The sequence below is a fragment of the Yinghuangia soli genome, from assembly GCF_021502675.1.
Taxonomy (GTDB): domain Bacteria; phylum Actinomycetota; class Actinomycetes; order Streptomycetales; family Streptomycetaceae; genus Yinghuangia; species Yinghuangia soli.
The window spans coordinates 1-57,671 of record NZ_JAKFHA010000020.1; the positions used below are offsets into that span (position 1 = coordinate 1).

45 protein-coding genes (1 of these 45 running past the window's edge) are annotated in these 57,671 nt (G+C 72.5%); 24 read left to right on the forward strand and 21 right to left on the reverse strand.

What is annotated here, in order from left to right:
* Positions 1 to 177: 177 nt before the first annotated feature.
* Both LZ495_RS27640 and LZ495_RS27645 read right to left on the reverse strand, forming a co-directional pair.
* Entirely contained in the window at positions 178 to 918 is a 741-nt protein-coding gene (locus LZ495_RS27640) for a DUF4397 domain-containing protein (protein ID WP_235055740.1), read from the reverse strand.
* Between the two features lie 236 nt (positions 919 to 1,154).
* The gene (locus tag LZ495_RS27645) at positions 1,155 to 2,144 is read right to left on the reverse strand and encodes an SDR family NAD(P)-dependent oxidoreductase (RefSeq protein ID WP_235055631.1); all 990 of its coding nucleotides are present in this window, start codon (positions 2,142 to 2,144) and stop codon (positions 1,155 to 1,157) included.
* A 114-nt stretch (positions 2,145 to 2,258) separates the two neighbouring features.
* On the opposite strand from LZ495_RS27645, the gene LZ495_RS27650 reads away from it, so the two are divergent.
* Positions 2,259 to 5,978, forward strand: a complete 3,720-nt coding sequence (locus LZ495_RS27650; protein ID WP_235055632.1) for an ATP-binding protein — start codon at positions 2,259 to 2,261, stop codon at positions 5,976 to 5,978.
* A 27-nt stretch (positions 5,979 to 6,005) separates the two neighbouring features.
* Here the strand turns inward: LZ495_RS27650 and LZ495_RS27655 are convergent, their stop codons facing one another.
* Positions 6,006 to 6,983, reverse strand: coding sequence for an L-threonylcarbamoyladenylate synthase (locus LZ495_RS27655; RefSeq protein ID WP_235055633.1), 978 nt, complete (start codon positions 6,981 to 6,983; stop codon positions 6,006 to 6,008).
* A 186-nt stretch (positions 6,984 to 7,169) separates the two neighbouring features.
* Here LZ495_RS27655 and LZ495_RS27660 point away from each other — a divergent pair, with 186 nt between their 5' ends.
* Entirely contained in the window at positions 7,170 to 7,820 is a 651-nt protein-coding gene (locus LZ495_RS27660) for a hypothetical protein (protein ID WP_235055634.1), read from the forward strand.
* Between the two features lie 201 nt (positions 7,821 to 8,021).
* Complete coding sequence (locus LZ495_RS27665; RefSeq protein WP_235055635.1) at positions 8,022 to 9,515, forward strand: PepSY-associated TM helix domain-containing protein; 1,494 nt, start codon at positions 8,022 to 8,024, stop codon at positions 9,513 to 9,515.
* Positions 9,516 to 9,653: 138 nt separating this feature from the next.
* Here LZ495_RS27665 and xdhC read toward each other — a convergent pair whose 3' ends face one another.
* The 5 genes from xdhC to LZ495_RS27690 form a co-directional block, all read right to left on the reverse strand.
* Positions 9,654 to 10,472: a xanthine dehydrogenase accessory protein XdhC gene (xdhC, locus tag LZ495_RS27670; protein WP_235055636.1), complete on the reverse strand. Its 819-nt coding sequence runs from the start codon at positions 10,470 to 10,472 to the stop codon at positions 9,654 to 9,656.
* Positions 10,465 to 12,951 (reverse strand): xanthine dehydrogenase molybdopterin binding subunit, encoded by a 2,487-nt coding sequence (gene xdhB, locus LZ495_RS27675; protein ID WP_235055637.1) that lies wholly within the window; start codon positions 12,949 to 12,951, stop codon positions 10,465 to 10,467. Before xdhB ends, xdhC begins: the two co-directional genes overlap by 8 nt.
* A 73-nt stretch (positions 12,952 to 13,024) precedes the next feature.
* Positions 13,025 to 14,521: a xanthine dehydrogenase small subunit gene (locus LZ495_RS27680; protein WP_235055638.1), complete on the reverse strand. Its 1,497-nt coding sequence runs from the start codon at positions 14,519 to 14,521 to the stop codon at positions 13,025 to 13,027.
* A 442-nt stretch (positions 14,522 to 14,963) separates the two neighbouring features.
* Complete coding sequence (locus LZ495_RS27685) at positions 14,964 to 15,452, reverse strand: hypothetical protein (protein ID WP_235055639.1); 489 nt, start codon at positions 15,450 to 15,452, stop codon at positions 14,964 to 14,966.
* Between the two features lie 130 nt (positions 15,453 to 15,582).
* On the reverse strand, positions 15,583 to 16,020 hold the full coding sequence (locus tag LZ495_RS27690; protein ID WP_235055640.1) for a winged helix-turn-helix transcriptional regulator: 438 nt from the start codon (positions 16,018 to 16,020) through the stop codon (positions 15,583 to 15,585).
* Between the two features lie 132 nt (positions 16,021 to 16,152).
* Here LZ495_RS27690 and LZ495_RS27695 point away from each other — a divergent pair, with 132 nt between their 5' ends.
* Positions 16,153 to 17,070 carry an alcohol dehydrogenase catalytic domain-containing protein gene (locus tag LZ495_RS27695; protein ID WP_235055641.1) on the forward strand — a complete coding sequence of 306 codons (918 nt, stop codon included), beginning with the start codon at positions 16,153 to 16,155 and terminating at the stop codon, positions 17,068 to 17,070.
* A gap of 108 nt (positions 17,071 to 17,178) precedes the next feature.
* Here LZ495_RS27695 and LZ495_RS27700 read toward each other — a convergent pair whose 3' ends face one another.
* The 3 genes from LZ495_RS27700 to LZ495_RS27710 all read right to left on the reverse strand — a co-directional run bounded on the left by LZ495_RS27700 (position 17,179) and on the right by LZ495_RS27710 (position 20,573).
* A complete protein-coding gene (locus LZ495_RS27700; protein ID WP_235055642.1) occupies positions 17,179 to 19,053 on the reverse strand; it encodes an NAD(P)-binding domain-containing protein in 1,875 nt (624 codons plus the stop codon).
* A gap of 81 nt (positions 19,054 to 19,134) precedes the next feature.
* Positions 19,135 to 19,950 (reverse strand): SDR family NAD(P)-dependent oxidoreductase, encoded by an 816-nt coding sequence (locus tag LZ495_RS27705; RefSeq protein WP_235055643.1) that lies wholly within the window; start codon positions 19,948 to 19,950, stop codon positions 19,135 to 19,137.
* A gap of 212 nt (positions 19,951 to 20,162) precedes the next feature.
* Positions 20,163 to 20,573: a hypothetical protein gene (locus LZ495_RS27710; RefSeq protein ID WP_235055644.1), complete on the reverse strand. Its 411-nt coding sequence runs from the start codon at positions 20,571 to 20,573 to the stop codon at positions 20,163 to 20,165.
* A gap of 81 nt (positions 20,574 to 20,654) precedes the next feature.
* Here LZ495_RS27710 and zapE point away from each other — a divergent pair, with 81 nt between their 5' ends.
* From zapE to LZ495_RS27725, 3 genes are all read left to right on the forward strand, one after another.
* Positions 20,655 to 21,764: a cell division protein ZapE gene (zapE, locus tag LZ495_RS27715; RefSeq protein WP_235055645.1), complete on the forward strand. Its 1,110-nt coding sequence runs from the start codon at positions 20,655 to 20,657 to the stop codon at positions 21,762 to 21,764.
* An 86-nt stretch (positions 21,765 to 21,850) separates the two neighbouring features.
* Positions 21,851 to 22,831 carry an ABC transporter ATP-binding protein gene (locus LZ495_RS27720; protein ID WP_235055646.1) on the forward strand — a complete coding sequence of 327 codons (981 nt, stop codon included), beginning with the start codon at positions 21,851 to 21,853 and terminating at the stop codon, positions 22,829 to 22,831.
* Positions 22,828 to 23,625, forward strand: a complete 798-nt coding sequence (locus LZ495_RS27725) for an ABC transporter permease subunit (protein WP_235055647.1) — start codon at positions 22,828 to 22,830, stop codon at positions 23,623 to 23,625. The genes LZ495_RS27720 and LZ495_RS27725 overlap by 4 nt, the downstream gene beginning before the upstream one ends.
* Before the next feature lie 42 nt (positions 23,626 to 23,667).
* On the opposite strand, the gene LZ495_RS27730 is transcribed toward LZ495_RS27725, so the two are convergent.
* Positions 23,668 to 24,924, reverse strand: coding sequence for a serine/threonine-protein kinase (locus LZ495_RS27730; RefSeq protein ID WP_235055648.1), 1,257 nt, complete (start codon positions 24,922 to 24,924; stop codon positions 23,668 to 23,670).
* Between the two features lie 110 nt (positions 24,925 to 25,034).
* On the reverse strand, positions 25,035 to 28,682 hold the full coding sequence (locus LZ495_RS27735) for a CHAT domain-containing protein (protein WP_235055741.1): 3,648 nt from the start codon (positions 28,680 to 28,682) through the stop codon (positions 25,035 to 25,037).
* 446 nt (positions 28,683 to 29,128) lie between these two features.
* Between LZ495_RS27735 and LZ495_RS27740 the strand changes: the two genes are divergently transcribed.
* Complete coding sequence (locus LZ495_RS27740; protein ID WP_235055649.1) at positions 29,129 to 29,722, forward strand: TetR/AcrR family transcriptional regulator; 594 nt, start codon at positions 29,129 to 29,131, stop codon at positions 29,720 to 29,722.
* A 164-nt stretch (positions 29,723 to 29,886) separates the two neighbouring features.
* The gene (locus tag LZ495_RS27745; RefSeq protein WP_235055650.1) at positions 29,887 to 31,950 is read left to right on the forward strand and encodes a galactose-binding domain-containing protein; all 2,064 of its coding nucleotides are present in this window, start codon (positions 29,887 to 29,889) and stop codon (positions 31,948 to 31,950) included.
* Positions 31,951 to 32,090: 140 nt separating this feature from the next.
* Here LZ495_RS27745 and LZ495_RS27750 read toward each other — a convergent pair whose 3' ends face one another.
* Complete coding sequence (locus tag LZ495_RS27750) at positions 32,091 to 32,540, reverse strand: DUF5709 domain-containing protein (RefSeq protein WP_235055651.1); 450 nt, start codon at positions 32,538 to 32,540, stop codon at positions 32,091 to 32,093.
* 275 nt (positions 32,541 to 32,815) lie between these two features.
* On the opposite strand from LZ495_RS27750, the gene LZ495_RS27755 reads away from it, so the two are divergent.
* Both LZ495_RS27755 and LZ495_RS27760 read left to right on the forward strand, forming a co-directional pair.
* The gene (locus LZ495_RS27755) at positions 32,816 to 33,073 is read left to right on the forward strand and encodes a hypothetical protein (protein WP_235055652.1); all 258 of its coding nucleotides are present in this window, start codon (positions 32,816 to 32,818) and stop codon (positions 33,071 to 33,073) included.
* Positions 33,074 to 33,121: 48 nt separating this feature from the next.
* Positions 33,122 to 33,457: a DUF3759 domain-containing protein gene (locus LZ495_RS27760; RefSeq protein ID WP_235055653.1), complete on the forward strand. Its 336-nt coding sequence runs from the start codon at positions 33,122 to 33,124 to the stop codon at positions 33,455 to 33,457.
* 23 nt (positions 33,458 to 33,480) lie between these two features.
* Here LZ495_RS27760 and LZ495_RS27765 read toward each other — a convergent pair whose 3' ends face one another.
* Together LZ495_RS27765 and LZ495_RS27770 are read right to left on the reverse strand one after the other, a co-directional pair.
* Positions 33,481 to 34,443 carry a terpene synthase family protein gene (locus LZ495_RS27765; protein ID WP_235055654.1) on the reverse strand — a complete coding sequence of 321 codons (963 nt, stop codon included), beginning with the start codon at positions 34,441 to 34,443 and terminating at the stop codon, positions 33,481 to 33,483.
* 333 nt (positions 34,444 to 34,776) lie between these two features.
* Positions 34,777 to 34,947, reverse strand: a complete 171-nt coding sequence (locus LZ495_RS27770) for a hypothetical protein (RefSeq protein WP_235055655.1) — start codon at positions 34,945 to 34,947, stop codon at positions 34,777 to 34,779.
* A 117-nt stretch (positions 34,948 to 35,064) separates the two neighbouring features.
* Here LZ495_RS27770 and LZ495_RS27775 point away from each other — a divergent pair, with 117 nt between their 5' ends.
* A complete protein-coding gene (locus tag LZ495_RS27775) occupies positions 35,065 to 35,862 on the forward strand; it encodes a thymidylate synthase (RefSeq protein ID WP_235055656.1) in 798 nt (265 codons plus the stop codon).
* Positions 35,863 to 35,871: 9 nt separating this feature from the next.
* Here LZ495_RS27775 and LZ495_RS27780 read toward each other — a convergent pair whose 3' ends face one another.
* The 3 genes from LZ495_RS27780 to LZ495_RS27790 form a co-directional block, all read right to left on the reverse strand.
* Positions 35,872 to 38,244, reverse strand: coding sequence for an NB-ARC domain-containing protein (locus LZ495_RS27780; RefSeq protein ID WP_235055657.1), 2,373 nt, complete (start codon positions 38,242 to 38,244; stop codon positions 35,872 to 35,874).
* A gap of 32 nt (positions 38,245 to 38,276) precedes the next feature.
* Positions 38,277 to 38,723, reverse strand: a complete 447-nt coding sequence (locus tag LZ495_RS27785; RefSeq protein ID WP_235055658.1) for a hypothetical protein — start codon at positions 38,721 to 38,723, stop codon at positions 38,277 to 38,279.
* Between the two features lie 137 nt (positions 38,724 to 38,860).
* Positions 38,861 to 42,319: a zinc metalloprotease gene (locus LZ495_RS27790; protein WP_235055659.1), complete on the reverse strand. Its 3,459-nt coding sequence runs from the start codon at positions 42,317 to 42,319 to the stop codon at positions 38,861 to 38,863.
* Between the two features lie 189 nt (positions 42,320 to 42,508).
* Between LZ495_RS27790 and LZ495_RS27795 the strand changes: the two genes are divergently transcribed.
* The gene (locus tag LZ495_RS27795; protein ID WP_235055660.1) at positions 42,509 to 43,297 is read left to right on the forward strand and encodes an alpha/beta fold hydrolase; all 789 of its coding nucleotides are present in this window, start codon (positions 42,509 to 42,511) and stop codon (positions 43,295 to 43,297) included.
* 158 nt (positions 43,298 to 43,455) lie between these two features.
* A complete protein-coding gene (locus LZ495_RS27800) occupies positions 43,456 to 46,248 on the forward strand; it encodes an ABC transporter substrate-binding protein (RefSeq protein ID WP_235055661.1) in 2,793 nt (930 codons plus the stop codon).
* A 68-nt stretch (positions 46,249 to 46,316) separates the two neighbouring features.
* On the opposite strand, the gene LZ495_RS27805 is transcribed toward LZ495_RS27800, so the two are convergent.
* The gene (locus LZ495_RS27805; protein ID WP_235055662.1) at positions 46,317 to 47,171 is read right to left on the reverse strand and encodes an SAM-dependent methyltransferase; all 855 of its coding nucleotides are present in this window, start codon (positions 47,169 to 47,171) and stop codon (positions 46,317 to 46,319) included.
* Positions 47,172 to 47,388: 217 nt separating this feature from the next.
* On the opposite strand from LZ495_RS27805, the gene LZ495_RS27810 reads away from it, so the two are divergent.
* From LZ495_RS27810 to LZ495_RS27825, 4 genes are all read left to right on the forward strand, one after another.
* A complete protein-coding gene (locus LZ495_RS27810) occupies positions 47,389 to 48,171 on the forward strand; it encodes a response regulator transcription factor (protein ID WP_235055663.1) in 783 nt (260 codons plus the stop codon).
* Entirely contained in the window at positions 48,168 to 49,658 is a 1,491-nt protein-coding gene (locus LZ495_RS27815) for a sensor histidine kinase (RefSeq protein ID WP_235055664.1), read from the forward strand. The genes LZ495_RS27810 and LZ495_RS27815 overlap by 4 nt, the downstream gene beginning before the upstream one ends.
* Positions 49,659 to 49,765: 107 nt before the next feature.
* Positions 49,766 to 50,185, forward strand: coding sequence for a hypothetical protein (locus LZ495_RS27820; RefSeq protein WP_235055665.1), 420 nt, complete (start codon positions 49,766 to 49,768; stop codon positions 50,183 to 50,185).
* 2 nt (positions 50,186 to 50,187) lie between these two features.
* On the forward strand, positions 50,188 to 50,433 hold the full coding sequence (locus LZ495_RS27825; RefSeq protein ID WP_235055666.1) for a hypothetical protein: 246 nt from the start codon (positions 50,188 to 50,190) through the stop codon (positions 50,431 to 50,433).
* A 254-nt stretch (positions 50,434 to 50,687) separates the two neighbouring features.
* On the opposite strand, the gene LZ495_RS27830 is transcribed toward LZ495_RS27825, so the two are convergent.
* A complete protein-coding gene (locus LZ495_RS27830) occupies positions 50,688 to 51,848 on the reverse strand; it encodes a PQQ-binding-like beta-propeller repeat protein (protein WP_235055667.1) in 1,161 nt (386 codons plus the stop codon).
* Between the two features lie 513 nt (positions 51,849 to 52,361).
* On the opposite strand from LZ495_RS27830, the gene LZ495_RS27835 reads away from it, so the two are divergent.
* The 6 genes from LZ495_RS27835 to LZ495_RS27860 form a co-directional block, all read left to right on the forward strand.
* Positions 52,362 to 52,865: a MarR family winged helix-turn-helix transcriptional regulator gene (locus LZ495_RS27835; protein ID WP_235055668.1), complete on the forward strand. Its 504-nt coding sequence runs from the start codon at positions 52,362 to 52,364 to the stop codon at positions 52,863 to 52,865.
* Positions 52,866 to 52,928: 63 nt separating this feature from the next.
* Entirely contained in the window at positions 52,929 to 53,327 is a 399-nt protein-coding gene (locus LZ495_RS27840; protein WP_235055669.1) for a Zn-ribbon domain-containing OB-fold protein, read from the forward strand.
* A 45-nt stretch (positions 53,328 to 53,372) separates the two neighbouring features.
* Positions 53,373 to 54,572, forward strand: coding sequence for a thiolase family protein (locus LZ495_RS27845; RefSeq protein ID WP_235055670.1), 1,200 nt, complete (start codon positions 53,373 to 53,375; stop codon positions 54,570 to 54,572).
* A 231-nt stretch (positions 54,573 to 54,803) separates the two neighbouring features.
* A complete protein-coding gene (locus LZ495_RS27850; protein ID WP_235055671.1) occupies positions 54,804 to 55,988 on the forward strand; it encodes an acyl-CoA dehydrogenase family protein in 1,185 nt (394 codons plus the stop codon).
* On the forward strand, positions 55,985 to 57,166 hold the full coding sequence (locus LZ495_RS27855) for an acyl-CoA dehydrogenase family protein (protein ID WP_235055672.1): 1,182 nt from the start codon (positions 55,985 to 55,987) through the stop codon (positions 57,164 to 57,166). Before LZ495_RS27850 ends, LZ495_RS27855 begins: the two co-directional genes overlap by 4 nt.
* 315 nt (positions 57,167 to 57,481) lie before the next feature.
* Positions 57,482 to 57,671, forward strand: the 5' portion of a protein-coding gene (locus LZ495_RS27860) for a hypothetical protein (protein WP_235055673.1). The gene runs 140 nt beyond the window's last position; the window shows 190 of its 330 coding nt (coding positions 1-190); the start codon lies at positions 57,482 to 57,484; its stop codon lies beyond the right edge, outside the window.

Below are 57,671 nucleotides of genomic sequence, written 5' to 3' on the forward strand. Positions count from 1 at the left end.
CCCCGCACGCCGGGACCGCGAAGGCCAGCGCCGCGGCGAGCGCCCATGCGGCCGTCCGCCGGAGATGCGCCCGGACCCCGGCCAGCCCCGCCCCGGAGCGGGGCGGCCGGGTGCGGACGGTCTGCGCGATGCGCGGCACGGCTTCCTCCCGCGGCGGCGTGCGTCCTTCGGTGATCGTCAGCGCCGTCCGGACGCGACGCGGTAACCGCCCGCGGCCAGCCCCAGCGCCCCTGCGGCCGCCAGGCCGAACACCCAGGCCGGGGTTCCCTCGCCGCCGTCGGCGCGGGCCTCGGCTGCTGCACCGGACCCGCCGGCCGGGACGCCGCCCGGTGCGGAGTGCAGGCCGCTGATGGTCTGCGTCTTCAGCGCGAGGTTCTTGGCCTCGGCGCTTCCGTACGCGTACACGATGGTGTTGGTGCCTTCGGCCAGGTTCAGGTCGGCCGGGCCCAGCGCCACCGTCGAGGTGCCGGCCAGCGTGACGTCGGCCTTGATCATGCCGGCGTCGACGTCGCCCTTGGCTTCCTTGGGGTTGGTCAGGCCGGAGAACACCGGGGTGCCGTTGGCGCGCACGTCGACGGCCGGTGCCGCGGCGACGTGCCGCACGGTCACCCGCGCCTTGCCGGCCGCCACCGGAGCGGTGTCGTTGACGTAGGCGGTCAGCATGGGAGTGCCGTCCGCGCCCAGGTGCGCCACGAGCGTGGCGTTGGCTCCGGCGGGTACGTCGACCTGCTTCTGCAGTGCGGGGGTGCCGCCCGGGCCTTCGTTGTCCTTGAAGACCTTGATGTCGTAGCTGCCCGCGGGCAGCTTCTGCGGATCGGTCAGCGTCCCCGGTTTGAAATCGGGCAGCAGTTGCTGCCCGTTGGCGTACACGTCCACGGTCAGGCCGGGGATGCCGTGCAGCACCGACACCGTCGCCATCGAGTCGTCGGCGGCGTGCGCCGGTGCGGCGCCGAGAGCCGCGGACGAGGCGCACAGGGCGCCGATGCCCAGGACCGCCACCGCGCGGCGGCGGCCCGACCTGCCCACTCCCCCGTGCGGGACGGCTTCGGCGGTGGCCGGGTACGTTCCGTTCGTGTTCATGAGGTGCTCCAGATGTCGGGCGTCGATTGACCCTTCACCTGTGATTCCGCCGCGGAGCGCCGAACGGATGCACCTCAGACCGGAGCGGAGAAACCGCCCTGCCGGGCCAGCGCCGCGGTGTAGGCCCACAGCTCGCTGCGCGCGGCCTCGCTGTCCCGCCGGGCGCCGAGCGCGTACGTCGCAGGCCGGGGCTTGCGGTCCTGCCAGAGCAGCCCGGTCGTCCGGACCGCCTCGGGGGCCGCGCCCAGCCACACGATGGTGTCGGCCCCTTGCTCGGCGTCGCGCAGGACGGGGCGGGTGAGGCGGCGGAACAGCGGCATCGCGTCCTGCACGCCCTTGGTGTCCGCCCACCCGGGGTGCATGGCGTGCACGTGCACGTCGAACGCGGCCAGCCGCTCGGCCCACTCCTCGGTGAGCACGACCTGGGCGCGCTTGGTACGGGCGTAGAACTTCTTCGGCGAGTAGGCCACCGCCGCGCCTTCGGGATCGCCGGGCGTCAGGCCCTGCGTGTACTGGCCGCCGGACGTCACGGTCACGACCCGGGAGGGCGCCGCGGCCCGGAGCAGCGGCAGCAGCGTCGCGGTCAGGATCCAGGGGCCCAGCACATGGACGGCAAAGGTCAGTTCGACCCCGTCGGCGCTGAACTGCCGGGTGCCCGGCATGACCCCGGCGTTGTTGACCAGGACGTCCAGGCGCGCCTCGCGGTCCAGGAGTTCGGCCGTGCAGGTGTGCAGGTCGGCCATGCGGCCCACGTCGCAGGCCAGCGGCCGCACCGCGTCCTGGGCGGCGCCGGGCGCGGCGGCGCGGACCCGGCGTACGGCCTGTTCGGCGCGGTCCGCCGTGCGGCCCAGGACGTACACGGTCGCGCCGCACCGCGCGAACCCGGTCGCCGCGGCCAGCCCGATCCCGCCGGCCGCACCGGTGACCAGCACGGTCTTGCCGTCCATCCGGCCGCCGTCGGCGGGCCAGCCGGCCAGGCGCTTGCGGATGCGGAAGCCGGGGGTTCCGTAGCCGAGTGCGATCGAGCGGTCGAGCGCCTGGTCGAGCCGGGCAGCGGCAGTCATGTGCGGCCCGCTACCCAAGGCCTGCCCGAAGAAAACGGGCTGCGCCCGGGCCGCCGGACGCGTTCGGGATAGTCGCAGCCCGGGATGATCTTGGGCTGCCTAGGATGGCGCGCAATGGTGCACATACAGGTACTCGGCTCGCTGATCGCCGAACGGAACGGCGAGGCCGTGCCGCTCGGCGGCCGCCGGCAGCGCTCGGTGCTCGCCCTGCTGGTCGCGCATCGCGGCCAGGTCGTCTCGGTGGACCGGATGATCGACGACCTGTGGCAAGGGGCGCCGCCCGCCCAGGCCGTGACGTCCCTTCAGGCGTACGTGTCCAACCTGCGCCGCCTCCTGGAACCCGGCCGGGCCCCGCGGACTCCGGCAAAACTGCTGGTCAGCGCGCCGCCCGGGTACGCGCTACGGCTGCCGGACGACGCCGTCGACGCGTGGCGCTTCGAACACCTTCTGCACGACGCCCGCACCGCGCTCGCCGCGGACGGCGCCGGCGCCGCGGAGTCCGCGCGGGCCGCGCTCACCGAGGCGTTGGGCCTGTGGCGCGGGCCTGCGTACGCCGAGTCCGCCGACGAGTCGTGGGCGGTGCCCGAGGCCGCCCGGCTGGGCGAACTGCGCCTGGTGGCCCGCGAGCTCCGCACGGCCGCCGAACTGCGCTGCACGGACCCGGCCGCGGCCGTCCCCGAAGCCGAACTCCTGACCCGGGAGGCACCCCTGCGCGAGGAGGGCTGGCGCCTGCACGCGCTGGCGCTCTGGGCCGCGGGGCGGCAGGCGGACGCACTGGGCACGCTGCGCCGGGCGCGCGCCGTGCTGGCCGCCGAAGTAGGCCTGGATCCGGGACCGGCGCTGACCGCGCTGGAAGCGGCGATCCTGGCGCAGGACACCGCACTGCTGCAGGAGGCGACTCGGGCGGGGACAAATCGCCGCCCCGGGCCCCGGAACGGGCCGCCGGACGCGGCGAACCCGGAAGCGGCGGCATCCCCCGCACCCCGTCCCGAGCCTGATGCGGCACGCTCTTCGGCACGCCGCCCCGGCCCCCCGGATGGGACGCACTCGACGTCGGCGGCCACCTCCGCGCCTCCCGCGGCGTCGCGCCCCGAACCCCAAGCGCGAGCGGCACACCCTTCCGGGCTCCTCCCCGCACCCCAGAGCGGGGCGCACCCGGGGCCTGCACCAGACCTGGTCCCTCGTCCGGACTCTGCGGCGGCGCCTCCTTCCGCCGATGGCCCGACATCCCCGTACACCGACCTGTTCGTCGGCCGGGACGCCGAGTCGGCGCAGCTCGTCGCCGCCGCGGACCGGGCGCGATCCGCGGGCCCGACCGTCGCGCTGGTCACCGGCGAAGCGGGGCTGGGCAAGTCGGCGCTGCTGCGGGCGTTCGGCGCACACCTGGAACGCAGCGGCCGCACAGTGGTGTTCGGCCGCACCACGGACGCGGAAGGCGCTCCGCCCGCGTGGGCGTGGGTCGAGGCGCTGCGCGGCCTGGCTCGCGAATTCCCGCCGCCGGAAGACTCCTTGGCGGTCCTCGCGCCGCTGCTGCCGGACGCGGCGGCGCACTCCGCCGCGGGCACCGTACATGGCCCGGGCTCCGACTCGGGCCCCGGCGCCGACCGCAACTCCGGCTCCATCCCCGGCCCAGGCGCCGGCCCGGCCTCCGGCTTCGACCCCGGCACGGACGTCGCCGCCGGACGCTTCCGCCTGCACCGGGCGGTCTGGCGCTGGCTCGCGGGCGCCGCCGCCGTGCGCCCGCTGGTCATCGTCCTGGACGATCTGCACTGGGCCGACCAGGAGACCGGCGCCCTGCTCGCCGGTCTGGCCGACGTACCGGCCGGGACGCCTCTGATGGTGGTGGCCGCGTTCCGCCCCGACGAGCTCGCCGCGCATATGTCCGACACGCTCGCCGCCCTGGCCGGCCGCTCCCCGGTGCGCGTGGCGCTGTCCGGTCTGCCCGCGGCCGCGGTGGCCGAGGTCGTCGCGGCGGCCGGCGGGCCCGCGGTGGACGCCGAGACGCTGGCGGCGCTCGCCGAACGCACCGGCGGGAACCCCTTCTACCTCCGCGAGAGCGCCCGGCTGCTGGCCGGCGAGGGCGCCCTCGTCGCCCTCGCCGAAGTGCCGGACGGCGTACGGGACGTGCTGCGCCGCCGCCTCGGCAGGCTGCCCGAGGCGGCCGTGGCCGTGCTGCGGCTGGCCGCCGTCGCGGGCCGCGAGGCCGATGTCGAGGTGCTCCTCGACGCGGCGGACACCGACGAGGACGGCGTCCTGGGTGCGTTGGAGGCCGGCCTGATCGCCGGACTGCTCGTCGAACCGGCTCCCGGCCGCGTGCGGTTCGTGCACGCGCTGGTCCGCGACACGCTGCTGGCCGACCTGACCCGGCTCCGCGCGACGCGGATGCACGCCCGGATCGCGGCGAGCCTGGAGGCCCGGGCGTCCGAGGACGTCTCGGCGCTGGCGCACCACTTCGCCGCGGCCGCGTCGTCGGCGACCGCGGCCAAGGCGGTGGCCTACTGCGTCCGGGCCGCCGCGCTCGCCGAGAACCGGTACGCGCACGACGCCGCGGCGGCCTCGCTCGCCGACGCGCTCGCGTGCTTCGACCGGATCCCGGCCGCCGAGCGCGTCGAAGGCAGCGGCGGCGACCGGGCCGCCGAGCGGGTCGCGCTGCTGGGGCGGCTGCTGCGCGCCCAGGTCCGCGCCGGGGCCGTCGTGGACGCCCGCGAGACCCGCCGCATGGCCGTCGAGCACGCCGTCGCGGACGGCCGGGACGGCCTCCTGACCGCGGCGCTGACCGCGTGGACCGAGCCGACGCCGTGGCAGACCCGGCCGTACGGCGGCATCGACGAGCCGGTCGTCGCTCAGCTGCGCCGCCTGCTGGCCCGGCCGGACCACGAACCGGCTTTGCGCTGCCGCTTGTTGCTGGCCTACGCGGAGGAACTCTCCAACCTCCAGGACCCGTCCGTGCGCGCTGCCGCGACCGAGGCGGTCGCCCTCGCGGACGAGGCGGGCGACCCGAGCCTGCGCGCCCAGGCCCGCGCGACGCTCCTGCGCGAGTTCGACCCGGACCGCGAGTGGCGCGAAGCCGCCCTGATCGGCGCCGAGTTGGAGCGCCTGGGCATCGACCACGACCTGCCGGGCCACCGCTGGCACGGCCAGTTCGCGCAGGCTTCCGCAGCCGCTGTCGAGGGCGATGCCGCGGCGTCGGCCCGCCGCATCGAGGAGTGCCTGCGGGTCGCCCGCGCGTACCGCATGCCGGGGCCGGTCGCCGTCGCCGAGTGCGCGGTCGCGACGCTGGCGCACATAGAGGGCCGGACCGAAGAGGCCGAGCAGCTCTACGCCCAGGCGGCCGCCGCGATGGCCCGGCAGGGCTCGCCGCACGCCGACGGCTATCTGCTGATGGCCATGGCCACGATCCGCGCCGGCCAGGGCCGCCTTGCCGAGTTCGTCCCCATCGCCACGCAGCTGTACGACGAGTACGGGCCGCTCATGGGCGACCTGCTGGCCGCCGCCCTGGCCGCCGCGGGGCGGACCGGCGAGGCCCGTGCACTGCTGGCGAAGGCCGGGCCGATCCAGGCCGACTTCTTCTTCAAGGTGTCCGCGACGTTCCGTGCGATGGCCATGGTCGCCGCGGAGGATCCGACCGGCGCCGCCGAGCTGTACGACGCTCTGCTGCCCAGCCGGGAGTCCTCGCCGCCGGTCTCCGGCTTCAGCCTCGCGATCCCGCCGATCGCCGCCACCCTGGCCGGCCTCGCGGACCTGCTGGACCGCCCGGCCGAGGCCGCCGCCCACCGCGCGCACGCGGCGGCCATCGCCGCCAAGTGGAACACCGCGCTGGGCGTCGGCTCCTGAGCTCCGGCGCGCAGTGCGCGCCGGATGTCAGGAGGACTGCCGGGGCCCCGCCGCACGGCGGAGCCGGTTGGCGATCGCCGTGCCCAGGTCGGCCTCCGGGGGCAGGGACGCGACGATGAGGTCGCAGCCCCGCTCGTCGAGTCCGCGCAGGAAGCCGTACAGGCCGCGGGCGTAGTCGGCCATCGACCCCGGCACCTCGACCACCGCGTGCGCCTTGATGCCGGTGTCCGGTGCCGAGGCGGGCAGCAGGACGCCGACGCGGTGGCCCTGGTCCTGGGCCAGCGCTGCTTCGGCGGCGACGCGGTCGGGTGCCACCAGCACGACCCGGGCGCGCGGCGCGTAGTGCGACGGGTGCTGGCCGGGCACCCGGACGGGGGTGGCCGACGGGGCGGCGAGCGGCCGGCCGAGGACCGCTTCGAGGCTCTCGCTCGTCACGCCGCCGGGCCGCAGCACGCTGAGCGTGCCGCTGGTGGTGTCGACGATGGTCGACTCGACGCCGACCCGGCAGGGGCCGCCGTCCAGGACGAAGTCGACGGCGTCGCCGAGTTCGGTGCGCACGTGGTCGGCGGTGGTCGGGCTGACCGAGCCGAAGCGGTTGGCGGACGGGGCCGCGATGCCGCCGCCGAACTCGGCCAGCAGCTGCAGGGCGACGGGGTGGTCGGGGACCCGCAGGGCGACCGTCTCCAGGCCGCCGGTCACCTCGGACGGCACCCGGGAGCCGCGGCGCAGCACCAGCGTGAGCGGCCCCGGCCAGAACCGCTCGGCCAGCTCCCGCGCCTCCGGCGAGACGTCCGCGGCCCAGTCGTCCAGCTGCCCGGCGCTGCCGAGGTGGACGATGAGCGGGTGGGTCGGCGGCCGGCCTTTGGCCGCGAAGATGCGGGCGACGGCTGCCGGGTCCTCGGCGTCGGCGCCCAGCCCGTAGACGGTCTCGGTGGGCAGTGCCACCAGACCTCCCGAGCGCAGTACCTCGGCTGCCTTTGCGATATCCCCGGCGCTTGCCGTCATGCTCCTGGTCCCTCCTTGCCCCTGGTGCCGCCCCTATTCTCGCCGCCGCCGGAACCGCCGGCGCACCGGACCCGGTCGGAACCATCCGTCCGAGGGATGCCGCAGGGGGTCGGCGGCGGGGGCCGCTTCGTGTGCGTATACGCATCCGCCTTCGGCGCGCGGGCGCTGTTCTGCCATTCTTGCGCGGTGCACATAGGCCAGCCGGGGTTCCGCGCGATGCGTGCCGTCGTCTTCGCGGCGGTGTGCGTCTTCGCGTCCCTGGGGCTGCACATGTACGCCGGGGGTGCCCCGGTCCGGCCGCTGGCCGTGGTCGCCTTGCTCGGCACGACCTCGCTGGGCGCGTTCGCGCTGGCGGGTCGGCAGCGCGGGCTCGGCACTTTGCTGGTGGCGTGCGGTGCCGTGCAGTACGGGCTGCACCACGTGTTCGGCATGGCGGCCGGCCACGCCGCGCGGGCGGACGGCGCGGAGCGTACGGAATATGTGATGTCGGCTGTGGACGGCACGCAGGCCATGGTGCTGACGGCCGTGGCGGACCACACCGGTGCGCACGCCGCGGCGACGTCCGACGTGCGGATGCTCGTGGTCCACGTGCTGATGGCGCTGTTCTCCGCGATGTGGCTCGCCCAGGGCGACCGGGCATTGGCCGCGGTGCTGGTCACCGCCGCGGTCGCAGCCCGCGGCTGGCTGCGGCATCTGGTCGCCGTCCCGGTCCTGGCCGTGGTCACCGAACGCCGCCGCATCCCGACAGTGCCGGACGCACCCGTCCGCGCCTCTTTGGTCCTCCTCGCCGAGACGGTCAGCCGGCGCGGCCCGCCAAGGCGGCTCTCCTTCAGCTGACCGGGCCCGCCCATGCGCGCCCGGGTACGGCCGCGCGCCCCGCAGCGGGTGCCCGGCCGGGTCCGCCCTGTCCCGCCTCGCAGCCGCGCCGAGCCGCGCGGCCGATCCGGCGTGCGCCGCGGACCCCCACCAGCGCTCTGGCATGCGTATCGACGCCCTGCCGCGATGACGCATGCCTCCTGCCTCACGGAGAGCTGTCTCATGACCTCCACGTTCGACACCGGACCGAAGCCCCAAGAACCACCCTCCGCCGCGGACTCCGCGGAGGCCCCGGCCACCGCGGCAGCGGCGGCACCGGCCGCACGCCGCGGGTCCATCGCGGCGGGCCTGCGCCCGCTGCTCCTGCGGATGCACTTCTACGCCGGCATCCTGATCGCCCCGTTCCTCTTCGCCGCGGCCGCGACCGGGCTGCTGTACGCGGCGGCGACGCCCCTCGAGAAATTCGTGTACGAGCACGAACTCACCGTGGACCGGGTCGGCACGCAGCCCTTGCCCGTCGCTCAGCAGGTCCGCGCCGCGACCGCGGCGAATCCCGGCGGGACGCTGTCCGCGGTCCGGCTCTCGGACGACCCCGAGGCGACCACGCAAGTCCTGTTCACCGAGCCGGGCCTGGACGAAGGCGTGCGGCGCGCGGTCTTCGTGGACCCGTACACCGGCGAGATCCGCGGCATCGAGAAGAGCTTCGGAGGCTCCGGCGCGCTGCCGCTGCGCGCATGGCTCGACCAGTTCCACGCGAACCTCAAGCTCGGCGAGCCGGGCCGCCTGTACAGCGAACTGGCCGCCAGCTGGCTGTGGGTCATCGTGCTGGGCGGCCTCGCCCTGTGGTTCGGCCGCCGGCGCCGTGCCAAGAAGGACCTGGTGCTCCCCGAACGCGGTGCCAAGGGCCGCCGCCGGACTCTGTCGTGGCACGGGACGGTCGGGCTGTGGGCGTCGCTGGGCCTGCTCGGGCTGTCCGCCACCGGGCTGACCTGGTCGACGCACGCCGGCGCGAACATCGCCGACCTGCGGACGTCGCTGAGCTGGACGACCCCCTTGGTCTCGACGGCACTCCCGGCATCCGGCGCGCCCGGTTCCGCCGCCCCGGCACCGGCCGAGGGCGGCGAGCACAGCGGGCACCAGCAGAGTGCCACCCCCGGCCCGGCGGCTCCGGCCGGAGCCGGCCTCGACGCGATCATCGGCGCCGCGGCCGGCCGCGGTCTGGACGGGCCGTTGGAGATCGTCGTCCCGGCCAAGCCCGGCAAGGCGTACGTGGTCAAGGAGACCGACAAGCAGTGGCCGGTGCGCCTGGACCAGGTCGCCGTCGACCCCGCGGACGCCAAGGTCGTCGACGAGCTCCGCTACGCGGACTACCCCCTCGGCGCCAAGCTCACCCGGGTGGGCATCGACCTGCACATGGGTGAATTCCTGGGTCTGGCGAACCAGTTGGCCCTGATCGCACTCGCCCTCATGGTGCTGGTGTCGATCGTGCTCGGCTACCGCATGTGGTGGCAGCGGCGACCGGTCCGCGGCTCGTCGTGGGCAGTCGGCCGCCCCTACCCGCGCGGCGCATGGCGGCAGTCGGCCAAGCCCGCGGCGGTCCTGGCCGTCGTTGCCGCGGCCGCGGGCTGGTTCGTGCCCTTGCTGGGCATCACCCTCGCCGCATTCCTCGCCGCCGACATCCTGATCGGCGCGATCCCCCGGAGGCGTGCGGCGTAAACCGGACCATGCGGCGCACGGAACTTCCCGCGGGGGCTCCCCCGCGCGGGCCCGTGCGCCGCACAGCGGCCGGCCCCTCCGACCCGCGGGCCCGGCTCGAAGCGATCGGCCGGGTGAATCCCGCCGCGGAGCGCGAGGTCAGGCGGTCTCGGATTCGAAGGTGCGGAGGAGGTCTGCGGCGACGCTTACCGCGATGGTCGCGGGCTCCTTGCCGGTGATGTCCGGCAGGCCGATCGGGGTCTTGATGCGGTCGATGGCGGCGGCGTCGTGGCCGCCTTCCTCGGCCAGGCGCTTGCGGAACCGCGCCCACTTCGCCGAGGAGCCGATCAGCCCGATTGTGCCGAGGTGGTCGGTGCGGAGCGCGGCGTCGCACAGCGCCGCGTCCTCGGCGTGGTCGTGCGTCATGATCAGGATGTGGGTGCCGTGCGGGAGGTGCGCGAGCACCTCCTCGGGCAGCAGCGGCGTGTGGTGCACGTGCACCTCGGCCGCCTCGTCCGCGAGGACTTCGAGGCGCTCCTTGGTGAGCATGTCGGCGCGGCTGTCGACCAGGTGGAGTTCGATGTCCTGGCGGGCCATGATGCGCGCCAGTTCGAGGCCCACGTGCCCGACCCCGAAGATCGCCAATGCCTTGGTGACCGGCAGGGGTTCGAGCAGGACGACGACCGTGCCCCCGCAGCACTGCACGCCGTGCTGGTTGACCGCCTTGTCGTTCAGGGCGAAGTCCATCAGTTCGGGCTCCGCCTCGCCCGCGGCGAGCATCTCGCGGGCGCGGTCGATCGCGACGGCCTCGATGTTGCCGCCGCCGATCGAGCCCCACGTGCCGGTCCGGCCCACCACGAGCTTGGCGCCGGCGTCGCGCGGGGCATGGCCGCGGACGGCCGCGACGGTCACGAGGACGCCGGATTCCCGGCGTTCCCGCAGCCCCGCGACCGCCGCGACCCACGTGCTGTCAGGCACCGCTCAGCGCTTCCGTCTGCGCCCGGGTGCGGCCGTCGGCCGCGCTCCCGCTGGCGGAACCGCCGTTCAGGGCATGCCCGCTGGAGGATCCGGCCGGGGCCCCGGCGGCTATCTCCGGGTCGGCGGCCGAGGCTTCGCCGGCGGCCCGGCTCTGCCGGGCGGCCTGGACCGCCCAGAACACCGCTTCCGGCGTCGCGGGCGCGCCCAGTTCGACGCTCACCCCGCTCGGCCCGAACGCGGCGGCGGCCTGGCGCAGCGCCTCGCGTACGCAGAACGCCAGCATCAGCGGCGGCTCGCCGACCGCCTTGGAGCCGTAGACGGCGCCCTCTTCGGTGGCGTTCTCCATGAGCGAGACGTTGAACTCCTCGGGCATCTCCGAGAAGCTCGGCAGCTTGTACGTGCTCGCCGCCTGGGTGAGCAGCCGCCCGCGGTTGGGGCCGTCGCCGGTGTCCCAGCGCAGGTCCTCCAGCGTCAGCCAGCCCGCGCCCTGCACGAAGCCGCCCTCGACCTGGCCGATGTCGATCATCGGGGAGAGGCTGTCGCCGACGTCGTGCACGATGTCGACCCGCCGGATGCGGTACGCGCCGGTGAAGCCGTCCACCTCGACCTCGGCCGCCGCGGCGCCGTAGGAGAAGTACTTGAACGGCGAGCCCCGGAACGTCTTCGCATCCCAGTGCAGGCCCTCGGTGCGGTAGTACCCGGCCGCGGACAGCTGGACGCGCTGGAAGTACGCGGTGCGCACCAGGTCGTCCCAGGCCAGCTCCTGGTCGCTGCCCAGGGTGCGGGCGACGCCCTCGACGATGCGCACGTCCGAGGCGTTCGACCCGAGCTGGCTGGCCGCGACCTGCAGCAGCCGCTCACGCAGCTGCTCGCACGCGTTCTTGACCGCCCCGCCGTTCAGGTCCGCACCCGAACTCGCCGCGGTGGCCGAGGTGTTGGGCACCTTGTCGGTACGCGTCGGGGCCAGCCGCACCTTGCTCAGCGGGATGCCGAGGGTGGTCGCGGCCACCTGCAGCATCTTGGTGTGCAGGCCCTGGCCCATCTCGGTGCCGCCGTGCGTGATCAGGACCGAGCCGTCCTTGTAGATCAGCACGAGCGCGCCGGCCTGGTTGAAGGCGGTGAGGTTGAACGAGATGCCGAACTTGATGCCGGTGATCGCCAGGCCCCGCTTGGTGTGCGGGTGCGCGGCGTTGAACGCGGCGATCTCGCGCTTGCGGTCCGCGAGGCCGCCGTCCGCCTCGACCTGCTCCCAGACCGCGGAGATCCGCTCCGCCTGGGTGACGGTCTGGCCGTACGGCGTGGTCTGCCCGAGGCCCGGCCGGTAGAAGTTGCGCTTGCGCAGCTCCGCCGGGTCCAGGCCGAGGAGCGGTGCGCAGCGCCCCAGGATGTCCTCGATCACCAGCATGCCCTGCGGTCCGCCGAAGCCGCGGAAGGCGGTGTTGGAGACCTTGTTGGTCTTGGCGATGCGGCCCGCGACGCGCGCGTTCGGGATCCAGTACGTGTTGTCGATGTGGCACAGCGCGCGGGCGGTGACCGGCTCGGACAGGTCCAGGCTCCAGCCGCCGTCCGCGGTCAGCGTGGCGTCCAGGGCCTGGATGCGGCCCTCGGTGTCGAAGCCGATGCGCCACGCGGCGTGGAAGCCGTGCCGCTTGCCGGACATGGTCAGGTCCTGGGTGCGGGTGAGCCGGACCCGGACCGGGCGACCGGTCAGCTTGGCGCCGAGTGCGGCGATCGCCGCGAAGCCGTGCGGCTGCATCTCCTTGCCGCCGAAGCCGCCGCCCATGCGCAGGCACTGCACGGTGACCTCGTGGCTGTGCAGGCCGAGGACGTGCGCGACGATCTCCTGCGTCTCCGAGGGGTGCTGGGTGCTGCTCTGGATGAAGACCTGCTCGGCCTCGTCGATGTAGGCGAGCGCGGCGTGCGTCTCCAGGTAGAAGTGCTCCTGGTCGGCGAACTGGAACTCGCCGTCGAACACGTGGGCGGAGTCGGCGAAGCCGGCCTCGATGTCGCCGGTCGCCATCACCGGCCGGGCGCCGTGGAAGCTCTCGGCCTCGATGGCCTCGCCGAGCGTGATGATCGAGGGCAGTTCGTCGAGGTCGACCTCGACCGCGGCGGCGCCGATCCGGGCCGCCTCCAGCGTCTCGCCGATCACCCACGCGACCGCGTGGCCGTGGAACATGACCTCGTCGGGGAACAGCGGCTCGTCGTGCTTCATGCCGGCGTCGTTGACGCCGGGCACGTCGGCACCGGTGAGCACGCGGACCACGCCGGGCACCGCGAGCGCGGCCTCGGTGCGCAGGCCGGTGATCCGGCCGCGCGCCTTCATGACCTGGACCGGGTACGCGTGCAGCACATCCTTGGTGCGGTACACCAGGTCGTCGGTGTAGAGCGCGGCACCGGTGACGTGCAGCGCGGCACTCTCGTGCGGCAGCGGTACGCCGACCACGGGCTTCTCGGGACGTTCCGAAAGATTGCTCATGCGGGCACCTCGCTCCGCTCGGCGCCGCATTCGCGAAACGCATCCTTCTTGTCGATTCGCTCGCTTCGCTCACTCATGCGGAAACCGCCTCCGGGGTCTCGGCGTACAGCTTCAGCAGGCTCTGGCCGAGCATCGCGGAGCGGTACCCCGCGCTGGCGCGGTGGTCGCTCATCGGGGTGCCCTCGGACTCCAGCACCCGGGCCGCGGCCTCGGCGGTCTCCGCCGACCAGGCCTTGCCCTCCAGGGCGGCCTCGGTGGCGTACGCCCGGATCGGGGTGGCGGCCACGCCGCCCAGGCCGATGCGGGCCTTGCGGACGATGCCGTCCTCGATGTCCAGCGCGAAGGCGATCGCCACGCTGGAGATGTCGTCGAAGCGCCGTTTGGCGATCTTGTGGAACGCCGTGACGCGGGCCAGCGGCAGCGGGATGCGGACCGCGCGGATCAGCTCGCCCGGCCGGCGCACGCTCTGCCGGTAGCCGGTGAAGTAGTCGGCCAGCGGGACCTCGCGCTCGCCGTCGGCGTGCGCGAGCACCACCGAGGCCTCCAGTGCGAGCAGCACCGGCGGGCTGTCGCCGATCGGCGACCCCGTGCCGAGGTTCCCGCCCAGCGTCGCGCTGTTGCGGATGAGCCGCGACGCGAACTGCGGGAACAGCTCGGCGAGCAGCGGCACGCCGCCGTCGAGGCGGCGCTCGATCTCGGTGAGCGTGAGCGCCGCGCCGATCTCGATGAACCCGGACTCGACGCGCAGTTCCCGGAGTTCGGCCAGCCGGTCCAGGGCGACCACGCAATCCGCGCGGCGGGCCCGGATGTTCACCTCCACGCCCCAGTCGGTGGACCCGGCGATCACCACCGCGTCGGGGCGGTCGCGCAGCAACTCCAGGGTTTCGGCCAGGGTTTCCTTGCGGATGAAGCTGCTGCCGTCCTGCGTGTACTCGGTCGCGGCCGGCGCCGGGGGCGCCAGTTCGCGGCGGTGCGCGAGGACGTCGTCGTCGGCCGGGGCGCCCACCGCGTACGCGGCGTCGCGGATCGGCCGGTAGCCGGTACACCGGCACAGGTTCCCGCTCAGCGCGTGCAGGTCGAACCCGTTCGGCCCGTGCTCGGCGTCCGTGTGCCCGGCGCCGGTGTGCGCGGCGGCGTCGTGGACTTCCCCGTCGGCCGCCTTCGGGCAGCGTCCCGGCCGGTAGTACTCGGCCGCCATGCTGCAGATGAACCCCGGTGTGCAGTAACCGCATTGGGATCCGCCGCGGACCGCCATCTCCTCCTGCACGGGGTGCAGGACGGATGGCTGCCCGGCCTCTCCGGGGGTGGCGAGGCCCTCGGACGTGACGACCTCCTGGCCGTCGAGTGCCGCGACCGGCACCAGGCAGGCGTTGACCGCCACCCAGTCGGTGGGCTTGTTCACCCCGGGCCGTGCGACCAGCACCGAGCAGGCGCCGCATTCTCCCTCGGCGCAGCCCTCCTTGGTGCCGGTGAGGCCGCGCTCGCGCAGGTAGTCCAGCGCCGTGGTGTGCGGCGCGGCGGGCGCGATCGGCGCCTCTTTCCCGTTGACCGTGATCCGCGGCGTTACCACGACGCACCTCCGGTTCGGTGCGCGATCGATCGATTCATCATGTTCGCCAATGCAGGGAGCCTTCTGTGCTCGGACGCGTCCCGCAGCGGGGCGGGCGCAAATGGGCACGCAATGACTACGTGCCACCAAGGTGACGGCAGGAAAACCCGAAAAGTGCCACAAAATGGCACGTCAAAACGGCGTGGTCAGCAGCCGTGTGCGATGCGACCCGAAACCCAGACCGTGCTGTGGGCGAGGCGGCTCAGGTCAGAGGCGGTGTTCATCTGCCGGTCGCCTCCCTCGGTCGCCATGGAATCGGATTCACCGAAAATTAGTGTCTGGGACCACCCTGGTCAATAGGCCGATCCCACACACGTCCCCGCTCGTGTCCCCTTCATGCACCCCTGCGACCTGCGGCGGCACCTGGGCACGGCGCGGGCGGGCCCGCGCCGTGCCGCACGCGTCACCGGCTGCGGGCCACCGTGCCGGCGTCCATCGCGCCCCCGCCGATGAGGACCAGCCGCGCGGTGGTGACCCGGCCCGGGGCCTGCGGATCGGCGCACTGCGGCTCGGCCAGGGTCATCGAGGCCTGCACGCCGAAGGCGACGGTCGTCCACGTCCACTTGGGGCCGCCGGCCTGCGCACCGGCGAAGGCGGCGCGTCCGGACGGGAGCTCCTCGCCGTCCAGGCTCATCTCCGCGCGGTGCCCGAGGAGGCCGAGGCCGAGCCTGATCCGCACGGTCTCGCCGGTGGCGAGGCTGCCGTCGTACGTGCCGACCAGGCCCGCGTCCAGCCAGCCGCCGCGCTCCCCGCCGCACACCGTCGCGGCCGGGGCCTGGGCCTGGGCCTGGGCAGAGGCCGCGGGCGGAGCCGCCACGAGTGCGGTCGTGCCGGCCATCGCCACCGCGGCAAGCGCCGCGCCGAGGCGCCCGGTGGTCGTCGGAATGCGCATGGGAAGCCTCCTCGCCCCCGCACCCGCCTGGCGCGGGCCCGGGACGCCCGTCGTTTCCCCGAGCATGCAACCGTTCGGTAGCCCGTACCGCGCGACCCGCCCGACACCCGTCCGAACGAGTGACGCCGCGCTACCCCTCGGTCTCCGCCGCGCGGTGCGCGAGCACCTCGTCCATGTGCGTCTCGGCCCATTCCTTGAGGCCGGCCATCACCTGGTTCAGGGACAGGCCGAGCTCGGTGATCTCGTACGTGACGGTCACCGGCACGGTCGGGGTGACCGTCCGCGTGACCAGGCCGTCGCTCTCCAGCGAGCGCAGCGTCTGGGTGAGCATCTTCTGGCTCGCGCCCGCGAGCCGCCGGGACAGCTCCGAGTAGCGCATCGCCTGCGGCCCGCCGCTCTCCTCGGCGCCGGGGCGGTGCGGTCCGTCGCTGCCGAGTGCCGCGAGGATCAAGGCCACCCACTTGTCGGATATGCGCTCCAGGAGCCGGCGGCTGGGGCAGCCCTCCATGAACGCGTTGTAGCTCGCCTTCTGCTCGGCCCGCTGCTGGGCCGCCGTCCGTGTCGACATCGTCCGATCCTTCCGCACCCCGAGGGCACTAACGCACTTCCAAGTGCCTTCTTACGCCGCGAGGCCCCCGAAACCACCATGGAGCTCAGCAACGATCATGCCGCAAGGCCCCCACCGCCAAGGAGCAAGGCCATGAGCACGACCACTTTCCGCGCCGCCGTCGTCCGCACCCCGAACGGTCCCGACTCCATCGAGATCATCGACGTGCCGGTCGCCGAACCCGGCCCCGGGCAGATCCGCGTCGCCATCGCCGCGGCCACGGTCAACCCCACGGACCTCGGTGTCGCAGCGGGCTTCTTCCACTCCATCGGCCTGGTGAACCAGCCCGAACACACGGGTCTCGGCTGGGAGTTCGCGGGCACGGTGGCCGCGGCCGGCGAAGGCGCCGGACTGGCCGTCGGCACCCGGGTGGCGGGCCTGGTGGTGGGCTTCGACCGCGACTACGGCACCTACGCCGAGCAGATCGTGGTCGCGGCGTCCGACGTCGCGGTCGTCCCGGACGGACTGGAGCTGACGGCTGCCGCCACCGTCCCCCTCAACGCGCAGGCCGCCGCGCTGATCGCCGACCTGCTCGGCGACGCGCCGGCGGACGCCGCCCGCCTGCTGGTGACCGGCGCCGCGGGCGCGGTGGGCGCCAACGTCGCCGTGCTCGCGCGGGAACGCAGGTGGCAGGTGACCGGTCTCGCCCGCGCCGAGGACGAGTCCTTCGTGCGCGGCCTCGGGGCCGACTTCACCACCGACGCCAAGCCGGGCTGGGACGCCGTCGTCGACGCCGCCCAGCTGAACGAGGCCGCCCTCGCGCTCGTCCGCGACGACGGCACCTACGTCGGCCTGCGCCCGGGCATGGCCCCGCCGGCCGAGCGCGGCATCACCACCACCGCGCTGTTCACCACGCCCGACAGCGTCCGCCTGGCGGACCTGCTGGCGCGCACCGCGGCCGGCGAACTTCCGGCCCGGGTGCACGCGGTGGTCCCGCTGGAGGAGGCGGCCGCGGCCCACAAGGCCACGGCCCGCAGCGGCCTGCGCGGCCGCTACGTCCTCCAGCCCTGACGCCGGCCGGGTCCGGCCGGGTCGGGCCGGCCGGACCGGTCGGGGGCAAGATCCGGTCGGGCCGGGTCCGCATCGGACCAGGTCCGGCCGGGTCGGCTCAGGCGACGGTCAGGTGACGGTCAGGTCGGTCCAGTCGACCTGGGTGCACATGCGGTGGAAGTCGGGTCCGTACCAGGGGGCGTTGACCTGGAGGCGGCCGGACTTGTTGACGTAGTAGTTCTTCTCCGGGGCGCCGTAGTCCTGCAGGAGCAGGAGCCGGCTTGCCTCGGCGTCGAGGGCCTTGTTGTAGCGCTCGTAGGCCGCCGGGGTCACTTCGACGCGCGAGGCGCCGTCCTCCAGCATGCGCACGGTGAGCTGCCCGACGTAGGAAGCCCAGATGACGTACCACATCGGCAGGCTCGTCCCGCCGGACAGGGGCTGGGAGTTGGGGCCGTACAGCATGAACATGTTGGGGAATTCCGGGACCATCATGCCGAGGTAGGCGCGGGCGCCGTCGGCGGACCAGAAGTCGTGGATGTCGATGCCGTCCTTGCCGGCGTACGCAGCGGGCCACAGGTATTTGGCGACCTCGAAGCCGGTCGCCGCGATGATGACGTCGACCTCGCGGACGGTGCCGTCGGGGGTCTCGATGCCGGTCTCGGTGAGGCGGGTGATGGAGTCGGTGACGAGTTCGACGTTGTCGCGGGTCAGGGACCGGTACCAGCCGTTGTCGACGACGGGCCGCCGCGAGAACGGCGCGTAGTCGGGGACCAGGCGGTCGACGAGGTCCTGGCGGCCGCCGGTCTGCGCGGTGATGTACGCGGTGAGGTCGTCGCGGAGCTTGTCGTTCATGGCGTTGAACGTGCCGCCGCCGGCCTGCCATTCCTCGTCCGGGATGAGGAAGCCGTGGGTGCCGAAGAGCGACGCGACGGAGGTGTAGCGCGCCCAGTTCCAGTAGCCCGGGAAGTTGTCGAGGAGCCAGCGGGTCTCGGGCTCGATGGCGGCGCCGTACTTCTCGCGCGGGCTGATCCACTGCGGGGTGCGCTGGAACACGTGCACCCGCGCGGCGTGTTCGGCGATCGGGGCGAGCAACTGCACGCCGGTGGAGCCGTTTCCGATGACCGCGACGCGCTTGCCCGTCAGGTCCAGGTCGTCGGGCCAGCGCGAGGGGTGGACTATGAGGCCGCGGAAGCCGTCCCGGCCCTCGAATTCGGGGATCTTCGGGTTGGCGAAGGTGCCGACCGCGTTGACGAGGATGTTGGCTTCCAGCGTCTCGGTGCCTTCGGGGGTCGTCACGTCGAGCACCCAGACATTGCGGGCCTCGTCGAACACCGCACGGGTCATCGTGGTCCCGAAGCGGGTGTTCGCGAGGACGCCGTACTTCTTCGCCATCTGCTCCAGGTAGGCGCGGACTTCGGCGCCCTGGGCGAAGTACTCGGTCCAGGGGTGGTTCTTCTCGAAGCTGAACTCGTAGGTGATGGACGCGGTGTCGACGCGGATGCCCGGGTAGCGGTTGATGCTCCACGTGCCGCCGGGCTCGGGGCGGCGGTCGAGCACCACGTACGGGATGCCGAGCCGTTCGAACTGGACGCCCATGGCAAGCCCGTTGAAGCCGCTGCCGACGACGACCGCCTTGAAACCCTCCGGCAGCACGGGCCGTTCGCCGGTCCAGTCGACGTACCACGGGTAGGGCTTGAAGGCCGCGATGTCGCGCCGGGCCTCGAACTCGAGGTCGGTCATGTCCTCACCGGTCGCCATCGCCATGAGCGCGCGCAGTTCCTGCTCCGGCGGCTCCTCGGGCATCCCCGGGCCGGCGTGCGCGGCCAGCCAGTCGACCGCCTTGCCGACCAGCAGCTCCCGTTCCTGCTCGGTCAGGCGCACGGCGCGCGGCAGCGCGGCCGCCTCGGGGTCTCCGGTGTGCTGGTACAGCGCGACGCGTACCGCATCGAGGTCGGCGAGCTCGACGGCTCGGCGGATGAACGCGCGGTCGACGGTGGGCTCCATCGGGTCTCTTCCTTCGTTCGTGCGGGGCGTACGGGCAGTCCGGAGCGCGGGGCCGAGGTGTGGGGCGGGCCGGCGCGGCGGTCAGCGCGGGGCCAGCTCCATGTCCGGCAGCGGGTACGGGAACTTCACCGAGACGCCGCCGTCCACGGTCAGGACCTGGCCGGAGACGTAGCGGGACAGGTCGGAGGAGAGGAAGAGCAGCGGCCCGGCGATGTCCGCGGGCAGGGCCACGTCCCGGACCGGCGCGTTCTCGGCGTTGGCGGCGCGGCCCGCATCGCCCAGGTACGCGGAGACCCGGGGCGTCCAGACCACGCCCGGCGCGACCGCGTTGACCCGGATGCCGGACGGGCCGAATTCGACCGCGGCGGACCGGACCAGGGACACCAGTGCGGCCTTGGCGGCGCCGTAGGCGGCGTGCATGGGGGCGCCGGTGAGTCCGGAGACGGATGCGACGAAGGTGAAGGTGCCGCCGCCGTGCCGGGCCATGTGCTCGCCGCCGAGTTGGAGGGCGAGCACCGCGTGGCGCAGCACGATGTTCTGGTGCCACTCCCAGTCCTCGTCCGTGCAGGCCAGCAGCGGCTGGTACTTGCTCATGCCGATGATGTCGACCACCGAGTGCACGCGGCCCAGGCGGGCCTCCGCGTCGGCCCACAGCTCGGTCATCGCGGGGCGCGAACTGGCGTCGCCGGACCAGGCGATGCCGTCCACCTCGGCGGCGACCTCGTGCGCGAGGTCCGCGTCCAGGTCCACGGCCAGCACGCGCGCACCGGCCTGGGCCAGGGCGTGGCAGGTCTGGCGGCCGATGCCCTGGCCGGCGCCCAGCACGACCACGCCCTTGCCGGCCAGCTGCAAGCGGCCCGGGTAGTCGGGGACTTCGGTGTCGTCGGTGCGGGTCATGCGGTCTCCTCGGAGTCGGTGGGCGAGCGGGCGGGACCGCAGGACATCCGGACTTTTTCGGCTTTTTGATATTTCGAAGAATTTTTCGGCGCCTTCGGGCGCTCGATTGTGCGTAGGCGGCCTGCCGATTGCAAGAGCGACGGCTCCCCCGGACACCGGAAAGGCCGCCCTCCCCTGGCGGAGAGAGCGGCCTCTGACCTGCGCAGACGCGGCTAGGCGAGCTGCTCGACCCGGAAGTACACCCAGTACACGCCGTCATTGCCGGAGATCGCGATGCCGTTGTCGCCCAGCATCGGGTTCGCGCAGGTCAGGGTCACCGTGCCGACGTGGTCGTCGCGGCCCGGGTCCTGGTCCCAGTACGAGATCGTCATCTGGCCGGCCGCGTCGAAGTAGCGCGGCGCGACCGCGTTCAGGTCGGCCGTGGTGTGCTGGGTGATCGAGTGCGGCCCCCACACCTTCTGCCCGTTGATCTTGACGAAGACCTCGTCGGCGTTGTTGTCCTGGGTCTGCGGCACGTGGATGTACTGCAGCTGGACCCGGAACACGGCCGGCGCGGCATTCGCCGTGCCCGGCATCGCCAGCACACCGGCGGCTGCGGCTCCGGAGAGGACCGCGGCGGTCATCAGTCCGCTGATGTTTGGCGGCCGCCTGCGGCGTTGTCCCGCCACCCACCCCGCGTGGCGGCGCGGCCCTCGGCTACGTTCATGATCATGTGGCACCCGGGCAGGGACGGACGGAATCTGCAGGCACGAGCCTCGGCCGCGGTCGACACCGCCGCGCACGGCCTCGGCTTCACCCTCGACGCGACGCAGAGAGCCGCCGCGGACCGCCTCGCCCTGCTCGCCGGACAACTCGCCGCGGCGCCCGCCGGAGCGCACCTGCTGCACCGCCGGCACCACGTCCGGGGCGTCTACCTCTGGGGGCCTCCCGGGCGCGGCAAGAGCTGGCTGGCCGACACCTGGCACGCCGCACTCCCCCAGGGCTTCGCGTACCGCGTGCACTTCCACGACTTCTTCCGGCGCCTGCACGACTCGGCCTTCCGGCACCGCGGAGAGGCCCGGGCCGTCGACGCCGCGATGGCCGAACTCGTGGGCAGAGCACGGGTGGTCTGCTTCGACGAGTTCCACGTGCACGACCCCGGCGACGCGATGCTGGTGACCCGGCTGCTCCGCGAACTCCTCGACCGCCGCGTGACGCTCGTGGCCACCTCGAACTACGCACCGGACGCCCTGCTGCCCAACCCGCTCTTCCACCACCTCTTCGCGCCGGCCATCGCCCTGCTCCACGAGCACCTGGACATCGTCGAGGTCGCCGGACCGCGCGACTACCGCACGCTCGCGGCACCGGCCGCAGCCGCCGGCTTCCGGGCCGGCGCCCTCGTCTCACCGGACGACGCCGCGTCCCTGGCCGCCTTCGGCCTCGCCGCCCCCGGCCCCGACGAAGCCGCGGACCTGCACCTCGGCCGGCGCGCGCTCCGCACCCGCGCCGTACGCGACGGCGAACTCTGGTTCGACTACGCCCAGTTGTGCGAGACGCCCACCGGCACCGCCGACTACCTCGCCCTCGCGGACCGCTTCGCCACCTGGGTCGTCGGCGGCATCCCGGCGTGGCTCGCGTGCTCGTCGGACGGCCGCCAGCGCCTGGCGTCGGTGGTGGATGTGGCGTACGACCGCGACATACGCCTGTTCCTCACCGGCCCCGACCACCCGGGACGCCCGCCGGCCGGCGCCCCGACCCCTGCCGACTACACCCGCACAGCCAGCCGCCTGGCCCAGCTCCGCGACTCCGCGGAGCTCCCGACCGCGACACGGTGAGGCGCGCGACAGACCGAACAATGAACCGATATGTCTGATTTACTCCTGGGTATTGCCCGGCTGGAAGGCCACGCCAAGGAGTGCCCGTGGACGACGATCCGACCGACCCCGGTGCCCCCTCCCCTGGAGACTCCTCCCCTGGCGGCCGCACCGCCGTCGTCGAGATCCGCGGACTCGTCAAGGACTACGGCCGCGTCCGCGCCCTGAACGGCATCGACCTCACCGTGCACGCCGGGGAAGTCGTGGGCTTCCTGGGCCCGAACGGCGCCGGCAAGTCCACCACCATCCGCTGCCTGCTGGACCTGCTGCGGCCCACCGGCGGCACCATGCGGCTGTTCGGACGCGACCCGCGGACCGGCGGCGTCGAGGCCCGCCGCCGGGTCTCGTACGTACCCGGCGAACTCCGGCTGCCGCCGCGCTCGACCGCGGGCGAGATCCTCGACTCGGTGGCCCGGCTGCGCGGCGACTGCGACCCGGCCCGCCGCGCCGACGTCACCGAGCGACTGGGCCTCGACCCGCACAAGGCCGCCAAGGGCCTGTCCACCGGCAACCGCCGCAAAGTGGCCCTGGTCTCCGCGTTCATGAGCCGCGCCGACCTCCTCGTCTTCGACGAGCCGACCAGCGGACTCGACCCGCTCCTGCAGCAGGTCTTCCGCGACCTCGTCCGCGAGGCCAAGGCCCGCGGCACCGCGGTCCTGCTCTCCTCCCACGTCCTCGCCGAGGTCCAGCGCACCGCGGACCACGCCGTCGTGCTCCGGCAGGGCCGCATCGTCGCCCGCGGCACCGTGGACGACCTGCGCGGCAACGCCGCCCAGCGCGTCGAGGCGGTCTTCCCCGGCACGGCACCGGACCTCGGCGCCGTCCCCGGCCTCGCCGACATCCGCACCGACGGACGCCGCCTGCGCGCCCGCTTCACCGGCGACCCGGCCCCGCTGCTCGACGCCCTCGCCCGGCACCGGCCCACATCCGTGGAAATCGCCGAGCCCGACCTCGACGACGCCTTCCGCGACCTCTACACCCCGCACGCAGACGACACCGCCGCCCGGCCCCCGGAGGCCCACGCATGACCGGCGCCCTCCTCTCCGGCGCGCTGCGCCCGCTCGGCCGCGCCCTGGCGGTCTGGGGCACGGCCCTCGCCGGACTGATCCTGCTCACCTCGGCGTTCTGGCCCGCGTTCCGCGACAGCCCGGGCATGACCGAGGCGATCGGCGGCATGCCCCAGGGGCTGGTCGACGCGCTGGGGCTGGGCGACCTCGGGACGCCGGAGGGCTTCCTGTGGGGCAACTTGTACTCGCTGCTGGTGCCACTGCTGATGGCCGTCGCCGGCGCCTCGCTCGCCACGTCGCTGACGGCCCGCCAGGAGGAGTCCGGCCACTACGAGTTGCTGCTCACGCAACCGGTGTCGCGGACCGCCGTACTGACCGCCCGCATCACCGCCGCGGCACTCGCGGTCCTGGCCCTGGGCGCGGCGGTCTTCCTCGTCCAATGGGCCGCCGACGCCATCTGGGACATCGGCGTACCCGTGGCCCGGCTCGCCTCCACGGTCGCCCTGTGCACATTCACCGCAGTCGTGGCCGCCGCGGCCACCGCGCTCGGCGCCGCCGTCACCGGCCGCCCGGCCGTCGCCGAAGGCGCCGGGGTGGGCCTGACCGTGGCGGGCTACGTCGTCTCCGCGCTCTTCCCGCTGCGCGAGGGCTGGGAGTCCGCCCAGTACATCTCGCCGTGGAACTGGGCACTGGGCGGGGAGCCCCTCACCACCACCGCCGAGTGGTGGCGCTACCTCGCACCCCTCGCCCTGGCCGCCGTCCTCGCCGCCCTCGCCCTTGCCGCCTTCGACCGCCGCGACATCCACGCCGCCTGACCGGAGCCGGGCTCGGCCCGGCCCCGGGGTGCACAGGGGTTCCTAGGCGTCGGACGTACCGAGCCAGATGGCCGTCATGAGGAAGAACACCGCCAAGAACACTCCGGCGGCGACCGCGTTGCGCTTGCGGCCCTTCGCCAGGTCGGTGGCGAGCAGCACCGCCCCGGCGACGCAGGCGCCTGTGATCGGGGCCCAGATCAGGGTCCACCCGAGGATGCCGTCCGCTCCCGGCGCGGGATAGTCGGTCTTCCGGTGCGTGTTCCACGTCCGGATCTGCCCGGTCATGGCCACGGCGATCGTCACGGCAATCGCCGAGAGCAGCCCCGCGAAAGCGAGCTTGATGCGCTTCCGCCGCTGCGCCACCGCCGGCGCAGCCGTCGTCGGAGTGGTCGGGGTGGTCGGGGTGGTCGCGGTAGCCGGGGTGGTCGGGCCGGCCGGCTGTCCGCCGGGACGCCTCGGTGCAGTCACCGAACGGGCGCCCCGCAGCATCGCCGACGCCTCGTCGACACCCGGCCGGTCTGCAGGCTCCTTGGCGAGCAGCGCGGTGATCAGCGCCGCGAGCGCCGGGTCCGCACGTACCAGAGGAGGGTGCTCCTGCAGCACCACAGCGGCCAGCGTCGCCGTCGGGGTGGGACGGCGGAACGGGGAGGCGCCCTCGACCGCCTCGTACAGCGTCACCCCCAGCGAGAACAGGTCCCCGGGCCCGTGGTCCTCGACGCCGTTGAACCGCTCCGGCGCCATGTACTCCGCGGAGCCCACGACGCCGCCGGTGACCGTGAGCCTGGTGTCGGTCTCGTGGACGGCGATGCCGAAGTCGGTGAGCAGCACCCGCCCGTCCGGCGTCAGCAGGACGTTGGCCGGCTTGATGTCCCGGTGCACGATTCCGGCCTCGTGCGCGGCCTTCAGTGCGGCCAGCAGCGCTGCCGCCACCTCGGCGACACGTGCGGCGGGCAGCGGGCCGTCCGTGTGCAGGCGCTCGGCCAGCGAGCCCCCGTCGACGAGATCCATCACGATCCAGGGGGCATCGTCCTCGACGATGACGTCGTGGACGGCGACGATGTGCGGATGCCCGCGCAACTTGGCCGCGTTGCGGGCCTCCCGGGCGGCCCGGGCCAGCCGCTCGTGGTGCTCCCGGTCCGCGGCCCCGTGCTGCGGCAGCCACACTTCCTTGACCGCCACGTCCACACCGAGCACCTCGTCGTGCGCCCGCCAGACCCGGCCGAAGCCTCCGGATCCCAGCTGCCCGACGAGGCGGAACCGCCCGCCGATGATGCGCGCCGTCTGCCTCTGATCCGCCAAAGTCCCCCACTCCTCGGCAAGTTCACCGCCCGGTCAGCCCCCGGAACGACCGGATCCGAGGGTACGGAGACGCGGGGCGCGGTTCAATCGCTTGGCTCCCGGGGTTCGCGTCATGGGCCGGTGTGCAGGTACGCGGCCCACAGGCCGGGGGCCGGATAGCGCCCACGGAGTGTGCGGACGGTGTGGTGCAGCGCTGCCGCGGAGCGGTCCACGTCCAAGCTGCCCGTGCTCGTGCGCAGGTGGCCGTAGAACAAGTCGGCGGCCTCCGCCGACACCTCGTCGTCGATCTTCCACAGTGTGCCGACGACATGCCGGTAGCCCGCGAGTCGGAATGTGAAGGCCAAGTTGATGGCCTCGTCGAGAAGCCGCCGGTTGTGCCCGGTGGCGGTCTCGCATGCGGACAGGTAGGCCAGCCGGGCACCGTCAAGCCGCAGGCGGGTCAGGTCCGCGACGGTCAGTGAGCCGTCCTGCAGGAACAGCCGGCTCGCCGAGGGGTCCTCGCCTTCGGTCACGCCGTGGCAGGCGAAGTGCACCACTGCGAACTCGGGCATGTGCGCGAGCACGGCTGCCCGCGTCGGCTCGGAGTCGGCCCCGGACTCGGACTCGGACTCGGACTCGGCCGCGGATTCGGCTTGGGCCTCGGACTCGGCGGCCGCCTGGAGCAGCAGGTGCGCCGGGAAATGGCCCTGCACGTTTCGTGCTTCCGTGCCCGCGTGCGTCAGGTCGCGCAGTGCGGGCCGGCCCGGGAGCTCCGGGGTGACCGGCAGCGCGACGATCAGCGCGTCCTCCGCCACGGTCGGCACCGGCGAGCGGCGCGTGTGGCTCAACGCGCGGACGGTGGGCGCGTACGACGAGATCACCCGGTCCAACAGGACCCGCCGATCCGCATCGTCGGCCGGATCCGCGTGATGCCCGGCGGCATGCAGCGGCAGCAGGCCGAGAGCACCGCCCGGCACCCACCACACCCTCGGCCACTCCTGTTCCGGCCCCGGCGTCGACGCATGCCCCAGGTGGCCCAGCACCGGCTCGACCGCGACGTCCCAAAGCCATCCCAGGACATCGTGCAGAACACGCTGGGCCGCGACCCGGGCGGCGGGATCATCGCGGCGCTGACTGTCGTGCAGGGCACGGTGGAACTCCCCGACGTGCTCGCCGAGCACATCCGGTCCGAGTCCTGGCAGCGGCACCGCCTCCACGCCGTCCGCGGTGAGCACGAGGGCGTCGCTGCGCCGTTCGTCGATGCTGAACAGCACCACCGCCCCCTGGGACGCCGCGGCGGCCAGTTCCTCGAACGGCGGCGGCAGCGCGAAGTCGGCGAACCCGTCGAGCGCCCGGATGCGCCGCAGCACGCCTTCGTACTTCGCAGCCAGCAGCCCGGGATCCCGCTCCGCCGGGTCCGTCGGACCCACCGGGTCCTCCGAGTCCACGGGTTCCGTCGCCGTCCGGTCCGGCACACCATCCGCCGAGGAGGCGGGACCCGCGTCACGCCCGCCGAGCACCCGTTCGAGCAGCCCTTCGAGCCGGGTGAACTCCTCGGCAAGAGCGGAATCGACCTCGCGCAGATCCGCCAAATCCGCCCGCATGTCCAGCGCCTGCCCCAGCAGAACGCCCCGGCCGGCCTCCAGCAACTGCACGGCCTGCCGTGCGCGTTCCGGCAGCGGGCGGCTCGGATCGTCCAGGGCGAGCGCCGCGGCCTCACCGGCCAGGCCACCGAAGCGCCCCAAGGCCAACTGCCGGTCGCTGCGCCGCAGCTGGACCGGGGATACGTCGGAGAGCAACTCCACAGCCAAGGCTGCGAGTTCCGCAGCTGCCCGCGGGTCGCTGTCGGCGGCCCATTCGGCGGCCGCCCGCGCCGCCACGGCACGTCTCCTGGGAGGTGCGGTCTCCATCCTCGCCACGGTTGCGAACGCCGCCACCGCCTCGGCCAGGAACCCGCTGTCGGGGTCTTCCTCGTGCCGGCTCTCCAGCGCCTTGCCGAGCGTGGTGAGGTACGCCGCGTTGTGCGGGTGCCCTTCCGGGACCGCCGCGACAGCGGCGCGGGCCGCATCGACCGCCGCCGCCAGCGCTTCTGTGTCGGCGAGCTGTTCGAAGCGCTCGTACTGCACCATCGCCAGCGTGTTCAGGTACATGGCCCGGTGCGGATGCCCCTCCGGCGTCATGGCGACCGCCATTTGCGCGGCCTCGATCGCGGTGTCCAGCGCGGCCATGTCGTCCTGCCGGGTCCGCCGCGCCCGCATCGGGTTCGAATACAGCGGGTTGCCGGGGTGGTTGGCGGGAAAATCGGATCCGCTGGGCAGCAGCAGCGCCACCTCCTGCCGGTTGTCGAACCGGGTGCGGAGGACCATGGCCAGGGTGTTGAGATAGATCGCGCGGCTCGGGTGCCCCTCCGGCGTGGCCTCGACCGCCCGGTAGGCCGCCTCGCCGGCCGCGTCCAGGCGCTCTTCGTCGAACGTGCGCTGGAACCCCACCCACAGCGCGGTGGCGAGGATGTTCTGGAACCGGGCGTAGCGGGGATGGCCGGGCCCGACCGCGCCGACGGCACGCTCCGCGAGGCCGATCGCCGCGTCCAGGTCCGCCAGGCTTCCGGTGTGCTCGGAGCGCATGCGCAGCACGGTCGACAAGTTCGCCGCGTGGTCCGCGTACCGGAAGTACGCGTCCGCGACCATGTCCACGGCGCGCTGCCCGGCGTCGACGGCCCGGTTCAGGTCGTCCGGGTCGCTGCCCTGCTCGTAGCGGAACTGGAGAGCGTTGCTGAGGTTCAGCAGGTACGCGCTGAAGTAGTGGTCGTTCTCGGCCGCCGTGTCGACCGCGGCCTGCGCGGAGTCGATCACCACGTCCAAGTCCGCCGGATCGTGTGTCAGTTCGTAGCGGGTCTGCAGGACGGTTCCCACGTTGCTCAGGTAGCTGGGAAGGTCCCGGTCGCCGTCCGCGGCGGCCGCCACGGCTTGCTGGACAGCCTCGACCGCGGCGTCGAGGTCCGCGGCGTGCCGGGTCCGCTGGAAGCGGCCGGCCAGCGCGATGCCGAGGTTGCTCTGCGACCTGGCGCGGTTCGGGTGGCCTTCCGGCGACGCGGCCACCGACTGGTGCAGCGCATCGATCGCCGCGTCGAGGTCGGCGGCCTTCGGCGAGCGTGCGTACCGCATCTGCAGCGCGCCGCCCAGGTTGCTCAGGTACATGGCCCGGTCGGGGTCGTCGTCGCGGCTCGCCTCCGCGGCGTCCCGTACGGCATCGATCGCATGGTCCAGGTCCGCGGGATCCCCGGTCCCCCGGTAGCGGCACTCGAACGCGGCGAAGAGGTCGGCGCTCCGCTTCGCGAACTCCGGTTCCTCGCGGCTCGTATGGCGGACGATCTCCTGCCACACGTACACGGCCCGCGACGCGGCCTCCCGATCGCCGGTCTGCACCACATGGCGCAGCACCGCCGCGGCCGGCCCGTCCGCGGCCAGCTCGACGACGAAGGGCAGCAGCGGCTCCGGGATGCCCTCGACCGACAACCCCGCCGCGAACGCCCGCGCAAACGCCATCCCCGCCCGCGCAGCGTCCCGCTGGTCCTCGCCGTCGTCCTGCGCCGCGAACCGCAGCCAGAGCAGGTTCCCCAGCACGAACGCCACCGGACCGTCCAACGGATCCTCGTCCGACAGCGCTGTCAACTGCTGGATCACCACCGTCGTCTCCGGCGCCAGCGCCGCGGCAAACCCCGCCTCCGGCGAGATCGCGTCAAGCCGCGCCATCCCCGACGCCAGCACCTCGTCCCGCATCCCCACCCCGCCAATCTCGTCCCCGGGCAATGAACTCACCGACCAGCTCGGTTCCGGATGCTCAGACCGGCGAACCAAGAGCCCGCCCCAGAGCGGCCGCCGCGCCCTGCAGATCCGCCACCGGCGCCAAGCGCTCCCCGGACGGCAGGCGGAACTCCCAGCCCGCGGCTGCCATCGACCCGTCCGCGGCCGACACCCGGGTTCGGCGTCCCCGCGCCGCGCCGCCGCCAGCGGCGTCCGGCCTTCACTGGCTCTGCCCCGTTGTTCCCCAAGCCGCCATCAGTCCATCGTCCCCCAACGGCGGCGCCGGGACAGGGGATCGTCGAGATGGGCGGGGCAGGCGAGGGCTCGGGGCCGTGCGGTTCGGGAGTGGGCCGTAGCCTGTCGGCCCAGCGGAACTGGCTATCCGGCGCGGGGGGATGCGCAGCCGGGACGAGGAGGCAAGCATGGCGCGGATGCCGTCGGCCGAGCGGCGCCGGCAGTTGGTCGAGGCTGCGGTGCGGGCGATGGCCAGGGACGGTGTGGCCCGGACGACGACGCGGTCGATCTGCGTGGAGGCGGGCGTCTCGCTGAGCGTCTTCCACTACTGCTTCGACTCGAAGCAGGCGCTCCTGGAGGCGGCGATCGGGTCGATCACCGACAACTTCGTCGCGCTCGTGAAGGCGAACGTGGAGCCGAAGGCGACCCTGCACGACACGGTCCGCGGTGCTCTCGGCACGTACTGGGCGCACGTCACCGCGTATCCGGCCGAGCACATGCTGACCTACGAGCTGACCCAACATGCTTTGCGTGAGCCGGGGTTCGAGCACCTGGCGCGTGCCCAGTACGAGAAGTACACGGCGTCCGGGACCACCCTGCTCGAAGAGGTGTGCACGGTCTGCGAGGTCACGCCGCGCGTGCCGATGGCCGTCCTCGCGCACCTGCTGGCCGCGACGATCGACGGGCTGACCCTGCAGTACCTGGTGCTGGGCGACGAAGCGACCGCGGAGGCGCTGCTCGACGCGACCGCCGCGCATCTGGTGACGCTGATCGGCGGGTAACCGGCGGCCGGCGGCAAGCGGCAGATCCCCTTCAGGTCATTTGACCCGGACTATTGACTCACTCGGCGTTTCCTCGCGATCCTCGGCCCGAGCCGCTGTTACCGCAAGAAACGCCCGGCGGCCCGTGTCCGGCATCATCCCCATGACCGGAGGCATCGCTGACCATGCGTCGACCAACACGCAAACGGGGAAAGCGGTTTCCCCTCGTCGCACTCTTCATCGCCCTGACCACCGCCGTCTTCGGTGCAGGGCCGGTCCCCGCGGCAGGCACCGCCTCGTGGTGGGACCCGACGGCACGCCCCGTCCCCGACTCGCAGATCAACGTCACCGGCGCCCCGCTGACCGGCACCGACGCCCAGGGCAAAGTGCGCGGGTTCGTCGACGCGCACAACCACCTCATGTCCAACGAGGGCTTCGGCGGCCGCATGATCTGCGGGCAGACCTTCTCGGACGCCGGCATCGCCGACGCGCTCAAGGACTGCCCCGAGCACTACCCCGACGGCTCCGGCGCGCTCTTCGAGCACCTCACCGGCGGCGACAACGGCAAGCACGACCCGGTCGGCTGGCCCACCTTCAAGGACTGGCCCGCCAACGACTCGCTGAGCCACCAGCAGAACTACTACGCCTGGGTCGAGCGCGCCTGGCGCGGCGGACAGCGCGTCCTCGTCAACGACCTCGTCACCAACGGCCTGATCTGCTCCCTCCTGCCCCGCGACCGCGGCTGCGACGAGATGGACGCGATCCGCCTGGAGGCCCGCAAGTCGTACGAGATGCAGGACTTCGTCGACAGGATGTACGGCGGCCCCGGCAAGGGCTGGTTCCGCATCGTCCTGGACGCCGCCCAGGCCCGCACCGTCGTCCAGCAGGGCAAACTGGCCGTCATCCTCGGCGTCGAGACCTCGGAGCCGTTCGGCTGCAAGCAGATCCTCGACATCGCCCAGTGCAGCCAGACGGACATCGACCGGGGCCTGGACGAGCTCTACGGGCTCGGCGTGCGCAGCATGTTCCTGTGCCACAAGTTCGACAACGCCCTGTGCGGCGTGCGCTTCGACAGCGGCACCACCGGAGTGGCGGTCAACATCGGCCAGTTCCTGTCCACGGGCACTTTCTGGGCCACCGAGCCCTGCGCCGGCCCGCAGCAGGACAACCCGATCGGCCTCACGGCACCTCCTGCGATGGCCGCGAAACTCCCGCCCGGGGTCGGCGTCCCCTCGTACGCGTCCAACGCCAGATGCAACACCCGGGGCCTGTCCCGCCTCGGGGAACACGCGCTGAAAGGCATGATGCAGCGCGGCATGATGCTCGAACTCGACCACATGAGCGTCAAGGCCGCCGGCCGCGCCCTCGACATGCTGGAAGCCGAGGAGTACCCGGGCGTCATCTCCAGCCACAGCTGGATGGACCTCGACTGGACCGAACGGGTCTACCGGCTCGGCGGTTTCGTCGCCGAGTACATGCACAGCGCCCAGGGCTTCGTCGGCGAGTCCGCACAGAAGGCGGAGCTGCGCAAGAAGTACGGCGTCGGCCTCGGCTACGGCACCGACATGAACGGCGTCGGCGGCTGGCCGGGCCCGGTCGGGCCGGACGCCCCGAACGCCGTCCAGTACCCCTTCCGCAGTTTCGACGGCGGCTCGCTCCTCGACCGCCAGGTCACCGGCCGGCGCACCTGGGACATCAACACCGACGGCGCCGCCCACAACGGACTCGTGCCGGACTGGATCGAGCAGATCCGCCTCACCCCCGGCGGCCCGGGCGTGGTGGACGAACTCTCGCGCGGCGCCGAGTCGTACCTGACCACCTGGAAGGCGACCGAGCAGCACGAAGTCGGCGTCAACCTGGCCGCCGGCCGGCCCGCGTCGGCGTCCAGCACGCAGTGGTGGAACCCCTTCGTCAACTACGCCGCGTGGCGCGCCTTCGACGGCAACCCCGGCACCCGCTGGGCCAGCGAGTGGTCCGACAACCAGTGGCTGCAGGTCGACCTGGGCCGGGTGCACCCGGTCGGCCGGGTCACCCTGGACTGGGAGAGCGCGTACGCCCGCGCCTACCGCATCGAGGTCTCGGAGGACGGCGCGACCTGGCGGACCGCCTGGTCCACGACCGCCGGCGACGGCGGCTACGACACCGCCCAGTTCGCCTCGCAGCAGGCCCGCTACGTACGCGTGCAGGGCGTCACCCGCGGCACCCAGTGGGGCTACTCGCTCCACGAAGTGACCGTGAGCCGGTCGTAGCCTGCGGCCTGTCGCGGGCCGGCATTGCTGCGGCGCATGCATGGCGGACGCCCGGCCGGAACTTCCGGCCGGGCGTCCTCCATGCGCTTCTGCGCTGCTGCGTCGCGGCACCGATCGTCCGCGCGTGCGGGGCAGCGCCGTCAGCTGTCGGCCGATTCCTCTTCCGGAATGGTGTGCACCGCTGCCTCCTCGGCCGACGCGGCGCCTCCGTCGATGCCCACATCACGCGCCGAACCGCCGCTTCCGTCGGCGATCAGCCGACCCGAACGCCGCTCCCCGACCTGCCCGTCCACCGGTTCGCCCGCGCCGCCGGCCAGGTCGCCGATTCCGTCCCCGTCCGCGGTCCCCGCGTCCGGGCGCTCCCGCGCCAGCCGGGAATCGAGCGGCTCTCCGGCCCGCTGCTCGTCCTGCGTGGTGCCGTAGTCCTCGACCGCATAAGGCCGTTCGGGCGGGGAGTAGCCCTGGTCCAGCAAGGCGTCGAGATCCGGCTCGTCGAGTACGTTCTCGGGGTCGAGCGGATCGTCCGGGCGGTCGTTCCCGACGTGCTGCGGCTGGTGGACGTCGTCCCCTCGGCCTGCGTCCTCGGGCATGGCGGCTCTCCCGTCGTCATCCGGCCCCGGCGTCATCCGGCTGTCGTCATCCGGCATCGGCATGCGGCCGGTTTCGCGCTTGCCACCGCGCCGCTACCCGCCCACCCAAGATCCACACGCCAAGATCCACATGCCAAGATCCATACGAGAGCCGCCCACGCGGTTGCGGCGCAGGCCACCGGGTAGCGGCGCGGGTGATCCGCCCGGTCGGACGGGTCCCGGATGCGGCGAGCGCCGCCGCACCGGTGGACCGGATCGCGGGGTGGCCGCCCAGCATGGACGAATACGAGATCCTGATCTTCCCGTACAACGAGCAGGACATGCCCGAGCCCGATCGCGGCCCGGCCGTCCGCTCCGCCCGGGTGCAGCGCACCGGCGAAGAAGGAGTCTCCGGGCATCCGCGCTACAACGGCGCCGGCGTCCAAGCGGAGATCGACCCGGACACCCTTGCCGTGGAGGCGATCACCATCGACGGGGCACACCTCCCCGACGGCTGGAGCGCGCGGGTCGCGGATGCCGCGGAGACATCCTGACTATCGTCCCGTGGCCGGTCACCGGCCCGGCGCATCGAGGAGGACACCATGACTGCCGCCCTGTTCCCCGATACCGGACGCGAGGCCCAGTTGTTCCAACGCTGCCGCAATGCCCCGATGGACGCCCGGATCAGCGCGGAAGACCTCGGCGCCGGAGGCGCGTACGCAGCCTCTCTGGCATGGTCCGGACTCTGTGCGTCCGGGCGGCGGCCCGTCGCCCTTGCGCAGGCGCGCCACCTGGCCATGGAAGCCGCGGACAGCTTCATCGAGCACACCGCCCGCGACCGCCCGGTCGACCCCTCCGACACGCAGGCGGCGAAGCGCCTTGCCGAAACGGCTGTCGGCGATGCCCTGGAGCGCGACTACGGGAACGACCAGGCGTAACCGCACGGCAACCGACGGGAGGCTTACGACGTCCCCGCGGACGCGAGCGGAGCGTCGCGGTACCGGGCGGTCTCCTGGGACCAGGTGAGGTTGCCGCGCATCCAGGAACGCAGACCGTCCAAGTACTGCCGGACGGGCCCGGAGACTTCAGGACGCACCCGGGCTTCCAGAACCAGGTACGCCTGGACCTCGCGGTCGTGCATCTGCGCGGTACGCGCCAGCGCCTCCGCCAACGTCATCCCGTCCTGCGCCATGAGGATCCTCGGCAGGTTGCAGGGGTCGGCCCCGCGCCGGCTCTCCTTGTTCTCCGAGTAGATGTCATTGGCCCAGCACGCCGCGTTCACGGCCATGCGGGTCAGCGCCCGGATGTCACGGTGCGCAAGCTCCTCCTCGTGCAGGACCAGACCGCACGCCGCGTCGATCAGCGCGACACACGTCGGCACCGCCCCGCTGTCCACCCTCATGAAGCAGTACTGCGCCGGCGTGGGCGTCTCCCGCCGGGCCCGGCCGGCGGCCTCCCAGATCTGGGCGAAGAAGTACGCGCGCACCGACGCGGCGAACCGGCTCAACTGGGCAGGTGTGAGCTGCGCACCCAGCCGCTGCCGAATGTCCAGGAGGCTCGCGGCGAAGGGGGCGTCCGAGGGCAGCGGCTCGTCCGGATGGTCGAGGACGTGCAGCAGCCGGGTCAGGAGCAGCGCCAGCTCGCCGGGGTCGCTGCCGGCCGCGGTCTCCTCGGAATAGGCGTCGTCGAAGGCGAAGAGCCACATCATCCAGTCGGCCAGCAGCGGCAGGAAATCGGCGCGCGCCGCGGGAGTGGTCCGCGCCGCCAGCCAGGCGATGCGCGACCCCTCGAAACGGCGTTGCTCGACCGGATCGGCGACGAGGCCGAACCGCGCCATCCACGCGAGCGTGTGCCGTTCGGCCGCCGCGGCCCCGGGATGCACCTCATCGGCAAACGGGCAGGCCAGTTCGGGCAGAGGAGTCACCGTCGTCATGCTGCTCCGATCACGGGAAGGAGCACCGGCTGGGCGCGGTGCCGGGCCGCGGCGCGACACCTGTCGCGGGCGGCCGCTCGTCGACGGAATTTCCCTGCTCGATCACCATCGGCGAAATCCGCGATCACCGGAAAGCCCCGCAAGGTGGGCGCGGGCAGCCCAGGCGCACTCCTTGGTGTGCGCGGGCGCGCATCAGGGGCGCGCATCAGGGGCGCACAGCACTCACACACCGCAGCCGGGCCGACCCCCTGTGCGATGACCCGGCAAGCAAAAGGCGCGGCCACGGCACGAATGCCATGGCCGCGCCCAGCGTCACCGGGCCGCTCAGCCCACGAAGACGATGCTGTGCGTCTCGTGGTGCGCCACGACCGGCCACACGACCGCGGTGCTCGACGTCGAGTGGTCGACGAAGACGTCGGCCGAGGCAGCCGGCGCCGACACGGTCAGGGCGGCGACGGCAAGGGCGGCAGCGGCACAGATGCGCTTGATGTTCATGAGCAGAACTCCTCCTAGCAGGGGACAGTTGCCTCCTGAAGGCTCTACCGGCGACGCGCCCAAACTGCCGTATTGCGCTGAGCGGGGGCGTGTCGAATCTCCTTCTAGACTTGCGCCATGCCGGACACGCAATACGAAGACCTGCTCCGCCACGTCCTCGCCACGGGCACCCGCAAGGAAGACCGCACAGGGACCGGGACGCGGTCGGTCTTCGGCCACCAGCTCCGCTACCCGCTGTCCGACGGCTTCCCGCTGATCACCACCAAGAAGGTCCACTTCCGCTCGATCGCGTACGAGCTGCTTTGGTTCCTGCGCGGCGACTCGAATGTCTCCTGGCTGCGCGAGAACGGCGTCACGATCTGGGACGAATGGGCGGCACCGGACGGCGACCTCGGTCCCGTCTACGGCGTGCAGTGGCGCTCGTGGCCCGCCCCGGACGGCCGGCACATCGACCAGATCGGCGAAGTCCTGCGTACGCTGCGCGAAGACCCCGACTCCCGCCGCATCATCGTCTCGGCCTGGAACGTCGCCGACATCCCGCGGATGGCGCTCGCGCCCTGCCACGCGTTCTTCCAGTTCTACGTCGCGGACGGCCGGCTGTCCTGCCAGCTGTACCAGCGCAGCGCCGACCTGTTCCTCGGCGTACCGTTCAACATCGCGAGCTACGCCCTGCTGACGCACATGATCGCCGAGCAGGTCGGCCTCGGCCTCGGCGACTTCATCTGGACCGGCGGCGACTGCCACATCTACGACAATCACCAGGACCAGGTCCGTACGCAACTGGCGCGCGACGCACGACCGTTCCCGACGCTGAGCCTCAAGCCGGCGCCGAGCCTGTTCGACTACGACTACGACCACTTCGTCCTGGACGGCTACGACCCGCACCCTGGCATCAAGGCACCTGTGGCGGTGTGACCGGCCGCTTCACCGGCCTGATTGCCCATATCCCGTGCTGCCCCAAGCAGCTCTCACTGCCGCGGCTCGGGCCTCGTCGGCACGCTTGGCGTCAGGATGGTGCGCCCCGTAGCGCCGCGTCCAGTCAGCGTGGATTGTGGCCAATGCAAGCGCCCGTGACCACGCATCGCCGCTGTACTCCGCCAGCGTGGCCCGGGCGTCGAGGACGTCGGGGTGGTCCATGCCGACCGTCCCCGCGCACACGACGATTTCCCGGGCGAGTTCGGCGATGGCCGCACTGCGTGCGGTCGCGTCGTCGCCCGCCTTGTCGACCGCCAGCCGGGCAACGGCCACGGCGACGATGAGTCCGACCGGGTGTCCGTACCCCAGAAGCACCTGCCGAGGTTGACGAAACCCATTGAGCGCTTCTGCCGTCAGCCTATGAGCCCCTGTCGCGGCAATCCGCAGTTCCGCCTCGACCACACGCGGGTGCCGGCGTCCGAGGACCGCGGTCGCCTCTCTCATCGTGTCGACTTCGTCGTCGGTCGGTGCCGAGCCATCCGCCCGTGCCCGCACCTCCAGTGCCAAGGCGATGCGGAACTCGGCGGTGACAGGATGCTGCCGACCGAGCCGGGCTGCCATCTCGGCCACTGCACTCTCGAGTGCGGCCGGCGGCTGATCGGGGCGCGCTTTCGAACAGGCGATTCCGAAGCGCCCGAGCGCGATCAGCCGTTCAGGGCCCGACGGACCGACACGTCCTTCGAGCATGGGTACGAGGACTGCGAGTTCCTGCTCCGCATCGGCGGGGCGCCGATCCTTGGTCATCGCGTGCGCCAGTTGCGAGCGGGTGATCAGGACGTCCAGGTCGCCGGCGCCGAGTGTCGTCGTGGATTCCGCCACCAACTCCGACAGCTCAGAAACCTCGACCCGTACATTTCCGGACTCGCCCGACCAGCGAAGAGACTCACGGAGCAGGCGCAGAAACGTGCGCGGGTCCGGACCGGAGACGAAATTGCGGTCCCTGTCGGAGTCCGCGTCCTCGAAGCAGCTGAGGCAGTCCCTGGCCACCCGTGCCGCATTCAAGCGGCGCCCCGTGTTGCCAAGTGTCTCGATGAGCGGGAAGACGAGTGGGTGGACGTCAATGGCGTCACCGTCACCGTCGCTGTGGTCGCGAGACACAAATATGGCCAAGCCGAGTGCGATCACGTACTTCGCACTGTCGGTAAAGCTGTCCGTAACCACCTCGTCCGCCGGACTGTGCGGCCAGGACTCCAGCAGGCCATCGGCGAGCACCCGCACGCGTGTGGCCTCGTCCGGTTCGCCGCGGGGCCCGAATGCCACGCCGAGTAGTGGCGGTGCGGGCCAGATCGCGGCACCGTCCGTCCCGTCCAGCAACGAGTACGTCCGCAGGAGCGACAATGCCTCCTCCGGATCGGCGCCACCGAGGTGTCGTCGCACCGCGTCGCTGGTGAATACCGCGACCGGGAACGGGTCCAGCGGCATCATGCCCAGCAGTTTCGCCATGACCCGAGCAGCGCGGTCGTCGGGCAATGCGGCGTTTACCGCAGTCGTCAACTCTTCGTGTACGGCAGGCGTCCACACCCTCGCGCATACGTCCTGGACAGGCTCGGAGTTGCGCGACACGTCCGGCCAACGACCTTTTTCGACAGCGCAGCTCGCAACACGTTCCACCAACATCGGCACGCTGCCGAGATCGTCGAGTGTCCAATTCACAGAGCCTGGTGATGCAAGGTCGTGTTCCTCGGCCACGGCCGACAGAAAGTCGATGCGCTCGTCCTTCGTGAACGCGCCGACCTCGACCTGACGCCACGTCGGCCCCGGAGACGGGACATCGCGCCGCCGGGTCGTCACCATGGTCAGCCCGCCGGCGCGGCGCGGCGGCAACAACCCGCGCACATCGCCAGGTTCCCGGACACCGTCGAGCACGACGACCCAGCTGTGCTTCGTGGATTCCGCCCAGTTCAGAAAGCGCTCCGCGGCACGGTCCCGATCCGTCGGCGCGGGCCTGACGACGTACCGGCAAGCGTCCGCGTACGCGTCCAGGACCGCCTCGCGCGTCGCTGCCGAGATCCAGACCACAAGGTCCTGGGACTCGGCGAATTGCCGAGCGAAGTGGGCGGCGAGACATGTCTTTCCGGTACCAAGGCCACCGACCAGGGCAACGTACGGCGTCTCGTGCTTGTCGAACCCGTACGTCGCAACGGCGAGTCGGGTGAGCGACTCGGTCTCGATGAACTGCCGGGGCTTCCTCGGAATGACGCCCACCTCGGCCGGGAACGTCGGCGGCGTGTACGAACCCCCGTAGTGCGTCACATGGTTGACGTGGTTCGCCTGCCCGACCGCGACGGATCCGTACTGCGCGACCAGACCGCTGCCGGCCACGGCCGCCGGGGCCGGGGTTTCGCCGGACGCGGTCAGGCCTGTGCCGCGTCCGGCCGGGTAGGGTTTGTGATAGACACATCACCCATCACCACCGCCGCAGCGGAGCCGCGATCGGCTTCGACGCGTACGTCCCCGGCGATGGAGATACTCCGCTGCGCAGCTTCGAAGATTCGCCGCAACTCCGATGCCAGCAGCTGCCGTTCCGAAGCATCGAGACCCTCGATCAAGTCCTCGAAGCGGGTCTGCCAAGACGCCGCAGCCCGGCCGCGAACCACGACCAACGTGCCCGGGTCCGCAGCCGCAAGTTCGGCGGCAGTACGGTCCAGACGTTGCGCGGTCACCTGCACGTCCGCCGGACGACCGCGCCCGAACAGCCGGGCCACCCGGTCGCGGAACCCCTGCCACGCGTCCGTCCCGGCGGCCTGCACCACGGCAGCCCCACCCGCCGACGCCAATGCGATCATCGCCTGGTCCAGCACGCGCCCCCCAAAGCCCTGTGGTACCAGGCATTTTACGACCGGCACCTCGGCGCCGCCCGCACATCGGCTCCACCGGTCGCACCCGCATCACAGCCACTGCCACTGCCACTGCCACCGCCACTGCCACTGCCGCTACATCACGGCGCCCTCACATACGCCGCGCTGAACAACGCGTCGGCAGGGGTCCCCGCCGCGTTGTGGCAGTAGACGTCGACGCTGACAGCCGGTGCGGCGCTGTACGAGTTCACGGTGCCGAGGTGGCAGTAGCTCCCCGGGGTACGGGCCTGCACCTGGGCCGTGTCGAGCAGGGGTTTGGCCAGGTCGGGGTAGGTGAGCCGGTAGTGGCCGGTGGCCGGGTGGGTGATGGTGGGGAGGCCTCCCGTGCTGAACGACCGGGCGGCGTCCACGGCCGGTGCACCGGGGTTCCCGGTGAGGGCGGTGTACGCGGCGGGCGTACCGGCCTCGTGGTGGAGGCCGTTGGCCTGGGTGTAGCTGAGCAGCCATTGACTGTCCGCCGGTTCGGCGGTGGCGCCGGATTGGAGCCGGTAGCAGCCCACGGTGATCTCCAGCGCGGTGTCCAGCGAACGGGTGTTCTCCGCTTCGCAATGCGCGGGCGGGCCGCTCCCGTACGGGGTGAGCTGGGTGTACCCGTTGGCCGCGGCGAAGGCCGCGCCCTGCAAGGTCACGAGGTAGCGGCCGGGGGCCAGCCGCTGGACGCTGTTGGTGCGTCCGGCCGAGTTGAACGTACCGCTGTTGACCGCCGGTTCGAGTCCGCTGCTGCCGTTCGGTGCGTCGTAGCGGAGGGTGGCGTAGGGCGTGCCGCCGGTCGTCGGGGCGGCGAAGAACACCATGAACCACCAGTCGATCGGCGCCCCGTTCTGGTCGTGGCAGGCAACCTGGACCAGTTGGTCGGGGCCGTCCGGTCGGAGATCGGCGACGCGGCAGGACCGCCCCCGGTAGACCGTGCGGGTCGCGGTGACGTGCGCGGTGCCGGCGTCGGACGCCACATCGGGGAGCCGGACCAGGTACGTGCCGGTGCCGGTGCGGGTGACCGTGGCACGCCGCTGGGCGGTGGCGGGGTCGCGGCGGCCGGTGGTCCATTGGAACCTGGTGTCCGCCACCGTCTCGGTCCCGATGGGCGCGGTCGCCTGGTCGGCGTACGCGAAACCCCAGCGCGGCGGCGGCGAAGCCGGTGCGGTGGCACCGCGCAGCGCATCGAGCATCTCGAGGACTTGGCGGTCGCTCTCCGGCTTGCTGATCCCCGGGTGCGGAGGATCGGGCAGCGGGACACGCGCCTCGGGAGTGTCGCCGATGCGGAACAACAGGCTGCGCCAGTCGTCGTGCCCCATGAGGCCGTTTTGATAGCCGTACGCCGTACGGTAGTTGGTTCCCTGCGGGACTACGGGGACGTCGTTGCCCGTCGCCGGGGTGGAGCAGATGCCGTCGAAGCCGGCGATGATCGTCTTGCCCAGCAGATCGTCTCCGGCGACCGGCGACGTCTGGAGCTGCCCGGGCGGCTGTCCGGCAATGTCGGCGGCCTTCACGCAGACTTCCCAGGCACTGAGCAGATGGACGGTTGCCGTCCCGGCAGGGGCGGTGATGGTCCCATTGCCGTCCCAGTCCAACGGCCCTGTCGCATCGCCGACACGCAAAGTGCGGGTGGCGTCGGGCCAGACTGCCACCGAGTCGAGGCCGGCGCCGATGCCGATGCCGGCCCGTTCGTCGAGGGCGTTCGCGACCAACGTGGGGAGCTCGGCGCGGGAGTAGTCCAGGTGGCTCACCGACTCCAGGAGCTGACGACTCGTCGCCAGGTTGAAATCGGTGCCGGCCGGCATCCGGCCCAAGGCGGCCGTCCACGCACTGAAGTCCGGGATGCCGGCGGCCTGGTACCGGTAGTTCATCACCGACAGGTAGTTCGGCTTGAAGTTCGCGTGGTCGCCGCCGCCGTGGTGCAGGCCCAGCGCGTGGCCCAGTTCATGGACGAAGGTGGCGGACTCTTCCCGTTCCGTATGGCTCCCCCAGCTGCCGAGGGTCACCACGAAGTCGTTCTGCTTGGGGCCCCAGCAGCAAGCGCCGCTGCTGCTCGTCCCGTTGTGGTTGTCCCCCCAGAGGCTGTAGAAGAAGGAACCCTCCCGCCACGGCGCGAAGTTCGTGCTCCGGATCTGCGCGAACATCGACCCGGGCTGCGATGGCTGCAGCGCTGTCGCCCGTTGTGCCGGGCTGACCTGCACCGCCTGCGACACGTCGATCAGGAGCTGGACGCCGCTCTTGGCGGTCCACCCGTAGGGGCAGGAAGCGGCAGGCTGCGTGGGGGCGGTGGTGAACATGTGGCGCGCTTCGTCCAGCGCACCCCGGCGGGGCCGGTCCGAGCCCGAGGTCGCGTTCAGCCAGTCGATCTCCACGGCCACGGTGCGACGGCAGGGATCGGAGCCGAAGGCGGGCAGCCAGGTGTCGAGTTCCCCGTCGTGCGGGATCCCGAATAGTTCCACGCGGTCGGTCAGGCCGTCGCCGTCGGTGTCGAGGGCGGGTTCGGGGAGCGGCAGGGGGCCTTCGACGGAGCTCCACGTCTGGTCGGCGTTCTTGAAGAACCGGTGGATCGGTCCGTCGTAGACCGGTCGGTCCAGGTAGACCTGGCCGGTGTCCCGATCGGTGATGCGCAGCCCCTGCAGATCCCAGTTGTCGGCCCCGATGTCGGGCGCTTCGCTGATGTGCCGGATCTCGAAGCCCCGGAACAGCGCGGCCTGGGGAACGCAGGGCGACAGAGAGGCGTTCCAGGTGAAGGTGGCGAAGTCGTCGTCCCAGGTTCCGCCCGAGTGGTAGCGGGTGCCGTCCGGACGGTCGGGGATCCAGTCCCCGTCGGAGTCCAGGTACGTCACCGGTTCGTGGATGCCGTCGGAGTCGACGTCCTCGAAGATGACCGGCTGTCCGCCGAACCGGATCTCCTCTTTGGAGTCGTTGCGCAGCCCCCACTCGCCGGTGCTGACCGTAATGGCGAGTCGGCAGATCTGCGTGGGATCGACGAAGGTGTTGCCGAGCCCGCGCGGCGTGCCGTCCCACAGGTTGTCGAAGTTCTTGCGGAACCGGTGCAGGTAGCCGGTGTCGGCCGTCTGGTCGAAGTACACCTGGCCGCTGTCGGGATCGACGATGCGCAGCGCCTTGAGGTCCCAGTTGTCCGCGCAGCAGTCATCGGCGGGCGAGCGGTGCTTGAACCGGAAGCCGTACGACAGTTCCGCGTTCGACACGCACCGCTCCAGGCGGGCGTTCCAGTGGAATGTGGTGTGCGGGGTGTCGTTGGTGCCTCCGCTGCGCTCGGTGCTTCCGCCGTCCGCGTCGGCCGTACCGTCGCCGTCGGCGTCCTCGAAGATCACGTCCACCGGATCCCCGTTGGCGCCGCCGAACGACACGCTCTCGATGGAGTCGTTCCGCAGCCCCCACTCACCGGTGGTCAGCGTGAAGCTCAGCTTGCAGACGACGCGCTCCTCCGCCTGGGCCGTCGTGGACGCCAGCGCCACCAGGGCCCCGGCCACGAGACTGAGCACCAGCGCGAACCGTACGACCGCCCCGCACACCACGCGACCCGAACGCGGTAACCCCATGGCGACTCCGCTCCCCCCGCCCCGACCCAGAGCACCCCCGCAGGCGTCTCCCCCAACGCCTCCCATCGTGCACCCAAACAGATGATCGACACGGCGAATCCCACGAAAGCGCAGGTCACAGCCGCAGTACGTGCGTCCCCGAGCCGCCGCCACCGCGACACGCCCCGCCTCCGCACCTAGCCTGGAGACATGGCCAATGTGCAGGTCGGCGGGCTTGACGTCGCCTACGTACGCCTCGGCCAGGGCCCGCCCTTGGTCCTCGTACACGGAGCGGGCGTGGACGGCCGCATGTGGCAGCCTCAACTCGACGGCCTGGAAGGCGAGTTCACCGTCGTTGCCTGGGACGAACCAGGCGCGGGACGGTCCTCCGATCTGCCGCCCGACTTCACCCTGGCGGACTTCGCGCACTGCCTCGCCGCCGTGATCGAGGCGCAGCACCTCGGCCCGGCCCACGTCGGCGGGCTGTCGTGGGGCGGCACAGTCGCCCTGGAGCTGTACCGCCACCACCCGGAGCTGGTGCGGACGCTGATCCTGGCCGACACATACGCCGGCTGGAAGGGCTCACTGCCTCCCGAAGAGGTGGCGGCCCGCGTCGAGGGCGCCCAGCGGATGCTCGCGGTGCCCCGTGACCAGTTCGATCCGACGTTCCCCGGATTGTTCGCCGGCGGTCCTCCCGCCGGTTTCGTTCCCCTGCTCGACGCGATGGCCGCCGAGGTACGGCCGGAGACCCTGGCGACGGAGCTGTCCCTCATGGCCGAGGCCGACCAGCGCGACCTCTTGCCCTCCGTCACGGTCCCGACCCTGCTCCTCTGGGGCGAGCTCGACGTACGCTCACCGCTGAGCGTCGCGTACGCCTTCCAGGACGCGATCCCGCACACCGAACTCGCGGTGCTCCCCGGCGTCGGCCACGTCAGCAACCTCGAAGCACCGGACGGCTTCAACCACACCCTCCGCACCTTCTGCCGCGCCCACACCTGACCGGGCCAAGGCGTTGCGTACGCCGCGGTCGGCAGCGCACCGCCCCCGCCCGACGGCACCGCGGGCGCGTGTGATGTGGTCATGGCGTGGCCTGCGATGGTTGGCTACAGCCGGAGTGTTCATGGAATCGGGAGCGGCGCGGCGCCGGGTGCGGCGGCATGGGGGTTGATGGCGTGCGGGTGTTGGCGGGGCGCTACGAACTGGTGCGGTTCGTCGGCCGGGGCGGGATGGGGGAGGTCTGGGAAGGCCGCGACCGGATGATCGAACGCCGGGTGGCGGTGAAGATCCTCCCGAACGAGCCCGGCGACAGCTCGGGTTCGGCGCTGTTCTTCCGCGAGGCGCGGACCGCGGGCGCGCTGCACCACCCCGGCGTGGTGACGGTCTTCGACCTGGGGCAGGACGAGACCGACGGGTCGCTGTTCCTCGTCATGGAGTTCCTCGACGGCCGCGACCTGGCGGCGCTGCTGCGGGCGAGCGGGGCACCGCCGGTCGAGGTCGCCGTCGACTGGGCCGCCCAGGCCGCCGCGGCGCTGGCCCGGGCGCACGGTGCGGGGATCGTGCACCGCGACCTGAAGCCGGCGAACCTGCTGCTCACGTCCGAGGGGCAGATCAAGATCCTCGACTTCGGGATCGCCCGGTTCATGGAGCACACGAACCAGTCGAGCAAGGTCATGGGCACCCTGGCCTATATGCCGCCCGAGCGCTTCGACGAGCACCCGGGAGACACCCGGTCCGACCTGTACTCGCTGGGCTGTGTCCTGCACGAACTCCTGACCGGCAAGGTTCCGTTCGAAGCCAGCGGCCCGGTCGCGATGATGAACGCGCATCTGACGCGCGTGCCGGACCGGCCGGGCGAACACCGCCCCGGCGTCCCCGAGGCACTCGACGACCTTGTGCTGCGGATGCTGGCCAAGGCCCCCGAGGACCGCCCCGCATCGGCCGACGAAGTCGCGCACCGGCTGCGCACGCTCGGTGCTTCAGCGGCCGGCAGCCCGGCGGCGGGGGCCGCTGCCCTGCCCCCGGCGTCCGGAGGCGGGTCGGTGCCGGCCCGGCCGACCTATGCGCCGCACGTTTCCGCCACCACCGGCATACCGCCTGCACCTGCCGTACCGGCCACGCCGCCGCCCGGCATCCCCGCCCCTCCCCCGGGCGCGCCCGCCTTCCCGCCGTCCGCGCTGCCGACCATGCCCGGCCCCGACCGCCCGCCTGCCGCGCCGATGCCCGGGTGGCAGCAGCCGGGCTTCCCGCCACCGGTGCCGGAGGGCAAGCGCGGGCGCCTTCGGACCACATGGGTCGCGGCCGGCACCGCCATGGTCCTGGTGGCCGGCGGCCTCACTGCGGCGCTCATCAACGGGGGCGGCGGAGACGACGACCCGTCGGCGGGTCCGTCCGATCCGGTCACCCCGGTCGGGGACAAGCCGGGCGAGAGCTTCCGGACCGGCGGCTCCATCGCGGTCGCGCTGCGCGAGCCGCCGAGCCTCGTCCCCACGAACGTCTACGACAGCGAGGGATCCGAGGTCCTGAACGCCCTCTTCGCCGGCCTGGTCGACTACGAGACCGACACCGGCAAGACAGTCCCGCGGGTGGCCGAGTCGGTCACCACCCGGGACAACAAAGAGTGGACGGTCAAGCTCAAGCCGGGCTGGAAGTTCCACAACGGCGAGCCGGTCACCGCAGGCTCGTTCGTCGATGCGTGGAACTACGGCGCCAATCAGGCCAACGACCAGAAGATGATGGCGTCCTTCGCCTGGATCGAGGGGTCTGCGGAACTCTCCCCGGGCCCGGGCAAGGCCCCCGCCTCGGACAAGCTCAAGGGCCTCAAGGTCATCGACGACGCGACGTTCACGGTCACCCTCACGACCCCGTACGCGCAGTTCGACACCATGCTCGGCAACAACGCCTTCTACCCGCTGCCGAAGGCCTTCTTCACCGACCCGAAGGCCTTCGCCGAAGCCCCCATCGGCAACGGGCCGTTCCAGATGGACGGGCGGTGGGAGCACAACACCCAGATCAAGGTGAAGCGCTTCGACGGCTACGGCGACCCGGCGCACAAGGCCAGGCTCGATGCCGTGACGTTCCGGATCCACACCTCGGCCGAGACCGCGTACGTCTCTCTGCGGGCCGGCACGGTCGACATCATGGACCAGGTGCCGGCCACGGCGATGCCCTCGGTCGCCGCGGACTTCCGGGGCCGCACCAGCACGAAGCCCGAGGCCGGCATCTCGTACCTCGGCCTCCCGATCGCGCAGAACCCCGCCCTCGCCAACCCGGACCTGCGCAAGGCGATCTCGATGGCGATCGACCGCAAGGCGCTCGCCGGCATCGTCTTCCCCGGCACCCGGATCCCGGCCGACGACTTTGTCAGCCCGACCGTCCCCGGCTACCGCAAGGGCGCCTGCGAAGCGTGCGCATTCGATGCGGCAAAGGCGAAGGCCTTGTTCGACCAGGCGGGCGGCCTGCCCGGCAACAAGCTCGAACTCGCCTACAACACCGACGGCGCCCACAAGGAGTGGATCGAGGCCGTGGCCGCCATGCTCAAGGCCAACCTGGGCATCGAGGCGACCCCGAAGCCGTTCGACAACTACAGCAACCTGCTCCAGGCCGTCCTCACCAAGCAGTACAACGGCGCGTTCCGCACGGGGTGGACGCTGGACTACCCGAGTATCGAGAACTACCTGGGTCCGCTCTTCCGCCAGTCCGCCATGGAGACCGGCGCGAACTACAGCGGCTACGCGAGCCCGAGCTTCGAGGCGGCCATGAACACGGCCGACCGCGCTCGCGGTGACGACGCCGTCAAGGCCTACCAGGTTGCGGACGACATCGTCCTCAAGGACATGCCGTACATCCCGCTGTTCTTCTCCCAGGCGACGAACGCCTGGTCCACCAAGGTCACCAACGTCGCCGTCGACGCCCAGGGGCACATCCGCCTCGAGCTCGTGAGCCTGGCCTGACCGCAGCACCGCTGCCGACCGGGCGGACACTCGTCACCTCGGGGACTCCGTTACGTCCGGTGCGTGTCCTAGGCGCGGACTCCTACTGCCCCGAAGACGACGATGTCGTCGAGTTCCTGTCCGTCGAGCAGCGGGGCGTCCGGGTCGGGGCGCCACAGCGGGATCCGGACCAGGCCCGGGTCCACGAGGTCGAAGCCGTCGAGGAGACCGGTGATCTCCTCGCGGGTGCGGGGGACGACCGGAGAGCTGGTCCGCTGGTACACGTCTTCGGCGAGCTGCTTCAACTCCTCCGACCGGTACGTCACATGACTGAGGATCAGCAGGCTTCCCGGGGCCATCGCCTCGCGCAGGCGCGCGACGATGCCGGCCGGGTCTTCCTCGTCCTGGATGAAGTGCAGGAGCATGGCCAGGACGACGGCGACCGGCTTGTCGAAGTCGATGACCTCGCACACGTCGGCGGCGCCGAGCACCTTGTCGGGCTCGCGCGCATCGGCCTGGGTGTATGTGACGCGGCCCCGCGGGTCACCGGGCATCAACGCGCGGGCGTGGGCCAGGACGACCGGGTCGTTGTCGACGTACGCCACCCGCGTTTCGGGCCGCACCGCCTGGACCACCTCGTGGACGCTGCCTTCGGTGGGGAGGCCGGTGCCGATGTCGAGGAACTGGGTCATCCCCTGCTCGGCGGCGAAACGCACGGCGCGGCGCAGGAATGCGCGGCCCTCGCGGACCACGAGGCGCGCCTCCGGGGCGGCGTCCAGGATCCGGTCGGCAGCTGCGCGGTCGGCGGCGAAGTTGTTCTTGCCGCCCAGGTAGTAGTCGTACATGCGCGCGGGATGCGCGACCTTGGTGTCTATCCCGTGTGGGCGCTGGGTTTCGATCTCGTTCCCCCGCGGCAAACGCCACGGGGTGGTGTCGTCGGACATCTCGACCACCCCCTCCGGCACGGCGACCCTGTGGTCGCCGACGATACCGACTCGCCCCGGCCGCGCGCGCAGCGGCTCCGCCGTCGCCCGCATGAGCGGCCGCCGGATCGCGGATCCGTACGCCGCGCACGCGTCCGGCGTGGTAGCGATGGTGCGGCGGCGGGGTGGATCCGCGGCGGGTGGGTCGGTGTCGGGGGCGGGCGGAAGGCGGGGCGTGATGGCAGAGGCGGAGTTCGGTTCGGCCACAGGTGCAGGTGCGGCTCCGAGGTATGAAGTCCTGGTGGTCGACGACGACCCCGCGATACGCCGCGCGCTCGGCCGCGGCCTGCGGCTCGCCGGCTTCGACGTCCGGCTCGCCGCCGACGGATGCGAGGCCCTCGCGGCCGTCACCGCCGATCCCGGCAGCGGCCTGCGCCCGCCCGACATCGTCGTGCTCGATGTGTGCCTGCCCGACCTCAGCGGCACCAACGTGTGCCGCAAACTCCGCGACGGCGGCCACGACCTGCCTATCCTCGTCCTGTCCGCGCTCGACGAGGTCGCCGACCGGGTCGCCGGGCTGCAGGCCGGCGCCGACGACTATCTGGTCAAGCCGTTCGCGTTCGAGGAGTTGGAGCTGCGCCTGCGCGCGCTGCTGCGCCGCCGGCCCGCCGCGCCGGCCGCCGCGGACCCGGACGGCGACCTCGCCGACCGGCTGCGCTGCGGGCCCCTCGTGGTCAACCCCGCAGGCCGCACCGCCACCCTGAACGGCACGGAACTCATGCTTACCCGGCGCGAGTTCGAGCTCCTCGAGTTCCTGGTGCGCAATCGCGCCCGGGTGCTGACCCGCGATCAGATCCTGGACCGCGTCTGGGGCTACGACTTCGAGGTCCGCTCCGACGTCGTCGACACGTTCGTCAGCTACCTGCGCCGCAAGATCGAGGCCGACGGCAGCGCGCGCATGCTCCACACGGTGCGCGGTGTCGGCTTCGTCCTCCGCGAGGACGGCGCCGGGCCCCGATGAGGCTGTCCACCCGCATCACCCTCGCCACACTGCTCCTCGTCCCGCTGCTCGTGCTCGCCGCCGGAACCGCGGTCTTCCACCTCGTCGTCAAGGACCAGCGCGCCCAGCGCGACGCCCAACTGCGCGCCCGGGCGCAGGCGCTCGCTCCGCAGGCGCACGACGTGCTGCGCGCGGCCGCCCGCAACAACGACAAGGCGGAGAACAGTCGCGCCGCCCAGTTGTTCCTGGCCGCGCTGGACGACGGCGTACGGCTCGTCATTCCCGGGGCCGCCCCGTACCAGGCCGGGCCCCAGCCGGGGCCGGACGTCCCGCTGCCGCGCGCCGCGCGCAAGCCGGTCACGATCGGCTACGGAGCGCACAGCTGGCGCGCGGTGTCGGTGCCGGTCGCGGTCGGCAGCCCGCCCGCTGCCGGAACCCTGTGGGTGTTCACGTCGCAAGACCAGGTCCGGAGCCGCGAGAAGGACTTGCGGCGCCGGGTGTTCTTCGTCGCGCTGCTGGCCGTCCCCGTTTCGGGCCTCGCCGGATTCGTCGTCGCCGAGCGCGCCACCAAGTCGCTGCGGCTGCTGCGCCGCCGCGCGGCCGGGTTCGACCCCGGCAAGGACGGCACGCGGGAGGTGTACGTACCGACCGGCGTGGGCGACGTCGACGAACTAGGCCAAACGCTGCGCACGGTGCTCGGCCGGTACGACGAACAGGCTGCCCGCACCGCCGGGGCCCTCGACACCGCGCGCTCCTTCGCGGCGGTCGCCGCGCACGAGTTGCGCACGCCGCTGACGAGCATGCGCACCAACCTCGACGTCCTGGCACGGCACGGCGACCTCGACGCCGCCGACCGGGCCGGCATCCTCGCCGACCTCGGTGCCGAACACGACAGGATCCTGGGCCTGTTGCGCGATCTCGGAGCGCTTGCGCAAGGCGATCTGATCGGCCCGGAGGCGTTCGGTCCGGTCGACGTCCCGGCCCTCGCCCACGAAGCCGCGGCCGCTGCCCGGAGCCGGCACCCCGCTGCGGCGGTCGAGGTGGTCGGCGACGCACCCGCGACCGTGCACGGCTGGGAGGCCGGCATCCGGATGGTCGTCGAGAACCTCATCGGCAACGCCTTGGTGCACGGCGGCGGTCATACCCGGGTCCGGGTGGCGGTCGAGGCGTCCTCCGCGCCTGGGTCCGGTCGCGCCGCCGGCGTCCGCGTCACGGTCGACGACGACGGCCCCGGCATCCCCGCCGACCAGCGCGCGGCCGTCTTCGAACGCTTCCGGCGGGGCGCGGACAGCCCCGGCTCCGGACTCGGCCTGACCCTGGTCGCCCAGCAGGCCGCGCGGCACGGCGGAACGGTCGTCCTCGGGGACGTTCCGGGCGCGGCCGGACGCGGACTGCGCGCCGAGGTGTGGCTGCCCGCCGATCCGCCCGGCGAGCCGGCCGCCGACCGCGGCGACTGGCTCGCCGGAACCGGCCCCGGGCCACAGGGATTCCACAAGAACCGCCACTAGCGTGCGGCGCGGCGGATCGGCGAGCTGTATGCGGACCCGCCACGACGACCACTGCGGCGCGCGTACTCCAGTTCCGGTACGCGTCCGCCGACGGAAGGAATCCGGATATGGCACGTCTCCCACGCGGGCTGGTCATCGGCACACTCGTCGCGTCCGCGGCGGTCCTCGCCGCGGCCCCGGCCTCCGCCGGCGGGTCCGGCGGCGCGGGCGCCCCGGGCGGCGGCGATGCGGCCGGCACCCCGAGGATCTGCAACCGCGTCGGGGCGCTCGACGCACGCCTCGACAAGGCGCTCGCCCGGCTGAACGGCGGCCAGGACACCCCCGGCTCGATCGCCCGCATGCAGATGCGCTTCGACCGCCAGAAGGCCGCCGGGCACGCCGAGGTCGCGACGTACCTGCAGGACCGGCTGACCGCGCGCCAGGCCCTGCAGCCGATCCTCACCAAGTCGAAGGCCGACCTCGCCGCGGTCAAAACCTGGTGCGCGACCCAGCCGCCGGCCAAGACCAAGCCGAGCGGCAAGGAATAGGCATGCGCGTCGCAGGGGATGCGGCACGCCGCCGACGCGGCACAATCGCGCTCTTCGCGGTGGCGGCGGTCCTGTCGCTGACGACCGCGTGCAACGCCGACAAGGACGCCGACCCGGCGCTGCCGCCGACCGGGTCGGCGGCGGACGCGACAGCGGTGCCGACCGACATCGCGAGCATCATGGCAGCGGTCGAGTCCGCCGCCGACCGCGCCGACTCCGACGCCGCAGCGGGCGACGGGGACGGCTGACCGGTCACCCGGTGATGCCGACTGTCAGGTGGTCGGCTTCCGGGGCAGGAGGTCAGCACGACGACATCGCGTCCCAGCGAATGATGGCGGCGGCCGGTCGCGGAGGACGACCGCGTCCGCTGCCACGAGGTGGTGCGGCCCGACGCGGCCGAACTCCCACGGGTCGCTCAGCGGTCGACGAAGATGCGGCTCGCCTCGTCGCAGCGCGTTCCGGCGACCTCCGGGTCCGGGGGACGATGCCTCGGCTCGGGGCGTCAGGTGAGGGGCTGTGGGGCGAAGACCCAGATCCGGTCCTTGGTTTGTGCGGTGGCGTAGCCGTTCGCCGCCGGTTGGGGGATCGCCTCGCGGGTCGGGCCCTTCTCGGCCAGGACGGCCTTGGTCCGGGCGTCGAGCACGATCGACTCGGTCACTTGGGCGCGCTTGTCCATGGACGCCGAGACGTCGACCCCGGCGTAGAGGGCTCCGTTGACCGCGGCGAAGACGCGTGCGGCGCGCTCGCCCTTGGCCTGCTGCCACACGATCGCGCCCGTCTTGGTGTCCCATGCCAAGCCCAGTTCGTGGGCGTGCAGGTAGAGCGTCGGGTCGCCCGGCGCGGTGTAGAGGGACACGCCGTCGACGGACTCGGTGACGGGGGCCGGGCCGCCGCTCAGCAGGCGTCCGGTGGCCGCGTCGTAGAGGCCCAGGTGGATCGGGCCGCCGACGTAGGTCGCATCGTCGGCGTGGCCGTACCAGCCGAGGACGACCTTGTCGCCGACGGTGCCGACCACCGTCGCGCGACGGCCCGGGGTCTTGCCCTTGATCTGCTCGACGGTCGCAGCACCGGCCGGCGCCTGGACCGAGGCGGTCGACCAGCGGGTCTGCCCGGTGGCCGGGTCCACAGCCCGCAGTTGCTTGACCCCGCCGGGATCCGTCGCGTCGGTGACGAAAAGGGTCTGCGCGGCGAAGGCCGACGCGCTCCCGGATGAGGCGACCGGCTTCGTGCAGGAGTCGTCCCCCGGCCTGTCGCATGTGTGCACGAGCTTGCCTGGCGCGGTCGCGTCAGCGGGACGCGCCCACATGTGGTTCTTGCCGTCGGGCCCCTCACCGCTGCGGATGACCCAGCCGTCCAGCACTGATTCGCGGTACTTGAGGTCGTCCTTGGTGAGGTCCGTGGTGCCGATCTGCTTGCCGTCCTCGTCGAACGCCGTGACGACACGTGCCTCGCGCGACGCGCTCAGGCCCGAGGCGGGCACCGTACGCGCGTCGCGCGCCACCAGCGCGGGGCGGCCACGCCAGGTCTCGACGGCCACCGTCCCCTGCACGTCAACGGTGGCGCGCATCTGCCCGGTGGCGGCGTCGTAGAACGCGGCCCGGTACGTACCGCCACCGTCCTGTCGGGTGCTCTGCTGTTGCAGCACCACCACGGCGTTGCCCACGACTTCGACCTTGTCGAGTTCGGTACTCGGCCCGGTGCCGACCCCGGCCCCGCGGGGTATGGACCATGAGGGCTTCGCCGCGAGCCCGGGCAACGCGGGCCCCGGCCACTCCGGTTGGAAGGACTTCCCGTCGCCGGGCGCGGACGCCTGCCCAGGCCGGTCAGCGGCCCCCGTCCCTGCGCTCGCGGCACCATCACCACCGCCGGAACACCCGGCGAGAAGCATCGCAAGTGCGGCAGCCGACGCGACCGCCACGCCGAGGGTGTGCTTGCGCGGCATCGGCCACAGCCCCTGTCTCTAAACGATCTTCCCCGCCCGCAGCACACTAGTTGAGCCGCCCGCCACCCCCGTACGGGCCGCACGCCAGCCGCGCGAAGTGGACGTTCCGGAATGTCCTCAGGGGCGGTTGAGCACATGGGTGGCGCCGGCGCGGGCCGTGCCGGCCAGGGCCCAGCCGGGGAAGCCGCATCAGTGTGCTTGCTTTCATGCATTGATGCACGTATGACTGTGCCCGTGGCAGGCAAAGCGGAGAACGACCCGGCAGTACGGCGTATCGAGGCGTTCCTCGGACAGATCACGTCGATGAGCCGGCTGCCCGCCACACGCCGGCGGCTGCGGCGGCTCGCCGACATCGACACGCACGATTCCGGAGTGTCCATCCTGCTGCTTCTGCGGCGGACCGGCCCGCTGTCGGTGACGGACCTGGCCCGCCACCTCGGGGTCAATCAGTCCACCGCCAGCCGGCAGGTCGCCCCGCTGGAGGAGGACGGCTTCCTCACCCGGACCGAACACCCGTCCCACCGCCGCATCTCCCTCCTCGACCTGAGCGATGAGGGGCGCGCCGCATGCGAGCGCGCGCAAGCCGTCGGCCGCCGCGACATCGCCTGGGCCATCAAGGACTGGACGCCCCAGGACCGCGCCATGCTCGGCGAGTTGCTGGAGCGGTTCGGCGAAGCCTGGTCCAAGGGCGCCGAAAGCGAAGGGCTCGGCCCGGACGAACCGACGACAGGACCGTGACTCCCCTCCTTCGGTCCGCCTCCAGTCCGCCCCCGTCCGCCCCGTCCGCTTCGAGGAGCCCCTATGCCCGCTCAAGTCCCCGTCGTCGACTACCTGGTGCTCGAACCCGAGCCGCGGCTCAAAGCGGTGGCCTGCAGCGGATGCGGCGCCGACTTCCTCACCCGCCGCAATGCGTGCGCGTCCTGCGGCGGGGCCGACTTCGCGGATAAGTCGCTGGCGACCGAGGGGTCGGTCGTCGCCTTCACGATCGTGCACCGCGCCGCGCCGGGGGTCGCCGTGCCGTTCGTGTCGGCGATCGTGCGCCTCGACGACGGGCCGATCGTGCCGGGCAACCTCATCGGCGTCGATCCGACTCCGGAGGATGTCGCCCTCGGTATGGGCGTGCGGCTGACCACGTTCGTCGCGGGCACCGACGACAACGGCGTCGAAGCCGTCGCCTACGCGTTCGCCCCGCGCGGCTGACCGCGCCGCAGCAGCCGCCACGACACCCGCCGAGAAGGGACCGACATGGCCTCCGACCACGTATGGATAGTCGGCGCGTCCATGACGCGCTTCGCCCGCCACGACAGCCTCGACGCGCTCGACCTCGCGGCCGAGGCGGCCTTGGCCGCGCTCGCCGACGCCGGCACCGCGATGTCCGACATGGACATCCTCGCGGCCGGCTCGCTGTTCCACGCCGGTGCGGGCCTCGGCCAGCAACTGCAGAAGCAGATCGGCCAGACCGGCATCCCCGTCTACAACGTCGCCAATGCCTGTGCCACCGGTGCGACCGCGCTGCGCACGGTGCACATGTCGATCCTCGCCGGCGAGTCCGGGCTCGGGCTGGCCGTGGGCGTGGAGAAGACCTCGGGGATGGGCCTGCTGGGCGCGGCGGCCCGGCCCGTCGGCGCAAAGAAGGAGTTCGTCCCCGCCGGCCGCGACGGGCACGTCATGCCCACCGAGGGCATCCTCGGCTCGCAGACCATGCCGAGCGTTTTCGCCCAGGCGGGCATGGCGTACCTGCATGCGAACCCGCAGGCGTCGGTCGAGCACTTCTACAAGATCAGCGAGAAGAACCACGCGCACTCGGAGCTGAACCCGCTTGCGCAGTACCGGAAGCGGTTCTCGCTCGAGGAGATCAAGGCGGCCCCGATGATCTCCTACCCGAACACCTCGCTGATGTGCTCGGCGAACACCGACGGCGCCGCAGCGGTCGTCCTGTGCTCGTCCGCCCGGCTGGCGACGCTCCCCCTGGCCGTGCAGAAGCGCGCGGTGAAGATCGCCGCATCGGTGCTCACCTCCGACCCGTACGTGCCCGGCGGGCAGGTCCTGCCGGATGTGTCGACGTGCACGCGCAACGCGGCCGCGGCGGCGTACGAACGGGCCGGAATCGGGCCGGAGGACCTGGACCTCGTCGAACTCCACGACTGCTTCGCGACCGCCGAACTCCTGCACTACGACAACCTGATGCTGTGCGAGCCCGGCGGCGCGGCCGACTTCCTCGACTCCGGCGCCCCGTGGCGCGACGGGCGCCTGCCGGTCAACGTGTCGGGCGGCCTGCAGTCCAAGGGCCACCCGATCGGCGCCACGGGAATCGCCAACGTCTACGAGGTCGCCACGCACCTGCGCGGCGAGGCGGGCGACCGGCAGATCGACGGCGCGCGCGTCGGCCTGACCCACGTCATCGGGCTGGGGTCGAGCGCGGCGGTGCACATCCTGCAGAAGTAATCCCTGCTGCTGCGGTCCACCGCAGAGCGAAGAGGCCGTGCCGGTCACCGACCGCACGGCCTCTTCGTCGTCCTCGGCGTCTTCACCTTGTAGTCATGCATCAATGCATGTATGACTGTCAGGGCGCTGCCGGTTGTCCGGCACCCGATCCCCCTGCGCCCGACTTCCCCTTGCGCCCGACTCCCCCTGCATCCGATTCCCCTGCGCCCGACCCGACCCCCGGAGAGCCCGTTGGAAGACCACGACCACATACGCGCCCGCGTGCGCGACCTCGTCGCCCGGCACGATCTGGCCGGCATGACGCAGCGGGAGTTCCTCGGCCACCGCTTCGACGCCGGACTCGCCTGGGTGCATGCGCCCGCCGGGTGCGGCGGTCTGGGCCTCTCCCGTGCCCTGCAGCCGGTCGTCGAGGAGGAACTGGCCGCGGCCGGCGTGCCCCGCCTCAACCTCGCGCGCAACCCGATCGGCCTCGGCATGGGCGCCCCGACCGTCCTCGCGCACGGCACCGACGGGCAACGTGCCCGGCTGCTGCGGCCGCTGTGGACCGGGGAGGAGGTCTGGTGCCAGCTCTTCAGCGAGCCCGGCGCCGGCTCGGACCTGGCCGGGCTCGCCACCCGGGCGGTGCGCGACGGGGACGCGTGGGTGGTCGACGGGCAGAAGGTGTGGACGTCGCTGGCTCACCACGCCCGGTGGGCGATGCTGCTGGCGCGCACGGACCCGCAGGAGCCCAAGCACCGGGGCATGACGTACTTCGTCCTCGACATGCAGGCCCCCGGCGTCGAGGTGCTGCCGCTGCGCCAGGCCACCGGGCAGGCGGAGTTCAACGAGGTGTTCCTCACCGGCGTGAGGATCCCCGACACCATGCGGCTCGGCGACGTCGGCCAGGGCTGGACGGTCGCCACCACGACGCTGATGAACGAACGCGTGGCGATCGGCGGCGCCGCCGCACCCCGCGAAGGCGGCCCGCTCGGGGAGCTCATGCGGCTCTGGCGGGACCGGCCCGAACTCCGCACGCCGGGGCTGCACCACCGCCTGCTGCGCCTGTGGGCGCGGGCCGAGGCGGCCCGGATCGGCAACGAGCGCACCCGCCAGGCGAACGCCGCCGGCAAGCCCGGCCCGGAGGGCTCCGCGGCGAAGCTCGCATACGCGGGCATCGCCCAGGACATCTCCCGGCTGCACCTCGAACTCACCGGCCCCGACGCGCTCGGCTACGACGACTGGACGTTCCGCCGCAGCGAGATGACGGGCAGCGGGGAGGTCCGCCACGCCGGCTTCCACTACCTGCGGACGCGCGCCAATTCCATCGAAGGCGGCACCAACGAAGTCCTGCGCGGCGTGATCGCCGACCGGGTGCTCGACCTGCCCCGCGAACCGCGCACCGACACCAAGCTCCCCTGGAAGGACGTCCCCCGGTGACGACCCCGCACGTGGCCGACCAGCCCATTCCGTCGCTCATCCACAGCGACGTCGAGGACGACCTGCGCGCCACGCTGCGCGCGGTGCTCGGCGAACGCAGCTCCTGGCAGAAGGTGTTGGCCCGGCTCGACACGCCCGAGCAGCCGTACGACGACGACCTCTGGAAGACCCTCGCCCAGGATCTCGGCCTGGCCGGCCTCCTGATCCCCGAGCGCTTCGGCGGCGCCGGGGCCACCGAGCGCGAAGCCGCGCTCGTACTGGAGGAACTCGGCCGCTTCCTCACGCCGGTCCCGTACCTGGCCAGCGCGGTACTCGCCACGACCGCCCTGCTGAGCTGCTGCCCCTGGGCGGAGTCGGATGTCGCCGGCGACCTGGCGGCACTCGCCGACGGGTCGACGACGGCGACGCTTGCGGTGTCGGCCCATCGGGCACCCACTGCGGCGTTCCCCGACACGGTCACCGGCGTCCGCACACGCGGCGCGGGTACCGGCGGTACGGCGATGCTCACTGGGACCGTTCCGCACGTCCTGGCGGCGGATCGGGCCGAGCTGCTGATCGTTCCCGCACTGCTCGACGGAGCTCCGCACCTGCTGCTGGTCCGCAGCACCGACCCGGGCGTCTCCGTCACGCGCGAGACCTGCCTGGACGCCACCCGGCCACTGGGCACCGTGGTGCTGAAGGATGCCGAGGCCCGTCCGCTGACCGGGCAGAACGTCGCGGTCGCCGTTCTCCGGCATGCCGTCGACACCGGTGTCGCGCTGCTGGCATCCGAGCAACTCGGCGCCGCCGAGGCGGCGTTCGAGGCCGCCGTCGACTACCTCCGCACCCGGCACCAGTTCGGCCGGCCGATCGGCTCCTTCCAGGCCCTGCGCCACCGCGCCGCCGACCTGTGGTCGGAGCTCGCCGCGGCCCGGGGAACCGCACGCTACGCGGCGGCCTGCGCGGCCGAGGACTCCGCCGATTTCCCGCTGTCGGCCGCACTGGCCGCGGCGCACGTCGGCGACATCGCCGTACGCGTCGCCGAGGAGAGCCTCCACTTGCACGGCGGCATCGGGTTCACCTGGGAGCACCCCGCCCACCTGTACGTGAAGCGCGCCATGAGCAGCGCATTGATGTTCGGCAGCCCCGATCAGCACTACGCCGAACTGGCCCGCCTCGCCGACATCCCCGGCGCATGACCCTACGCGGTCCGCGGTCCGCGGTCCGCGGAACCGGACGACCGGCGAGTGGTGGCAGACGTACCGCAAGCCTGGTGCCGGCCGGTCGACGCCAATTGCGCTCCGGAACCGCGGTCGGACTGGGGGACGCCACACCGCGAGCGGCTGCTGCCGGGGCCGGCGGAAAGAGAACGAGATCGCGCCATTGACGCCGATACGACACGCTCGCGATTCGCCCGGTGACTACACTCGGCATGCCCGCAACACCTAGTGATATTCGGGTAGTTGGCTGCCCGATCGGGATGGCCGATCCCTTCGTCTCACTTTGGAGCATGCATGGGATCCACAGATGCGCTCGTCACCAAGGGCTTCATGCCGCACGGGACACCAATGTCCCCGGACACCTTCCGCGCCTTGACACAGCAGGCCGGTACGACCGCAGTCGTGCGTTCCCACCGCAAGGACGGAGGCAACGATGTCAACCTCGCGTTCAACGTCGCCGACGCTTCCGCCGGCGGCGTGGTCG

Excerpts from the sequence above, each read along its gene's own strand:
- LZ495_RS27640 (WP_235055740.1), bottom strand. The coding sequence starts at position 918 with ATGGCGACGGTGTCGGTGCTGCACGGCATCCCCGGCCTGACCGTGGAC.
- LZ495_RS27645 (WP_235055631.1), bottom strand. The coding sequence starts at position 2,144 with ATGACTGCCGCTGCCCGGCTCGACCAGGCGCTCGACCGCTCGATCGCA.
- LZ495_RS27650 (WP_235055632.1), top strand. The coding sequence starts at position 2,259 with ATGGTGCACATACAGGTACTCGGCTCGCTGATCGCCGAACGGAACGGC.
- LZ495_RS27655 (WP_235055633.1), bottom strand. The coding sequence starts at position 6,983 with ATGACGGCAAGCGCCGGGGATATCGCAAAGGCAGCCGAGGTACTGCGC.
- LZ495_RS27665 (WP_235055635.1), top strand. The coding sequence starts at position 8,022 with ATGACCTCCACGTTCGACACCGGACCGAAGCCCCAAGAACCACCCTCC.
- xdhB (WP_235055637.1), bottom strand. The coding sequence starts at position 12,951 with ATGAGCAATCTTTCGGAACGTCCCGAGAAGCCCGTGGTCGGCGTACCG.
- LZ495_RS27685 (WP_235055639.1), bottom strand. The coding sequence starts at position 15,452 with ATGCGCATTCCGACGACCACCGGGCGCCTCGGCGCGGCGCTTGCCGCG.
- LZ495_RS27690 (WP_235055640.1), bottom strand. The coding sequence starts at position 16,020 with ATGTCGACACGGACGGCGGCCCAGCAGCGGGCCGAGCAGAAGGCGAGC.
- LZ495_RS27695 (WP_235055641.1), top strand. The coding sequence starts at position 16,153 with ATGAGCACGACCACTTTCCGCGCCGCCGTCGTCCGCACCCCGAACGGT.
- LZ495_RS27700 (WP_235055642.1), bottom strand. The coding sequence starts at position 19,053 with ATGGAGCCCACCGTCGACCGCGCGTTCATCCGCCGAGCCGTCGAGCTC.
- LZ495_RS27705 (WP_235055643.1), bottom strand. The coding sequence starts at position 19,950 with ATGACCCGCACCGACGACACCGAAGTCCCCGACTACCCGGGCCGCTTG.
- LZ495_RS27710 (WP_235055644.1), bottom strand. The coding sequence starts at position 20,573 with ATGACCGCCGCGGTCCTCTCCGGAGCCGCAGCCGCCGGTGTGCTGGCG.
- zapE (WP_235055645.1), top strand. The coding sequence starts at position 20,655 with ATGATCATGTGGCACCCGGGCAGGGACGGACGGAATCTGCAGGCACGA.
- LZ495_RS27725 (WP_235055647.1), top strand. The coding sequence starts at position 22,828 with ATGACCGGCGCCCTCCTCTCCGGCGCGCTGCGCCCGCTCGGCCGCGCC.
- LZ495_RS27735 (WP_235055741.1), bottom strand. The coding sequence starts at position 28,682 with ATGCGGGACGAGGTGCTGGCGTCGGGGATGGCGCGGCTTGACGCGATC.
- LZ495_RS27740 (WP_235055649.1), top strand. The coding sequence starts at position 29,129 with ATGGCGCGGATGCCGTCGGCCGAGCGGCGCCGGCAGTTGGTCGAGGCT.
- LZ495_RS27745 (WP_235055650.1), top strand. The coding sequence starts at position 29,887 with ATGCGTCGACCAACACGCAAACGGGGAAAGCGGTTTCCCCTCGTCGCA.
- LZ495_RS27750 (WP_235055651.1), bottom strand. The coding sequence starts at position 32,540 with ATGCCCGAGGACGCAGGCCGAGGGGACGACGTCCACCAGCCGCAGCAC.
- LZ495_RS27755 (WP_235055652.1), top strand. The coding sequence starts at position 32,816 with ATGGACGAATACGAGATCCTGATCTTCCCGTACAACGAGCAGGACATG.
- LZ495_RS27760 (WP_235055653.1), top strand. The coding sequence starts at position 33,122 with ATGACTGCCGCCCTGTTCCCCGATACCGGACGCGAGGCCCAGTTGTTC.
- LZ495_RS27770 (WP_235055655.1), bottom strand. The coding sequence starts at position 34,947 with ATGAACATCAAGCGCATCTGTGCCGCTGCCGCCCTTGCCGTCGCCGCC.
- LZ495_RS27775 (WP_235055656.1), top strand. The coding sequence starts at position 35,065 with ATGCCGGACACGCAATACGAAGACCTGCTCCGCCACGTCCTCGCCACG.
- LZ495_RS27790 (WP_235055659.1), bottom strand. The coding sequence starts at position 42,319 with ATGGGGTTACCGCGTTCGGGTCGCGTGGTGTGCGGGGCGGTCGTACGG.
- LZ495_RS27795 (WP_235055660.1), top strand. The coding sequence starts at position 42,509 with ATGGCCAATGTGCAGGTCGGCGGGCTTGACGTCGCCTACGTACGCCTC.
- LZ495_RS27800 (WP_235055661.1), top strand. The coding sequence starts at position 43,456 with ATGGGGGTTGATGGCGTGCGGGTGTTGGCGGGGCGCTACGAACTGGTG.
- LZ495_RS27805 (WP_235055662.1), bottom strand. The coding sequence starts at position 47,171 with ATGTCCGACGACACCACCCCGTGGCGTTTGCCGCGGGGGAACGAGATC.
- LZ495_RS27810 (WP_235055663.1), top strand. The coding sequence starts at position 47,389 with ATGGCAGAGGCGGAGTTCGGTTCGGCCACAGGTGCAGGTGCGGCTCCG.
- LZ495_RS27815 (WP_235055664.1), top strand. The coding sequence starts at position 48,168 with ATGAGGCTGTCCACCCGCATCACCCTCGCCACACTGCTCCTCGTCCCG.
- LZ495_RS27820 (WP_235055665.1), top strand. The coding sequence starts at position 49,766 with ATGGCACGTCTCCCACGCGGGCTGGTCATCGGCACACTCGTCGCGTCC.
- LZ495_RS27825 (WP_235055666.1), top strand. The coding sequence starts at position 50,188 with ATGCGCGTCGCAGGGGATGCGGCACGCCGCCGACGCGGCACAATCGCG.
- LZ495_RS27840 (WP_235055669.1), top strand. The coding sequence starts at position 52,929 with ATGCCCGCTCAAGTCCCCGTCGTCGACTACCTGGTGCTCGAACCCGAG.
- LZ495_RS27845 (WP_235055670.1), top strand. The coding sequence starts at position 53,373 with ATGGCCTCCGACCACGTATGGATAGTCGGCGCGTCCATGACGCGCTTC.